We start from the raw sequence: 57,671 nt of genomic DNA, 5'->3' as shown, positions 1-57,671 counted from the left end.
CTAGTGTAACAGGCTTAAAGCGCATGCAGATGATGAAAATTATCCAGAGTATAATAATAGAGCCATAAAAGAATCCATATTCCATTAATCAATCACCTCATCTTCTCTATTTTTATTTTTGATTGTAGATATTAAAAGTAGTATAGCTGGTATAATAATTGCTATAGTAGAGACGTAAAAGGGATATATATAATGAATAAAGTCAAGAAGTGCTGTTTGATTTTTAGCAACTATTATTGAAAAACAGATAATTAAGATACCTCCTGGGGTGATCAAAGGTTTATATGATTTTAAAGAGAATAGCTGAGCTAGACCTAATATAGCAGCATAATAATAGATAGCGATATTAATAAAGATTCCTGTGAGCCAAATTAGCATAATAATAGCATCAATATGTTCAATATATTGACCAAAGCGGATTACTCGAACATACCCTAGAGCAGGAAAGATCATGTGTTCTGTTAGAGGTCCAAAAATAGCAATAAGCAGTACTCCTACCATTAAAGCATTTCCTAACAGGACTGTTGCTATAGAGATGTTTCTATGTAGTTTTTCTTTCTTTGTTATAAAAGGAATCAGTTGAAGAAGGACAATTGATTTTAAAAGCCAGGTTTGAATTAATAAAGCCCCTCTTAAAGGAGGAACTATACCTTTAAATAATACTGGTAGAAAATAATTAAAATCCATTTTAGGGATATTAAGAACACCTATAAATACTAGAGTTAACATACCTAGAGGTAAAAGCATATTATTTAATCTTGCTATAACCTCTAAGCCACCATAGATACTATAAGCTGCTACTGCTATAATGAGAAGGTTGAAGATAGAGGTCTCAATATTGAAGAATAGACCTAGAATTTCTTGTAACTCTCTTGCGGTTATGGCAGTATTAAAAAAGAAGAAATATATGTACATAAAGCCAACTATCTTACCTAAGGGTTTTCCTAAGATATCACAAGCATATTGGACTATGGTTTTATCAGAGTGCTTAAGTCCTAATATCAAATATAAGTTAATAAATACTAACCCGCTAATAGTTCCTATGATCACAGAAATCCAAGAATCCTGCTGTGCTTGTTGAGCTACAAAGGAAGGAAGTAAGACATCGGCTGTAGCTATAACAAGGGTAATAACAAGTAATGTTATCTGAAAATTTGAGACTCGTCCTTTTTCTAGTAATTGATTAAAAGTCGATGCTTTATTCATAAGACAACCTTTCTGATTCATATTAGTTCAAAAATTATTATTACCTTATTTCTAATAGAGTATTCAAAGAGAATACCAAATTTTTTATCTTAAGTAATTTACTGTCCTTGCTATTTAATCTATGTTATAATATAAGATTGAAATGTATATTAATTTAGAAAGGAGTGATAAAGAAAGGAGAGTAAATATAAATGATAATTATCCTACTTGGAAAGCTGGTGTTGGGTTTAGCTCTGTTTCTGTTAGGGATGGAAGGGGTTAAGGATAGCTTTTATAAAGCTTCAGGACAGAGGTTAGAGTATCTTCTAAAGACTTTAACTAATAATATTATTAGTAGTATCTTAACAGGTATTGTGGTTACTATGATTATCCAAAGTAGTAGTGCTACTACGGTAATTATTATTAGTTTAGTAAATGCTAACCTCATGACCCTTGAGCAAGCCTTTGGAGTGATTATGGGAGCTAATATTGGAACCACTGTTACTGTACAACTAATCTCTTTTAGATTAGAAGAGTACTTGTGGCTTATTATAATTTTAGGAATAATATTTTATTTATTCTATTATTTGAACAAGGATAAGAGGTTAATGTATATAGGTAGAGGACTAATTGGTTTTAGTATTCTATTTATTGGGCTAGAGGTTTTAAGTAATATGATAGTCAATATCCAGGATCTAGATATATTTATCAAAACGATGACTTATTTAGGTGCTAAGCCCTTATTGGGTATTCTAATCGGTATTATTGTAACAGCTATCATCCAAAGTAGTAGTGCCTTGACAGGGATTATTGTAGTTTTGGCTAAAGCGGGGATGGTCGATTTGACTTTGGCGATAGCCTTAGCCTTGGGGAGTAATATTGGTACATGTATTACTGCCTTTATAGCAGCTATAGGAAGTTCTAAGGCAGCTAAGCAGACAGCATGGGCACATATCTTATTTAATATCTTTGGGGTGATTGCAGTCCTACCAATATTATCACTTTTTATAGAATTAATATCTTTGACCAGCAAAGAGTTGACTAGGCAGATTGCCAATGCCCACACAGTGTTTAATCTATTTAATACTCTCATTGTCTTACCATTTAGAGGGGTATTTGTCAAATTTATCAAAACAGTAAGTGATAAATAGTCTAAGGTTAAGTTTTAGTAATTGCCAGATATCAGTTTAGATTTAAACTTAGGCTCAAGCTTAAACTCAAATTTAATAAGGAGGAAGATTAATGAATTTATTTAAAGTTATTATTCTAGGTATAGTACAAGGAATAACAGAATTTCTGCCTATTAGTAGTTCAGGTCATTTAGTTATCTTTCAGCATTTTTTAGATATTCAAGAGGGATTGACCCTTGATGTCTTCTTACATTTTGGGACTCTATTGGCAGTAGCTATCGTCTATTGGGATGATATCAAGGGGATGATTACCTTAAAGCCTGAGTATAGGAAGTTAACCCTTTATGTAATCTTGGGTTCAATTCCTGCTGGGGTAATTGGTATATTATTTGAAGACATTTTTGAGCAGTTATTTGCTACTTTGAGGGTTGTAGGCTTTACGTTGTTAGTAACAGGTACATTGTTATGGCTCTCTGATAGAATTGGTAAACAGACAAGGTATTTAAAGGATTTGAAGATGAGTGATGCTTGGGTTGTAGGTTTTGCACAAGCCTTTGCTATTATTCCAGGGGTCTCGCGCTCAGGCTCGACTATAGTTGCAGGATTATTTAAGGGTCTAGATAGAAAGTTAGCTGCTAAATACTCCTTCTTATTGTCGGTACCAGTGATTGGTGGAGCTACTTTATTACAGTTAAAGGACTTGGCTACTGTAGGTTTAGTTAATGTGACAATAATGCAATTGGTCTTTGGGACAGTATCCTCTGCTATAGCTGGATATTTTTCAATTAAATTATTATTGAAATTGATTAACCAAGAGAAGTTAAGTATCTTTGCCTATTATTGCTGGATTTTAGGAGTTAGTATAATCTTATTTTTCTAATAAGATCAAGGAGGAGATTCCTAAAGAAGAGAGAATTAATTAGCAGAGGTGAAGAGTAATGAAGGATACTTTAAAGGAGATTTTATCTAAAAGAAAATATGAATTTATTGGAATATTCTTAATTGCAATGGCTTTTTTTAATTGGATTAGTTTCTCTTCTAAGGATACAGGATTAATTGGTAATTTATTCAATAGAGGGTTGAGATATATTATTGGAAAGGGGATTTATGGTTTTCCTCTACTTTTAATCCTGTTGGGGATAACTATGATTTATCGCAGTAAGGCTAAGATCAGATTTACTTCTAGGACCATCGGGATTATAATTATCTTATTAGTTGTTCAGACACTGCTCCATATACAAGTAGAACATCCTTTAGAGTTTGAAGCAGCTTTGGAAGGTAAAGGTGGAGGATTAATAGGTGGGGTAATCCTATATATTTTCAGAAAGTGCTTTGCAGAGTATGGTACATATGTTATCTTAGCAGCTTTGACCTTAATTGGGGTATTATTAATCTCAGATATATTCTTAGTTAATATTCTACTTAAGGTTAAAAGCTTATACAAGAGTTTTATTGGATTTTTTGCTAAAAATAAAGATAAGGCTCAAGCTAAAGCCCAAAAGAAGGCTAAGAAGGAAGCTGCAAGGAAGGCAAAAGAGCAACAGAAAGCTAAGAAGAGAGAAGCAGCTAAGAATAAGGACAAGTCTAATAAAGATAAGTTCTCTCTTAAGAAGGTCTTTAGTTTCTTGAAATTTAAGAAGAAGAAAAAGGCTAAAGAAGAAAAAGAGAATAATGGCATTAAAGATAAATCTATTAAAGAGGATATAGTGATTCAACATAAGAGTACTGATAAGGTAATTAATCAGCCAGAAGTCTTTAAGCAGAAGGCTAAAGTTAAAGAAGAGGTCAAAGATAAAGCAGCAGAAGAGCTTAAAGCAGCTACTAAAGAGGTAGCAGCTACTGTTGGTGCTAAAAAAGAGGATAGTAGTAAAGAGCAAGTTGTTATAGATGAGAATAAGCAAGCACGTAAGAGGATTAATAAGAAGCTAGAAAGTAATAATCAACAAGAACAGAATTTAGATTCAGCTGCTTATTCTCTACCACCTCTAGATCTACTAAATGAGGTAGATAATAGTGCTGTTCAATTTAACAATAAAGCAGATATCTTACAGGAAACTTTGGATAGTTTTGGTGTTAGAGCTCAGATCAAGAATGTCAGCTATGGGCCAACTATTACCCGTTATGAACTTCAGCCTGCTCCAGGGGTTAAGGTCAGTAAGATATTAGGTTTGGCTGATGATATTGCTTTATCCTTAGCAGCGCCTGATGTTAGGATAGAAGCTCCTATTCCAGGAAAAGCTGCTATAGGGATTGAGATTCCCAATGAGAGTAAAGCTATGGTATCTATTCGGGAGATGTTAGAGTCTGAAGAGTTTCAAAATGCAGAATCTAAGCTGACAATGGCTTTAGGTAAGGATATCAGTGGGAGAACCTTAGTGGCAGACTTAGGGGATATGCCCCATATGTTAGTTGCTGGTTCCACAGGATCTGGTAAGAGTGTCTTTGTGAACTGTGTTATTAATAGTATTCTCTATAAGTCCACACCTGATGAGGTTAAGTTCATGCTAATAGACCCCAAGATGGTAGAGTTTGCTGCTTATCAACAGATACCACATCTGGTGGCTCCAGTAATCAATGATTCTAAGAAGGCTGCTACAGCCTTACGCTGGGTGGTACAAGAGATGGAGAATCGTTATGAGTTATTTGCAGGTAGTGGGGCTAGAGGGCTTGATAGTTATAATAGAAAGATAAGCTTAGAAGGAAGTGATCCTTTACCTTATGTAGTAGTAATTATTGATGAGTTAGCTGACTTGATGATGGTTGCAGCTAAAGAGGTAGAAGAAGCAATCTGCCGTTTAGCTCAGAAAGCTAGAGCAGCAGGTATTCACTTAATTCTTGCTACTCAAAGGCCTTCAGTGGATGTAATCACTGGTTTGATTAAAGCTAATATCCCAACAAGGGTCTCCTTCTCTTTATCATCACAAGCTGATTCTAGAACTATCTTAGATACAGGTGGAGCTGAGAAATTGTTGGGTAAAGGTGATATGTTGTTCTCTCCAGTAGGTTCTAATCAACCTAAGAGGTTACAAGGTGCTTTTATCTCTGATAAAGAATTGCAACAAGTTGTTAATTTTGTTAGAGAGCAAAAGAGACCAGAGTATGCTGAAAAGATAGCCAAGATCAAGGAAAAGAATGTAGAGATTCAGCTTGATGATGAGAGAGATGAGTTATATGAAAAGGCTGTTGAACTGGTAGTTAAGCATCGAGCTTCCATTTCAATGTTACAAAGAAAGCTAAGAATTGGTTATAATCGAGCAGCTAGAATGATTGATAGAATGGAAAAGGATAATATAGTAGGGGAGTATCAAGGAAGTAAGGCTAGGGAAGTCCTAGTTGAAGAGGAAGATTTAGAAGAGATACTTAATAAGAATTAAATTATAATTTAATTCTTGTTAATGACTATAAATGATTTAAATACATTCTAAGAACCTACATTATTTAAGGAATATTTTCTTTAAGAGTAGGTTCTTATTTTATTATTTTTAAATCATCTAGTTTGATAATATAATTGGATTAAAGAAGGTATAATATATGTTAAGTTCAATATGATAAATTTAAACTTTGAAAAAGGTTTTTTTCTTTTATTGTAAAATTATATAAGTAGTTAGTCTATTAATTTATTTTTATCAAATAAAATTCTAGGATTTAGTAGAACTTTTAATTGAATCTATGTTAAAATGATGTTAGAATAGATGAGGTTGTTAGACGTCTATCCATCTTCTGGTAACTGATGATTTGAGGTTATTCTAGCTTAAGGAGTTGATGAAATGAGCCTAATTAAGAAAGATTCTAGACCTTTATATATGTTAGTTAAAGAGAAAATTGATGAAAAGATTGAAAATGGGGAATATAAACCAGGAGATCGCTTACCTTCAGAAGCTAAGTTATCAGAGAACTTTGGGGTTAGTCGTGCTACCTTAAGAGAGGCATTAAGGGTTTTGGAAAAGGAAGGTAAGGTAAATCGACAACAGGGGATAGGTACTTTTATCACCGAGAAATTGGCTTTGTTTAAAAGTGGGATTGAAGAGCTTAATAGTATTACTCAAACCATTGAGGCTATGGGGCTTAAAGCAGGGACAGTTGATTTGAAGCTGAAGATGAATCAACAGGTTGAAGATTTGATTAAGGAATTTGAGTTGAATAAAAATGATAAGATGGTTATTTTACATAGAACTAGAACAGCAGATGATAAGCCAGTAGCGTACTGTGAAGATTATTTGCCACAAAGTTTACTACCTAATAGTCTAAGTGAGAGTGATATTAATATCTCTTTACTTAGCTTCTTACAAGAGGAGTCCAATATATATATCAGTTATGCAGTGGCTGATATTCTGCCAGTAATAACCGATGAATTCTTAGCCAAAAGGTTGGATTTAAATATTGGAGATCCAGTATTATTATTAAAGCAGATGCATTATGATGATAGGGATAATCCGGTCTTATATTCCAAGAACTATTTTAGAAGTGATAAGTTTGAATTTCATGTTTTAAGAAATAGAGGCTAATGAGCTTAGGTCTAAATTTTAGTTTAAGCCTGATAGTATTGTTTTCAAACTTAATACTTGAATTTGGACTTAACTATAAATTAAAATTTTAGGGAGGGACATTTAATGTCTAAGAGAAATTTAATATTCTTATCATTAATATTAGCACTAACTTTACTCGTTGGATGTGCTGGTGGTGGAGAACAGCCCCCACAAGATACTCCACAAGAGGATGGTCAAAAAGCTGCAAGTGATTTAAAGGTTGGAATTGTACTATCTAGTGGTGGTAAAGGGGATAAGTCTTTTAACGACTCTTCTTTACGTGGGTTAGATAGGGCTAAAGAGGAAGGTCTAATTGCTGAATATAAGTACATTGAGCCTAAGGAGGTAGCTGCTGCTGAGAAAGGGTTAAGATTTTTAGCTCAACAGGGATATGATTTAGTTATTGGTGTAGGATTTATGCAAAAGGATGCTGTAGATACTGTATCTAAAGAGTTTGCTGATACAAAGTTTGCTATCATCGATGATGTTGTCGATAATCCTAATGTAGCATCGTTAACTTTTAAAGAGCATGAAGGTTCATTTTTAGCAGGGGCTTTAGCTGCCTTATTGACTACTCATGAAGAGATTGAAGGAATCAATGCTGAGGAAGTTGTTGGGTTCTTAGGAGGAATGGATTCTCCTTTAATTCATAAGTTTGAATTGGGTTATACTTCTGGAGTAGATTATATTAATGAAACTGAGGGGACTGATGTAAAGGTTAAGATTAACTATACTGGTAGTGATCCTTCAGCATTTAATGATCCTGCAAAAGGAAAAGAGATTGCATTAGCTCAATATAATGCAGGAGCAGATATTATCTATCATGCTTCAGGGGGAACAGGTATAGGACTTTTTGAAGCTGCTGCCCAAACTGGGAACTATGCAATTGGTGTTGATTCTGATCAAGATTGGAATCAGCCAGGTTATATTTTGACCAGTGTTTTAAAGAAGGTAGATAATGCTGTATTTGCAACAGTTAAAGCTGTAAAAGAAGGAAACTTTGAAGCTGGACTAAAAGAATATGGTTTAGAAGAGAAAGGTGTTGCCTTAACTCCTCTAACAGAAGCAGGAGTTACTGTTAAAGCTGCTCAAGAAGCAGGAGATATTACAGCTGAAGATGTAGCTAAGATTGAAGGGTTAAAGGCTAAGATTCCAGCAGAGATTAAAGATAAGATTGAAGATATTAAATCCAAAATTATTGCTGGTGAAATTGAAGTTCCTAATTATTTAGAACAAGCTCAATAATAAAAAATCAGTATAAGGATAATTGCTAGGTGATTTCACCTAGCAATTATTCTAATTATGAGAGGAGGATTTTAATGGATGCAGTCTTAGAGATGAAGAACATAACTAAAGAGTTTCCTGGAGTATTAGCCAATGATAATGTCAATTTAGATCTAAGAAAAGGAGAGATTCATGCTCTAGTTGGAGAGAATGGTGCTGGTAAATCTACTTTGATGAGTGTTTTATTTGGAATCTATCAACCTACTAAGGGTAAGATACTTTATAAAGGAGAAGAGCTAAGGATTGGGGGTCCCAATGATGCTATTGATTTAGGAATTGGCATGGTACATCAGCACTTTATGCTAGTTCATACATTGACTGTTGCTGAAAATATCGTTTTAGGCTCTGAGCCTAGTAATGGTAGGGGGAGGTTGACTTTATCTAAAGCTATCGATAAGATTAAAAGCTTATCAGATGAGTATGGCTTGGATGTAGATCCTAATGCTAAGGTTAAAGATATTCCAGTAGGGATGCAGCAGAGGGTTGAGATTTTAAAGGCATTATATCGAGATGCTGAGATTTTGATTTTGGACGAGCCTACAGCAGTATTGACTCCCCAAGAGGTAAAGGGGTTATATAAGATTATGAATACCTTAACAGAACAGGGTAAATCAATTATCTTTATTACCCACAAGTTAAAAGAGGTCTTAACAGTATCTGATAGAATAACTGTTTTAAGAAAGGGTAAATCTATTGGTACAGTAAATACTGCTGAAACTTCTGAGACTGAGCTGGCTGAGATGATGGTAGGGCGTAAGGTTATTTTAAAGGTAGAGAAAAAGCCTGCTAAATTTGGTGCTACCAAGGTAGAGGTTAAAAATTTGAAAGCAAGTAATGCTAGAGGGATGTTAGCTTTAGATAATGTATCTTTTGAGATTAGAGAAGGCGAGATTCTAGGGGTTGCTGGGGTAGAAGGAAATGGACAGACTGAGTTAGTAGAGGTATTAACTGGATTAAGAGCTGCAAATTCAGGTGTTTTTAAGTTAGAAGGTCAGAATTTATTAAATGAAACAGCCCGCAAGATCAAAGAGGCTAAAATTGCCCATGTGCCAGAAGATAGACATAAGCATGGATTGGTATTAGACTATTCAATCGAAGATAATTTAATCTTAGGTTATCATTATAAACAACCCTTTGCTAAAGGGCTTAACTTAGACTTTAATTCAATGGCAGAGCATGCAGATAGGTTGATTCCAGAGTATGATATTCGTCCAAGGAATAAAGAGATATTAGCTCGTTCTCTATCTGGAGGAAATCAGCAGAAGATAATCATTGCTCGAGAATTTGATATGGGTCCAGAGTTTTTAATTGCTTCCCAACCAACTCGTGGGGTAGATATTGGAGCAATTGAGTTTATTCATAAAAGAATCATAGAGCAGAGAGATCAAGGAAAAGCAGTTTTATTGGTATCAGCTGAGTTATCAGAAATTATGTCCTTAAGTGATAGAATTGCTGTGATGTATGAGGGGAGAATTGTAGATATTTTAGATGCTAAGGAAGCTACAGAGGAGAAACTAGGACTTCTGATGGCAGGATCAACAATAAGAAGTAGTGAAGGGTGAAGAGTGGAGTGGGAAAATTCGTTTGGGTATTTTCTCTTTACGAAGAGTCCAAGGGACTTGTAGGAAGAAATTTTGACAAGGATTATTGTTTTACTGCTCACTCGTCACTAGTTACTCATTACTGAACTTAGAAGGAGGGATTTGTTATGGCAGGAGATATGAATTCCAAAGAATTATTAAAAGAGATATCAATTCCACTATTAGCCATCTTATCATCTTTTATAATAGGTACACTTATAGTAATTGCTTCTGGCTATGACCCGATAGCCACTTATGGAGCTTTACTTCAAGGTGCTTTTGGAGGCTTAAATAGTATAGCAGATACATTATTAGCAGCTACACCACTGATCTTTACAGGATTGACTGTAGCCTTTGCGTATAGGTGTGGACTCTTTAATATTGGTGGAGAAGGACAGTTATTGGTAGGTGGCTTGACTGCTGCTTGGATAGGTACCTTTAAAGGGGTTCCAATGATTATCCATCTTCCCTTAACCTTATTAGCGGCTATGGTGGCAGGGGCTTTGTGGGTAGCTATTCCTGCTATTTTGAAGGCGAAGTTAGGTGTACATGAGGTAATTACAACAATTATGTTCAATTATATCTCTTATAGTTTAGTTGCATATTTTAGCTTGAAGGTATTGGCTAAGCCAGGTAGTATTCAAACTCCTGATATAGAACCAAGTGCTTATTTGTGGAGATTTTCTAATGTTTTAGATATGTATTCATATCTTAATATAGGATTTTTAATTGGATTAATTGTTTTATTTGTAATTTACTATTTATTATGGAAGACTACTATTGGATATGAGATTAGGGCAGTTGGTATCAGTCCTGATGCTGCTGAATACGGTGGGATCAGTGCTGCTCGTAATATTATTTTAGCTATGCTAATCAGTGGTGCTTTAGCAGGATTGGGAGGAGCAGAGAGAGCAATGGGATTATTCCATAATTATCGTAATGGATTCTCTGCTGAATATGGATTTACTGGTATTGCTGTAGCTTTATTAGGTCGGAATCATCCTTTAGGTATATTCTTAGCGGCTTTACTATTTGGGGCCTTGTCTAATGGGCAGGATTATATGAATATGTTAGCAGGGGTTCCTGTAGATTTAGTAACTATCTTACAAGCTGTTATCATCTTATTTGTAGCTGCTGATCTATTATTTAGAAGAGTATTAGCACTTAAACCAGAAGGGAGGAAGGGTGAATAATGGAAATCTTTCAACAGATTTTTAATTTAGAGACCTTCAGCTCTACCTTAAGAATGGCAATTCCTTTGATGGTAGCTGCTATTGGTGGTATGTTCTCTGAAAGGTCAGGTGTAGTTAATATTGCCCTAGAGGGAATGATGTTAGCTGGAGCCTTTATAGCAGTAGTTGTTAGTTATTTTACTGGAAGTGCTTGGTTAGGGCTGTTAGGGGCAGTATTCTTTGGAGGAGTATTTGCTTTAATTCATGCTTTAGTCAGTATCAGATACCATGCTGACCAGGTGGTTAGTGGGGTAGCTTTGAACTTATTGGCTGCTGGTGGAACTGTATTCTTATTGAATATTTTATTCAATACATCAGGAACTTCACCCTCTGTAACTGCTTTACCTTATTGGGGACCCTTTAAGCCTACTGTGTATTTAGGACTATTAATAGTTCTTATCTCCCATTATATCTTATTTTTCACTCCCTTTGGTTTACGGGTAAGGGCTGTAGGGGAGCATCCTCATGCTGCTGATTCGGTGGGGATTGATGTAGAGAAGATCAGATATGTTTGTGTTATCCTAAGTGGGATGTTAGCAGGTTTTGCTGGTGCCCACTTATCTATAGGAGTATTAAGTGTTTTTAGGGAAGGTATGACTGCTGGACGTGGTTTTATTGCTTTAGCAGCTTTGATTTTTGGTAAATGGTATCCTTTTGGAGCTATGGGAGCCAGTTTATTATTCGGGTTTTTCCAAGCCATTGAGATTAGATTACAGGGGATAGAAGCAATCGGTATTCCTGCTGAATTTATACAGATGATTCCTTATATCTTAACGGTAATTGCTTTAGCAGGAGTTATTGGTAGAGCAACTCCTCCAGCAGCTAGTGGAGAGCCTTTTGAAAAGGGTAAAAGATAAGTATATTTTTTTAGAGCCAACTTCTATGTTGGCTCTTTTTTTGAATGAGGATAAAAAAATATTAATATTGATTAGGTTTTCTTTTGAAAATTTCATATAAAATACATAATAAGATGGGTAATTATAAACTTTATTTAAAGTTAATATTATCATTTTACTAATTTAAAGGAATTTAAGGTTAAGATGTCGAAATGTTAAAATGACTGTAAAGGAGGGAGAACTTTAATAATGGTAGAAAATTTAAGAAGGTTTAAAGAAAGAAGAGAAGAGTTAGGTATTAGTTTGAAAGAGGCTGAAGAAGAGACTAGGATCAGAATAGATTATTTAAGGGCTATTGAGGAAGGTGACTTTGATTATATTGAAGCAGAGGTTTATTTAAGAGGCTTCTTGAAGGTCTATTCAGCTTATTTAGGTTTAGATACTAGGCAGGTATTAGAAGACTATAAGAAATTAAAAGAGCCTGAAATAATTGAAGAAGAGGTAATAAAAAAAGAGTCTTTTAAAGATAAAATATTAAGTTCCTTTGATGAACACCAAAATGTTGTCCTGATGAGTTGTTTAATTGGAATTGTTTTACTGATTATTGGGTTGCTTGCTGTTGTGGGATTTAAATTATATGGTCTGATTGATGAGTCTGGTAATATGGCTAATGGTTCTCCTTCTATTGAAACTACTCAGATGAAAGAAGAGATCATGCAAGCAAAAGATGATAAAGAGATAAAAGAGGATGAAGCAGTGGAGGTAAAGGAAGAAAACACAGTAGCAGAGGTTAAGAAGGATACTGTTGAGAATAACGTCCAAGAAACTGCAATGTATAAGGAAGATAATGATAAGTTAGCTAATGAAGAGGTCATAGCTGAAAAGATAACTATTCAAGTTGAAACGATAGATGATAGCTGGTATTCAGTAGAGGTAGATGGTAATGTTCTTTTTAAAGGTCTTGTTGTTGCTAATAAGCAAAAAACATTTTCTGGTGAGAAAATTAGAGTAAAGATTGGGAATGCTGCTGGTATTAGGGTGATTAAAGATGGTAAGATTATGGGACCTTTTGGTTCTAAGGGTGAAGTTATAATTAAGGAGTTCTCTATTGATTAATAGCTGAGTAATTATAATCTTAGTGTAAGATGGTTTAAATTTATTAGATTTTAAGTGGTGTCTTTTGACTATTGACTTTCTTTAAGTAATAATAGGTAATTTTCTAGAATAATATCTCAATAAGGATTAATTATTTCTAAGCTAACTAACTATGGTCTTTAAATTGTCTATAATAAGATATTTTATTAAGTACCTATTATATACTATAGGAAAGGCGGTTATTGTATGGTAGAAAGGGAGAGTACTGCTTGGAATTTATATGATATTATTTTGGTATTGATATTAACCTTTACACTAACATCTTTAATCTTCTTAATTATAGAGTCGGTGATTGGCTATCTGGTGATTGATGAGTTTATATTATCTATTAGAGTTTTAATTTTGAATTTTGTTCAAGCTATATTACTAGGTGGATTAACCTTATCAATTTTAAAGATAAAATATAGATTAGCTCTAAAGGATGTAGGATTTAATTTGAATGATTTGGGGAATGTACTTAAATATGGTATTATAGGTGGAATCCTCATCTGTTTGCTGATCACCCTCTTAAATAATTTTATCTATCTCATAATTGATAACCTTTGGGGGATAGAAGCTCCTGCGCAAGAGGTTATTAAGAATTTATTAGAATCAGAAAGTAGTTTATTATTTTTTTTAAATGGTCTCTTAATTGTAATAGTAGCTCCTATTACTGAGGAGATTTTTTTTAGGGGTTTTATATATCCTTACTGTAAAAGTAAACTGGGAAAATGGAAGGGGATTTTATTAAGTGCTTTATTTTTTGCTTTAGCACATGCAAGTATCTGGCTTTTTTTCCCTACTTTTTTAGGGGGGATAATTTTAGCAAATATTTATGAAAAGACTAAATCTATTTATTCTTGTATGTTAGCTCATGGAGTTTGGAATATGATAATTGTCTCTTTACTTTACCTTATTTGGAAGGGTAATTTTATTCAATAATAAAGAAAAATCCTGGTCATTTACCAGGTTTTTTTAATATCTATATATTTTTGGTGGACCTGGGAGGATTTGAACCTCCGACCTATCGGTTATGAGCCGAGTGCTCTGACCAACTGAGCTACAGGTCCATGCTATTTTGGTGAATAGTGATTAGTCAAAAATAAAATTATACTAATCTAATTACTGGTTACAAGTTACTAATTAGTAAAATAAAATGGAGCGGGAAACCAGATTCGAACTGGCGACACCCAGCTTGGAAGGCTGGTGCTCTAGCCAACTGAGCTACTCCCGCATGTAAAATCAATGATCAGCTAGTAGTTAACGGTGACTAGTTTAAGAACATTAAGATATTAACTGCTTACTTTTCACTCGTTACTCTTCACTGTATTTAAATGGTCGGAGCAGCAGGATTTGAACCTGCGACCCCCTGGTCCCAAACCAGGTGCGCTACCAAACTGCGCCATGCTCCGATAATTTCCTTGCCGACGAAGATAATTTTATATTAATTTGTTATGAATGTCAATAGCTAAAAATGATATATTTATTGATTATTTAAAATTATATTGTTAATAATCTATTTTTCTTCTGATTAATAGCTTTTATAGACTATTATTATCAAACTTTAAAGTGAGCTATAATTATGAGATTATAGATAGATAATGCGACACTTTTATTTCAGTTTACAGGGTACAGTGGTTTACACGAAGAGTCTTGTCTTCTAGACTCGTAGGGACGGTTGACAGTTAAAATCTTTAAAACCGAAGAAAATTTCTGTTTGAACGAAGCAAAAATTGAGCTGGAATTTAGAGTTTAATCAAATTTTAAATAAAGAATATGATTAATGATAATAATTAATATTTTGATTGCGTAGTGAGTTTAATTTTCTTTTTGATTGGATTTATCACGAAGGGTTCTAAGAATGAACCCGTAGGTTTGGTTACTTTTTCATCAAGGACGCCCCGTAGGAAGTAGTCTTGGGCTGAAAACGTAACCCGCCCTTAGGCGGAACCTAATAATTTGTCTACTTTTTAAAAAGTAAAAGTGTCGCAATATCCCCAATAAGTTCCACTTTGTGATTGTTGAGCTATCTTCAATTGTTGATTAAAGTAGTTTCAATTGACTAGCAAGTAAAACTGGTTAAATGAATTTACATATTGTAATTAATTCAAAATAATAATACAATTAAAGTAATAATACTAGTTATTTCTTTAATTTTCTAAAAGATTCTTTAATATTACTGATTAAGGAGTGTAGTTAATCTCATGTTTCTAGATAATTTTTATAGAAAAATTGGTTTTTATATTATAAAATGGTTGATAATTAACCTGTTGCTAGGCTTTCTTGGAGCAGTCTTAGTATTAGCATTAAAGAAAGGGATATTTTATTTAAACCAGTTTTTCTACAATAAATACTATATTGCCCCACTGATAGGTTCGGTGATAATAGCTATAATAATTTATTATCTTGATTTTAGAGCTAGGGGGTTGGGGACTGATATATATATAAGATATACTAATAATAAATATCCTTTGAAGAGTCCCTTTAGGTTATTAATCAGCAAGTTTTTAGCTACTAGTACTACTTTGGGGTTGATGGGTATAGGGGGTTTAGTTGGACCACTATTATTAATTGGCAGTAGTATGGCAATAGTAATTGATAAGGTCTTTAATTATTTTAAGGTCAAACTATTCAACTCACAATTAGATTATAGAGTATTAAGTGTCTGTGGAGCTGCTGCTACCTTAGGGCCTTTATTAGGTGCTCCCTTAGGAGGAGGAATCTTTGCTAGTGAGATTCTCTATAAATCTTCTTTAGATTATAATGATTTATTTCCTGCTATTTTAGGGAGTAGTTTTGGTTATTATTTCTATCATGCTTTTTTACCCATGAATAGTTTGAATATTGATTTAGCTCTACCTGAAGCAACTTTAAAAGAGATATTTCTACTAATCCTTGTGGCAATAATCTCTGGAATAATTGGCCAGAGCTTTATTAGTATATTTGAGGCTATAGATGATTATTTTAGTCGATTAAGGATCAAGTCTTTTTTAAAACCTATTATTACAGGGGTTATAGTCCTAATGATAATGAAATTATTAAAAGTAGATTCTTTTATAGATATTGGAGATATCAATCAATTAGTTTTTAGCCCTTTAAGGGAAGGTAGAATGATTATATTAATTATAGTAAAGATATTGCTGGCTATGGTTATTATTGGAGGTGGCTGTAGTGCGGCTATTGTTGATACTGCTTTAATCAGTGGTGCTTTAACAGGAAACTTATTATATTATATCTTTCCTAATATTCCCTTATCTATCTTAGTAATCATAGGTCTGTCTGCTACCTTAGCATCGATTGCTAATATTCCATTGGCTACTATGATAATAGTTAGTGAGATTTTTAATTTGAATTTGAGTCTACCAGTCATTATTGGAAGTATTATTGGTTATTTGATTGGAAGACCAAAAGCAGTATTTAAATATATTGGAGAGGAATAATACATAACAGTATAAGTCTAAGGTTGAGCTTAAGTATAAATAAATTCAACTTTGACTTGTACTCAAACTTATACTTAAACTTATATATATTATAGGAGGAGATAAAATGAAGATATTACTGACAAATGATGATGGTATTTTTGCGCCAGGAATTCAAAGATTATGCCAAGAATTAGAACAGAAGCATGAGGTGGTTGTGGTAGCACCAGATAGAGAGAGGAGTGCAACAGGTCATGCCATCACGATTCATCATCCCCTGCGAGCTAAAGAGATGACATTTACTGACATCAATTCAAAGTGCATAGCTATAGATGGAACTCCTGCTGATTGTGTTAAAATTGCGATAGAATCTTTATTAGATCAAAAGCCTGATGTGGTAATATCAGGGATTAATGCTGGTCCAAATATGGGTTATGATGTCCTTTATTCTGGGACTGTATCAGCAGCTGTAGAAGGATTATTATTGGGAATACCAGCAATTGCAGTTTCCTTAGTCACTGATGAAAAATGGGACTTTGCTTATGCTGCAGAGTTTGTCTTGAGGTTATTAGAAGAGCATCAAAAAGAAGAGTTTCCTGAGGATGTTATCTTAAATGTTAATGTACCAGTTGATTGTAGTGGTGGACATAAAATCACCAAGCTTGGTAATAGAAGCTATAAAAATACCTTTGAACAGAGAATAGATCCTAGAGGAGAGAGATACTACTGGTTAGCAGGAGAAGCAGTAGAAGAAGGGAATTCTCCTGATACCGATGTATCAACAGTTAAAGAAGGATTTGTATCTATTACTCCTGTTAAGTTCTCCTTAACAGCAGATTCTGAAATAGAAAGGCTGAAAAAGTGGAACTTATAGTAATATTTAATACTTTAAAATGAATATTTTAAAGTAAAAGGTTTATGGAGGAGATTTTTATGGCACAATCTGAAAAAGAAGGTTCTGTTATTAAAGTGAGTAGTATTTTATTTGGATTGATAGTCAGTTTAATCTTACTGTTAATAGGTAGTTTTAGTTTGGGTTTGGTTATTAGTTTATCAAATGCTGCTAATCAGTCTGCTAGTAGAATTTTATTTATAGTAAACTATTTAGCTATCTTTATTGGAGGAATTGTTGCTGCCTACTCAGCAGGTGGTAGAGGATGGGTTAATGGTGGTTTTGTGGGGTTGATATATATGCTGGTAATAGTGCTTCTTGGTAGTCTTTGGAATCCAGTTATCTTTTCTTTTAGTCTACTTTCAAGAATTATAATTGGGTTTTTAATCTCAGCTTTTGGAGGTATGATTGGGGTTAATATTATTTAACATAATATCGATTGTTAGTTTGAGAATGCATCTTTAGAGGTGCATTTTTTAATTTTATATTAAGATAAAAACTATAAATTTTAACAGTCTAAGCCTTTCTTTCATAAAGTTATCTTAATTATACTAATTTACTTCGGTTAAACTAAGAAGTGATACAGAATATACAGCACTTATACGAGGTGAGATAAATGGCAACCAATCAAATAAATATTGATAATTTAAAGGCTTTAGATACATTAAATGATTATTGGCAAGAGCAAGAGATGGGATTGTTTCCTCATCAGGTAGAGACTGTCAATAAGGTAATTGAGCAGATGAATGGTAGAGCTATTTTGGCTGATGAGGTTGGTTTGGGTAAGACGATTGAAGCAGGGATGATATTAAAGGAGTATATGGTTCGAGGTGATGTTAAGACCTGTTTGGTCTTAACTCCTGCTTCTTTAGGTTTTCAATGGTGGCAAGAGTTGACCCATAAGTTTCAAATTGATTGCTTCAATAACCGTAAAGGTAAGGGATGGCATTACTTTGATGTAATCATCTCCTCTCTTGATAAGGCTAAAAGAAAGCCCCATTGTGATCATATTTATGAACGTGGCTTTGATATGGTAATCGTTGATGAAGCACATCGTTTGAAGAATTCTAAGACTCAAAACTGGAAATTTGTTGAGAAGATTCCTGCAAAATATCTCTTATTATTGACAGCTACTCCTATTCAAAATGATTTGAAGGAATTATATAACCTAGTAGCTTTATTGAAGCCTAATCTCTTTGGAAACTACTCTGATTTTAAAGATAATTATGTAAAGGATAAACATTCAGCTCAGAATTTAGATGATTTGCAGGATGATTTATCACAGGTAATGATACGTAATCAAAGAGAGGAGATAGATTTATATTATACAGATAGGAAGGTTAAACTAATTCCTCTAAGTCTAACTGAAAAAGAGAAGGAGCTTTATGAGGGAATTAGCACTTTGGTAAAGAGAGAGTATAAGAAATGTATCAGTGCCAATAAGAGTATTTTCCATCTATTAACATTGCAACGAGAAGTCTGTAGTAGCTCCTTTGCAGTCTCTAAGACCTTAGAGAAGATGTGTAAGTCAGAGAGCTATGAAAATATTAAGGAGAGGTTATGTGAGCTCTATGAATTGGCTATCTCGATTACTGAGAATCAGAAGATGAAAGTGGTTGAGAAGATTTTAGATGATACTGATGGAAAAGCAATTATATTTACTGAATATCGAGCAACCCAGCAGTATATCTGTTATCACCTTTATCAACGGGGTTATCAACCTGTTATTTTTAGTGGAAAACTACGGGATAATCAGAAGGAATGGGCTAAACGCCAATTCATGAAAAATGGTGATGTCTTAATCAGTACTGAAGCAGGTGGTCAAGGTATCAACTTACAGTTTTGTAATACCATCATCAACTATGACCTACCTTGGAATCCAATGAAGGTAGAGCAGAGAATCGGTAGAGTACACCGCTTGGGACAAGAGAAGGATGTGTTAATCTATAATCTTTCTACCAAAAATACAATTGAAGAGAAGATTATTCATCTTTTAGATAAGAAGATTAATCTCTTTGAAAGTGTAATTGGTGGTTTAGACTTGATTGTTAGAGAAGGGGTAGATAAAAGCTTTGGCAGTGATATTTTAGACTTATTGATAGAGAATGAAGAGGATAAGCTAGATGAAGAGTTAGATAGCTATGCCAACAAGTTTATACATTAAAAACATAGAGCAATTGCTCTATGTTTTTAATGTATATGAGAATAATTTTATATTTTTCAAATTAAGCCTAAGATTAAGCTTGAGTAAAACATATGATTTTAATGCTTTACTTAGGCTTACCCTTAATCTTAAAATATGCAATATATCCATAAACATCTAATTTATAAAATATAAATTATCTTATCAAAAAACAAAAAAGCTGAGCTTTAGCTCAGTGTTATTAAATCTTTTGAACTTTAATTATTCATTGCTAATTGTTAATTGAATTTAAGTGGTACCGAGGGTCGGACTCGAACCGACACGGGAGTTAAATCCCACCGGATTTTAAGTCCGGTGCGTCTGCCTATTCCGCCACCTCGGCATACATTTAGCTATTGGCTAATAAAATGGAGCTAACGGTCGGAGTCGAACCGACGACCTGCTGATTACAAGTCAGCTGCTCTGCCAGCTGAGCTACGTTAGCATAGTGGCAGGGGAGATAGGACTTGAACCCACAGCACCCGGATTTGGAGTCCGGTGCTCTACCAATTGAGCTACTCCCCTATGGCACAATAAGAATTATAACTTATGTTCTTATATAGGTCAAACTTTAAATGAATGATTATAGAGATTTATTTTTAAATATCTCTCTCTTTCGCTTTATTTCTTCTGATTAGATGATAGATTAACTTTTATAATCTTTCTCACATTTTTATATTTAATGACATATACTGACTATACCTTGATTAAAGGGTGTGTCTGTTAACAGGTTATTATCTAAATTTATTTTGCTAGAAGATGAAAGTGTCACAATATCCTAATTAATTGCTAGTATAGATTATTAAAGTTTAATATGTCTAATTTATTTAAAGGGAGGAGATTATAATTTATAAATTAAAGAGATTCTACTTAAATAATAAGGTGCAGATTAAGGGTGGGGCAGGGATGTTTTTATGTTTAATTGGTGGGATAATAGTTCTTAAAACATTACCTAGCTGGATATTTGGCTTAGCAATAGGTGGAGTAACAATATCTTATGGAGTTAAGCTGTTTATGGATTAATATATCTATTTGATTTATACTATTATAGAATTTTAACTAGCATATATAATTAAAAAAGAGCACTTAAAATATGATGTGATTTATTAAGGAGCAGGAATTTTCCTGCTCCTCTTTTAATTATGAGTTTTGCTTATAAAACTTCATAATTAATCTGTCTAGCTTTTGACTTAGCTCAATTAATTCCTCAGCTGTCAACTGTTCTTCTTTACTAGATAATACTCTTAGTTTTTTACGAAGAACTTCTAACTCTTCTTTTAAATTTTTACTATTATCAACCATCTTAATCCCTCCTTTCTCCTTTAACATTATAGAATAAAATTGTATGCAAAAAGGGATTTTAAATGAATAAGAATAACTATGTAAAAAAATGATTTTATTTGTAATTAAGTTTTTTATAATTTTAATAGAAAAAACATTTGTATTTTTATACTATAAGATGTATAATTATAAACAAAATAAGTATAGTTATACTTAAGGAGGAATCAAGAATGAAGGTAAGTATAGTCGGTTCTACAGGATATACCGGATTAGAATTGGTCAGATTACTTAATAAACACCCAAAGGTAGAATTAGAGATATTGACTTCTCGGAGTTTTGATGGAGAAGTAATATCAGATATATATCAAAATTTAAAAGGAGAAGCGGATATCAAATGTGAAGCTTTAGATATCGATAAACTAGCAGAAAGTTCAGAGCTTGTCTTTACTGCATTACCCCATGGAGTATCTATGGAGGTTGTACCTCAACTACTAGCTAAAGGTTTAAAGGTAATAGATTTAAGTGGGGATTACCGCTATGATAACTTAGAAACCTATGAAAGCTGGTATAAAGCTCATAATAGCCCTGAGTTATTCAAGGATGCAGTGTATGGTCTGCCTGAGTTGAATCGTGCAGAGATCAAAGGTAGTAGTTTGGTAGCCAATCCAGGTTGTTATCCAACTGCTTCTATTTTGGCCTTAGCTCCCCTGGTAGATAAGGGCTTAGTCGATCTAAATAATATCATTATTGATGCCAAATCAGGAACCAGTGGTGCAGGAAGAAAGCTCTCTTTAGGGTCTCATTTCTGTGAAGTAAATAATAACTTTAAAGCCTATAAAGTGGCAAATCATCGACATACATCAGAGATAGAAGAGAAATTGGGAATATTGGCTAAAAAAGATATTAGTCTATCCTTTACCCCACATCTTTTACCGATAAATAGAGGGATTTTAGCTACAGTATATGCCAATTTAACAGAAAATATAGATAGTAAATCTTTACTAAAGCATTATCAAGCTTATTATCAGGATGAAAGCTTTGTTAGAGTTATGGATGAAGGAAAACTTCCAGAGATTAAACATGTAGCTGGTTCAAATTACTGTGATATTGGATTGACAGTAGATGAGAGGACTAAGCGTGTAATAGTGATCTCTACTATAGATAATCTACTTAAAGGAGCTGCTGGGCAGGCAGTGCAGAATCTAAATATCTTAGCTGGTTGGGATGAGACTTTAGGTTTAGATAATGTAGGGCTATATTTATAATTTATGGCTGATAGTGTATAATTAAGGATAAAGCTATTAAATTATCAATTGAGAAGTAAAGGGGAGGAGATTATGGCTAATTTATATAAAGAGATAAGTGGTGGCATTACTGCACCACAAGGTTTTTTAGCAAGTGGAGTTACTGGTGGGATTAAAAAGAGTGGTAAGAAGGATACAGCTTTGATTTATAGTCAGAGCCCTGCTAAGGTTGCTGGAGTGTTTACTACCAATCAATGTGCTGCTAGCTGTGTTCTTTTAAATAAAGTGAATATCAAGGATGGTCTAGCTCAAGCAATAATTGTTAATAGTGGTAATGCTAATGCTTGTACAGGAGAGAGAGGTTATCAAGACACTCAAGAGATGGTCAGCTTTACTGCTAAGAAGTTAGACTTAGAGAAGGAGCAAGTCCTAGTTGCTTCTACAGGGATTATCGGTGAATTTTTGGTAATGGATAAAATCAAAACAGGAATTGACAAAGCAGTAGCAGATTTAAGTCAATCTGGTGGTCAAGAGGCAGCAGAGGCTATTATGACTACAGATACATATTCCAAAGAGCTAGCAATAGAGTTTGAAGTAGGAGATGAGCTAGTCAAATTAGGTGGAATTGCTAAAGGTTCAGGGATGATTGAGCCCAATATGGCAACGATGCTAGGATTTTTGACTACAGATATAGCAATTGATAGTAATTTATTACAGGAAGCCTTAGTGGAAGCAATAAATCAGAGCTTTAACAGAATTACCGTAGATGGTGATCAGAGTACCAATGATATGGTGACTATTTTGGCCAATGGCAAGGCTGGAAATAATATTATTGTGGATAAGGATGAAGATTATAATGTCTTCTTAGATGCTTTAAAATATGTCTGTACCTATTTAGCCCATCAGATTGTTCGTGATGGAGAGGGGGCTACCAAGTTTATTGAAGTAGAGGTCAAAGGTGCTCAATCTCTTAAAAAGGCTACTAAAATAGCTAAACAGATTGCCAACTCTCAGCTAGTCAAGACAGCTATGTTTGGGCAAGATCCTAATTGGGGTAGGATAATAATGGCGATTGGAGCTTCTGGAGTAGAACTTGATTTAAGTAAGGTAGAGATCAAGATTAATGATACAGTATTATTAGAGCAGGGAGAAAGAGTGATTGAACATTCAACAGAGACAAAAGCAAATCTACTTAATGATGAGGAGATTAAAATAGAGGTCAACTTAAACCTGGGAGAGTATAGTGATAAGGTCTGGACCTGTGACCTCTCTTATAAGTATGTAGAGATTAATGCAGAGTATCATACGTAATTTAGCTAATAGCTAGTAGCTGTTAGCCAATAATAAAGGAGGCAGTTTAGTGGAGGAACTAATTAAGAAAGCAGATATTTTAATAGAATCTTTACCATATATGAAGGAGTATTCTAATAAGACTGTAGTCATCAAATATGGTGGTAATGCTATGGTTAATCAAGATTTGATGGTCTCTGTTTTAGAGGATATTACTTTATTGAAGTATGTAGGGGTTAATCCAGTTATCGTTCATGGTGGTGGACCAGTTATCAGTGAAAATTTGAAGAAGTTGAATCTACAGAGTGACTTTTATCAAGGTTTGAGGGTGACTAATAAGGAGATTATGGAGGTTGTTGAGCAGGCACTATTAGGTAAGGTCAATAGTCAGATAGTCTCTTTAGCCAACTTGGCAGGGAATAAAGCAGTGGGCTTATCAGGTAAGGATAATAATTTGATTCAGGCTAAAAAATATGAGCTAGAGGATGGTTTTGATTTGGGTCATGTAGGTGAGATTAAGAAGATCAATCCTGAGATATTAATAACTATGATTGATAATGGTTACCTGCCGATAGTAGCACCAGTTGGAGTAGATGAAGCTGGAATGAGCTATAATATTAATGCCGATTTAGTAGCAGGAGAGTTAGCCGCATCATTAGGGGCAGAGAAGTTGATTTTATTGACCAATGTAGAAGGTATCTTAGATAATCCTGAGGATAAGAACTCTTTAATCTCTCGACTAAAGGTAGCAGAAGCCCAAGAGATGATTGAAGACGGAAAGATAGTAGGGGGGATGATTCCTAAAGTAGGTTCTTGTATTAAAGCTTTAAATCAAGGGGTTAAAAGAACCCATATCTTAGATGGACGAATTCCCCATGCACTCTTATTAGAAATATTTACTGAGAGTGGAATTGGAACGATGATAGATTAGGATAATAACAGTAACGAGTAACAAGTAATAGGTAAAATCTTTTTCTCGTTACTAGTTACCTGTCACTTGTTACTGTACTTAAAGGAGGAGTAGAGAATGAATAAACAAGAGATTATTCAGGCAGATCAAGATTATTTTATGAATGTCTTTGGTCCACGTTTTCCAATAGTATTGGAGAAGGGAGAAGGGGTATACTTATATGATAAGGAAGGTAATAAGTATTTGGATTTCACAGCTGGAATTGCTGTAAATGCTTTAGGATACAATTATCCAGAGTTTAGTGAGGCTTTAAAAGAGCAAGTTAGCAAATTAATTCATGCTTCTAATCTTTATTATTATGAGATTCAAGCTAAGTTATCTAAGTTATTAATAAGTAACTCTTATGCTGATAAGATTTTTTATAGTAATAGTGGTGCTGAGGCCAATGAGGGTGCTATTAAGTTGGCTAAAAAGTATTTTAAAGAAAAGGGTGAAGAAAGATATGAGATTATAACAGCCAAAAACTCTTTTCATGGTAGAACCTTAAAGACTTTGGCAGCAACAGGCCAAGAGAAGTATCATAAGCCTTATACACCAATTCCTCAAGGGTTTAAATATGTTCCCTATAATGATTTAGCAGCAATAAAAGAGGCTATAGATGATAAGACAGCAGCTATTATGCTAGAGTTAATTCAAGGAGAGGGTGGTGTCAATCCAGCTACTCAAGAGTATATAGAAGGGGTAAGAGAGTTATGTGACCAAGAAGGGATCTTATTAATCTTTGATGAGATTCAGACTGGTATTGGTAGAACAGGAAGTTTATTTGCTTATGAGGAGTATGGAATAGAGCCAGATATTCTAACTTTGGCTAAAGCCTTAGGTAATGGAGTTCCAATTGGAGCATTTTTGGCTAAGGATGGAGTCGCTCAAGCCTTTAAGCCTGGTGACCATGGTTCAACCTTTGGTGGTAATCCTTTAGCTTGTCAGGCAGCCTATACTACTTTAAGTATCATTTTAAATCAAGGAGTTTTAGATAATGCCAAAGAGGTAGGTAGCTATTTTTATAATAGATTATTAGAGTTAAAAGAGAAGTATGACTTTATCAAAGAGTTAAGAGGAATGGGTTTGATCTTAGGGTTGGAGCTAGATATGGAGGCTAAAGAGATTGTAAAAAAAATGCTTGACAATGGGATTTTGGTGCTGACTGCCGGTAAGAAGGTTCTGAGATTCTTACCTCCATTAGTTATTAATATTGAAGATGTAGATCAGGTTATTGGAGTTTTAGAAGAGGTTTTTAGTCAAATCAACTAAGATTAGACAAATATATTAAAATATGATAAAATCCATATATTATAATCTATCGATATGATTAATATTAAGATAGTATCAAAATTTTGATACTATCTTATATTTTATAGGGAGATAATAATAATTTATCTTGATTAGCTCTAAGAATTATATAGTTTATTTTTAATTAAACTTAATTTATTCTATCAATTGCTTTAAAAAGTATCATTAAAGGAGTATAATATAATAAAAATATATTAAGTAACAATAATTTATGTTGGGAGGTAGAAAGATGATTACTACAGTAACATTAAATCCGGCAATAGACCGGGAATATTTTGTTAAGGAGAATAAGCCAAAGTCTCACCAGTATCTTTATACTGAAAGGGATATCAAGGTATCTCCTGGAGGAAAAGGGCTTTTAAGTGCTATCAATTTAAGAAAACTAGGGTATTCTGATGTACAGAATATTGGTTTTGTTGGTGGTAGACAGGGCCTATTTTTTGAAAAGATGGTACAAGAGCATGGAATTACTACAAATTATATCTTTACTGAAAGTGAAATTAGAAATAATATCTTCGTTATTTCTAGAGAACCAGTAACTTATACCCATTATAATGATTATAGTTATAAGGTGGAGCCTGGTGATGTTGAGAACTTGATTAAACGCTTTAGGCGTGGAATTGTGGATAGTGACTTTATTATGATTTCAGGGTCAATTCCTGAAGGAGTTAACTTCAGTATCTATCAAAGATTGATTCAAATCTGTCATGAAGCAGGAAAAGATGTTTATTTACATGCCAGTGGTGAGGTTTTAAATCGAGCCTTGGAGGAGAGACCTAAGGTTGTGGTACCTTATTTTAAACACACCAATAAGATATTAGATAAGAAGATAGTCAATGATGATGATTACATATGGGCAGGTAAGAAGTTACAAGAAGAAGGTGCTGAATATGTAATGATGCCTTTTCATTGTTCACGTCTATTATTTGATAAAGATGGTGATGTGTATAAGCTAACACCTCGTGATTTCTGTTTAAGAAACTGGTTAGGAGCAGGGGAAGCCTATAATGCTGCCTTTTTTGACTATGTTTATCAGCATGGTTTTGATTTCTTAGAAGCCAATAAATATGCAGCAGGAGCAGCCTTAGCTATTGCTGAAAGTAAGGATATCTTCTTAGCAGATCGAGCTATGATTAAGGAGAAGTCCGATAATATTATAATTAAAAAGCTGGAGGTGTAGTTTAATGAGCACAGTAAGAAAGTATATGATGAGAACTATGAACTCTGTTTGTGAAGAGGATAGCATTGAAGATGTTATTAGGGTTATGAATAAGATAGAGATGTCGGTCTTGCCAGTTGTGGATGATGAAAATAAATTTTTGGGAACTATTTATAGTAGAAATTTATTAAAGAATATCATCCCTGAACAGTATGGTTTCTTAGAGAGCCATCGTCTATTATATCAGGTGAATCAGGCTGCAGAGAATTTAGCTGAAATTAAAGATAGAAAGGTTAAGGAGTATATGTCAACTAATACAACTGCTGTTAAGGAGAATGATAAGATGGATAATATAGCAGATATCATGTTAGATAATAAGGAATCTTATCTCTATGTTGTAAATGATGATAATAAGCTAAGAGGTTATATTTCTAGAGCAGATCTACTTTATTATCTATTAGAGGTAGGGGAAGATCAACAATGAATCTAAAATCTGTTGAAACGTTATATGAGTTGAAGCAATGGTTATTGCTAAATCAAGCAAGTAATAAAGAGTTATATATAGTTGGTTTATTAATTGTATTTGCTTTATTTGTAGTATTATTGACTAAAAAATATAGGGTACCTATAGTAGTAGGTTATGTTTTTTTGGGGATACTGTTCAGTGTAAGTATTATTGAACAGCTTCCTTTTTTATCTGATGAGCTAAAAGAGTGGTATGGCTATAGTGTTGAAAGCTTTGATTATGTGGCTGATTTGGCCTTGGCCTTTATAGCCTTTACTATTGGAAGTGAACTTTCAATTAGAATATTAAAGAGTTTAGGAAAGAAGATTGCTTTAATTGTTGTCTTTGAGGCTGTTGGAGCATTCTTATTGGTTACAGGGGCTATGTTAGCTTTTGGACAGCCCTTTTATCTGGCTTTAATTTTAGGGTCAATTGCTTCTGCTACTGCACCAGCAGCAACGGTTATGGTGCTTAAGGAGTATAATGCAGAGGGTAATTTGACCTCTACCCTATTAGCTGTAATAGGGATTGATGATGCGGTAGCTCTTGCTATCTTTAGTTTTGCTGAACCTATTTCATTGATTAAGGCATCAGGATCTGGTGAGTTGTCGATTATGAATGCTTTTTTTGAACCATTACTAGAGATAGTAGGAGCAATCGGATTTGGAATATTGTTAGGTTATATATCTGTTAAATTTATTATTAAAATAGAGGATAAGACCAAGAAGGTATTAACTTTGGTGGCTACAGTAATTGGTGCTTCTGCTGTGGCAGTGGCTTTACATTTATCACCATTGATTACCAATATGTGTGTAGGTTTTGCTTATCGGAACTTTGCCAAAAAGAATCCTGGGGTTGCTGAGGATATGGAGACTATGACCATTCCTCTTTATGCTATGTTCTTTATTTTAGCAGGTACTAAGATTCAAATTATGCAGATAACTAAAGGAAGCTTTGTAATTATAGCTTTAGTCTATACTCTATCAAGGGTGATAGGTAAAGTTGGTGGTGCTTCTTTAGGTGCTACTTTGGCTAAAGCAGATCCTAAGATTAAAAAATATATAGGTATGGGATTATTATCTCAAATTGGAGTAGCAGTGGCTTTGGCTTATACGGTACAGAGAGATTTTGTAGATTTACCTGAAGTAGGGACCCTAGTCTTTAATATTTTATTGTTTACCACTGCTATTACTGAGGTTGTTGGACCATTATCAACTAAGTACGCTGTTACTAAAGCAGGCGAAATTCACAATTAGTATCTTATAATAATGGAAGCAATGTTGGGGCTATGAGTTATAATAAGATAGTTATCTTATTGGCTTAAATCTTTTTATTTGAGGTGACAGTATGAATTTAGATATAGAATTGGTTCATAAACTACAGATAATGAGGGAATGGTTCTTGATTCATCAGGCGAGTGATAAGGTAATTTATATCATAGGTTTTTTGATATTTATGTCGTTATTAGTTGTACTTTTAGCTAAAAGATTCCATGTACCTATTGTAGTAGGATATGTCTTTTTAGGTATTGCTCTAAGTGTTAATATAATTGAATGGTTACCCTTTCTTTCAGAAGAAGCGAAGGAATGGTATGCTTTTACTACAGAGAGTTTTGACTATATAGCTACCTTCGCTTTGGCCTTTATAGCTTTTACTATTGGTAGTGAGCTCTCAGTTAAGATTTTAAGGAGCTTAGGGAAGAAGATTATTTATATTGCTATTTTAGAAGCAACTGGGGCTTTTATTATAGTTGCTCTAGCTACTTTTGCTATAACCAAGACTTTGTATCTCTCTTTAGTATTAGGGGCGATAGCTTCAGCAACAGCTCCAGCAGCAACAGTGATGGTATTAAAGGAGTATAATGCAGAAGGGTTGTTGACTTCGATGATATTAGCTATTGTTGGTATAGATGATGCAATCGCTTTAATTATCTTCAGTCTGGTAGAGCCTTTAGCCTTAGGTTTATATTTAGGGCAAGGGGATATTTCTATAGTTCATGCCTTAGTTGCACCAACTATTGAAATAGGTGGTTCTATCTTAGCAGGACTTTTAATAGGATACTTCTCCCAGAAGTTTATCAGTAATATGGAGGATAAGACGAAGAAGATACTGACTTTGGTAAGTACAATTGTTGGTGGTTCTGCGATTGCAATCTTCTTGCATCTATCACCATTAATTACAAACATGTTTATTGGTTTTGCATATCGTAACTTTGCTAGAAAGAATTTAGGTATTGCTGAGTATATGGAGACCTTAACTGTACCTTTATATGCACTGTTTTTTATCTTAGCAGGAACAGAGATAAGATTAGACAGTATAGCATCTGCTGGTTTCTTAATCTTGGCATTTGTCTATACGATTGCCCGTGTGATTGGAAAGGTAGGTGGAGCATCTTTAGGAGCTCATCTATCTGATGCCCCTGAGAAGATTAAGAAGTATGTTGGTTTGGGTCTGCTACCACAAAGTGGAGTAGCAATTGCCTTAGCCTATACTGTACAGAAACACTTTATCGGTGGAGAGAGTAGTTTAACGGTATTTAATAATATTCCATTATCAGATAATGTGGGATTACTCGTATTTAATACCTTACTATTTACTGCAGCCTTAACAGAGGTCTTTGGACCATTAGCTACTAAGTATGCTATTACTAAGGCTGGCGAGATAGGAGAACATTAAAGGGCAGTGAAGAGTGTTTTTTCTATATAATGGTATTATAAAAGGTTTACATTGGGTCTTTTTGACTTGATGTAAACCTTTTATTTATGTTAATATAAAGTGTGATTTAACTGTGTCTTAATATCCCATAAACTTTCATTTTAAATATATTGAATCTTCTTGCTCATTACTCATCACTCGTTCCTGTTATTAAAGTTGGATGACTTTTACATCCTGCTAATTTACAAAAAAAGAGGAAATTAATAAGTTAGAGTAGAATTTTGATATAAGAGCAGTTGACTAATATCTGAGAGAGCTTTAGGAGATGATGCAGATTCAGAGTATATCACTTGACAAATAAAACAGGTCTGGATATTTTGTCAGCAACTATGGAATACTTAGATAATGATGGCTTGGCTACAAAAAAGATTATTGTTAATTGGAGATTTGCTGATTTTAGTGGATTTCTAAAAGACCTTGGTTAAATAGAATAATTGCTTTAGAAGTAAATTCTAAGATGTTAAACTTAAATACAAATACCTTAATAAGATTAAATTGTTTTTTTAATATATTAATTATAAGAACTAGGGTTTATAATAGGGAGGAATATAATGAATCGAGGTAAAACCTTTACAGTAATTCTCTTTATAATTATTATCGGTCTGGCATTTTTTAATAATTATATATCTGTAAATTCAGATACTGAGGCTGATAATCAATTAATTGGATTTAATGACTATAATGATTTATTTTGATAGTGGAGAGATAATGCAATGCTTTGAATTTAAGCCTAAGGTTAAGATTGAGTAAACCATAAAAACATTATTTTAATGTTATACTTAGTCTTAATCTTAAACTGTCGCCTACATTAACCCCTTTGAAAAAAGGAGTGATAACAAATGAAAGAGATTCCTAAATATGCTCAGCCCTTCTTTTTTGAAGGTAATGATCAAGCGTGTTTATTGATACATGGTTTTAGGGCTTCACCAGGTCAGATGAGGTACTTAGGTGAGTTTTTGCATCAAGAAGGTGGATATACTGCTAGTGGTATCTTATTGCCAGGACATGGAAGTTCTGAGGAAAAGATGGAGGAGTTTGGTTGGGAGGATTGGCTTAATTCTGTTCGCCAGGAATATCAAAGCTTAGCTAAGAATTATGAGAAGGTTTATGTAATAGGCTTATCGATGGGAGGGATCTTATCGCTGATTTTGGCTGAAGATTATGATCTAGATAAAGTTATCTCTATTGCAGCTCCAATTAAGATATTTGATAAACTTGCCTATCTTACTCCAATTTTGCAATATTTCAAGCGTTTTAAAGGTGATGATCAAGGGTTGGTACAAAGTAAGGAGGATGAGTATGATATATACTATAGTGCAACTCCCTTAGCAGCAGTACCTAACCTTTTGAAGCTGATCAGGTTGGCTAAAGGTGATTTAGCTAAGATTAGTGCACCAATTTTGATTATCCACTCTAGGGATGATCAGACAGTCAAGCCAATTAGTGCAGAGATTATCTATCAAGGTGTGTCAAGTCAAGATAAGGAGCTATTATGGCTTGATGAAGGTGGGCATGTCTGTACTATCAATGGAGATAAAGAGCTTATCCATAAGCAAATTTTGAAGTTTTTAAAGAGCAACTAATATATAGATTGAGGTTAAGAATAAGCTTAAGGCTGAAAAAATAATTGTTCAAGTTTAGACTTAGGCTAAAACTAATTTTAGAATGGTGGTTTTTATGCTCAAAACATTGGGGCTAAAAGAATTGAATAAAATCATGACTATTGCTGATAAAGTATTGATTCTTTTTATCTTAATTATAAGCATTTCCATGCTAGGATTCACTCCAGTTCTTATCTCTAAATCTGCTGGGCAGAAGGATGTAGTTATAACCTTAGATAATAAAGAACTTTATCGTTATAATTTGGAGCATAGTCAGAAGCTAGAGAGAATAAATTTCTCCTTTAAAATAGAAGGTAAAGACTATCAAGGAAGGCTGAGAATGAAGGATGGCAAGGTGAAATTAGAGCGTTTGAGTCAGGATATATCACCTCTACCGATTCATGCTGAGATGGGATGGATTAGTGAGCCTTATCAGATGATCCTCTGCCTACCGATCAAATTGGCAGTGACTATAGAAACTAAGAATCAGAAGGAAGCAGAGATTGATATCATGAGTTTTTAAAAAATTAATAGTTTTAAGCTAAATTGGAATTTTTAACAGTTGTGATCTAAGATTGGTAAAGAACCAAAACCCCTACTAAATTTAGTGGGGGTTTTTCTATAAATTAATACAAATTTTAAATTATATCTTGTTGCTAGGGTGATGGTGATTTTTGGTTTCAATGTGTTTTATTAATATTTTTATCAAAAAGATGAGAATTTTGCTTATAAAAAGGATTAAATGTCCTTTTAGCTAATAATATAATATAAATTTCATAAAAAAGGGAGGGAGTTATTATTCTAACTTTAAAGTCATTAATTCAAAATATAAGTAATTTCTATGACTATGTTTTAATAATTATATTTATTATAGTAATAATTTTAATTATTAAAAGGTTTCGAGTTAAGAATTATAATTATTTTACTAAGTTAATAAAAAATGATTTAAAGAAAGCTTTAAAAGAATTGGATAAATTAGATAACCTTGATATTAAACAGGATTTGATTAATTATGGTAAAAAAGACTTATATATAAGTGATTATCTAACGGTTAAAGATTATTTGGTTGATGATAAACTACTAAAAAAACTATTAATGGAGTTATCAAGTAAGAATGATATAAAAAATAGAAAAAAGGCTGGGCTTACTCTATTAAATATTGGTACATCACAAGCAATTAATTATGTAACTTGTTTACTTTATGATGAAGATAAAGAGGTTAAGATTACAATAATAAAAGGTTTATCAGAAATAAAAGATAATATAGTTATAACTATATTAATTAATTATTTAGAAGAATGTGATGATATGGTAATTTTAGAGGAGTTGAGATTAGCATTTTTGAGAATTGGAGATCGAGGAGTCTCAGAATTATTAAGATTGTTAGATTCAGATAATGATATTCATGTAAAATGGGCAGTGAAGTTATTGACTAAGTTATCTGATGAACGAGTAATTAAGCCCTTTATGGATTTGCTATATAATCATAAAAAAGCAAAAATAAGAGTAGTAGCAGCTATAGGGTTATCTAAGTTTAAATCAGTGGAAGTGTTTGAAGTATTGGTGGACAAGCTTAATGATACTAGTTATGAGGTTAGAGCGGAAATAGTTAGTTTATTAGGAAATCTAGGTAATACAGAAGCTATTTTCTATTTAGATAAAATGCTTAGAGACGAGAATGTGGTAGTTAGAAATAATACCTGTCAAGCACTATTAAAGTTAGGTAAAGAAGGGATTAAGCAACTTATTTTAGCTACTGAAAAAGACGATTATCCAAATGATATTAGTGATTTTTTAAATACTATAAATGCAGCTGATTTGATTAAATCTGCTAAAGAGCTTTATGGTCATCAAGATTTAGATGATAGGAGTGAGCTTAATTTAATAAATTTTAATAGAATAGGGTTATAGATATCTGAACCTATAAAGGTCTTTGCTATTATAATTATGTAAATTTCTTATATTAATTTATAAGTCATTAATAAGAAAATATTAATACTTTTCTAAGAGGGGGGGTTAATATTTTACTAAATTTATTTAATAGTTTATTTAGAAAAGATTTAGCTATAGATTTAGGAACAGCTAATACATTAGTTTATACTAAAAAGGATGGAATATTTATTAGAGAACCTTCTGTTGTTGCTATTCAAAAAAATAGTAAATCAAAAAATGATTTGTTAGCAATTGGCAATGAGGCTAAAAGAATGATAGGTAGAACACCAAATAATATTTTAGCAGTTAGACCTATAAAAGATGGTGTGATTGCAGACTTTGAAATGACAGCAAAAATGTTAAGATATTTTATTACTAAAATCTATAAGAGAAAAAAATTGGTTAGTCCTAGAATTGTTATATCTATTCCTTCTGGAATAACTAAAGTAGAAAAAAAATCAGTAATTGATGTGGTTTTAGAGGCGAAAGCTAGAGAGATTTACTTAATAGAAGAGCCTGTAGCTGCAGCTATAGGTGCTAATTTACCAGTTAATGAACCGACGGCGAGTATGGTTATTGATATCGGTGGTGGAACAACAGATATAGCAGTAATTTCTTTAGGTGGAATTGTAACTAGTAATTCTATTAGAGTTGCTGGTGATGAAATGAATGAGGCGATTATAAGTTATTTAAAAAACAGTTATAATATATTAATTGGGGAAAATAGGGCTGAAGAAATTAAGATGAATTTTGGATCAGCTTGTTTTCCTAATAGCTCCCAAATAACAGAAGTTACTAAAGTTGTTGTTCGGGGAGTTGATTTAATTGATGGTTTACCTAAGGTAATTGAGATTGATTGTAAAGAAATTCAAGATGCTTTAAAAAATACAGTTAAGCAAATTATTGTGGGGGTCAAAGATGTTTTATCAGAAGTTCCTGCTGAATTATCAGGTGATATTATGGACAAAGGCATTATTATGGCTGGAGGAGGATCTCTATTGAAGGGTTTAGATTATTTATTATCTCAAGAATTAGGTGTTCCTGTTTATTTGGATGATAATCCTTTGGACTGTATTGCTTTAGGTGCAGGTAAAGTCTTAGAGAGCTTAGATAAATTTGAGAGTTTTTTAGTTGGTTCTAAATTTAATTAAGTTATGGAGTTTTTTATTAGAGATTTATAAATTAAAATTATTACATATTATTTCAATCTAATATATAAAGTGAAAGGCATACTCAATTTTGAGTATGCCTTTTATTGGTTCTTGTGAATTTGTTTAAATTACTTAGAATATTTTAAAGTGGTTTAACTAATAATATAAATGATTTGAATTTATAGAAGGAGGTTATAAAGTTGAGACCATTAACTGAAAATGAAGTAATCACATTACAAGGGTTAGTTCAAATGGAGACCAATGGATTATTAAAAGCCAAAGCTGCACACATGCTAATTACTGATGAGGACCTTAAAAAAGAAGCACAATCGGGTATTTTAGCAGCTGAGGGTAGAATTAAAGGTTTGCAGCAATTTATTCATGAAAATAACATACTAAATCAAGAGGAGGCTCACTAATATGCCATCTATGATAACATCATTATTAGGCGGAGAAGATACTAAACAGCTCAATGACCCTACAATAGTCAGTAATATGCTAGGAGAAGCTAAAGCTGGAGCAACTGCCTATCTTACTGCTATCTTAGGAGCTACCACTCCTGAGTTGAGAGCAATTTATTCTAGTAGTTTAACTCAGATATTAGGAGGACATTCAGCCTTAACTGCCTTAGCGATTAATAAGGAGTGGTATAAGCCTTATGAATTAGCTGAACACCAACTAGCTGAAACTTTGCAGCATAGTGAAAAGCTGATGAATCTTGTTAAAACTGATGCTTGATTTATTTTCCCCACTATGAGAGTAGTGGGGCTTTAATTTATATAGATATGTGAATTTAATGAGGTGTGATAATAAGAGAATAATTATAGATGAATAAGGTGAAAATAATTCTATATAAAACACGAAAAAGAATTTAAATTTCTTTAGCCACGAATTAACACTAATCAAATACGAATAAAAAGAGTAAAAAATTAATTTAATGAATAAATCTTTTGAACTTATTCACCCCAAGAGTACTTCCTCAGTCGTTACCTCCTTCAGGGAGCGTGTAAATTCGTGTGATTCGTGGCAAAAAATCATTCTTGTTTGCTCTTTTTCTTTTAAAATTTCTAATATGAAATCTTTATCGGTTTCTATATATAACTTAAAGAATAACATCTATGAAGAGATAAGTTGAATATTTTTGGATAGTTTTAGTTAGCATAGATGATACTTGGAGAGATTTTTATAAAAGTCAATAAATTAGAAAAAACTAAGCTAGTAGGTGTTATAATCTTGAAAGAACATAAGCGTCGTTAACTGGCAATTATACATAAATATGGGATTACTAATTTACATCGGCAGAACCCTTATATGATAGCTTGGTGGTCTGTTGCTTTTCCTGGGTTTGGTCATTATATGTTAAATCAATATTTTCGGGCTACTATATTAACTATAGTTGAAGTAATTATAAATACTCTTGCTCATGTTAATGAGGCTATAGTATATACTTATTGTGGGCAATTCGAATTGGCTAAGTCGATTTTAAAGCCTAACTGGGCATTGGGATATATTATTATTTACTTTTATACCATTTGGGATAGTTACCGTTCTCCCTTGATCCAGAATAAAATGTGTCACCTTGCAGAGTTTGAAAATGAACGTTTAGATAATATAATTTTTACTTCTAGTGAGCTTCAATATCTAGAACTAAAAAGCCCAATTACTGCAGCAATATATTCATTCTTTTTTCCAACATTAGGGCAATTATATAATCATCGTTTTTTACTTGGATTCTATGGTGGTCTTATTTGGCTGATTGGTTTTTATTCTGGGTCTTTTATAAGATACATCAAGTTTTTAAGTATGAGAGGTTATCAGATTGAAAATTAATTTGATATTTATATAGTATACGGAAAAGATTTAATAATTAAAACCTCATACCTCACCCTAACCCTCTTCTGTATTAGGAGAGAGAATAAAAGAGTTTTTACTCCCCTTCTACTAAGATAGGAGAAGCTGTTCTTGCACGAAGAGTCTTGTCTTTTAGACTCGTAGAAGGGGATGGGAGATGAGGTCTGAAAAAGAGGTGAATTCAATGAAATTCTTAAAAAATATGTTCTCTTCTAGAGTTAATAGTCAAACTGCTATTGAGCAGGAAGAGAAATTAAGCAAAAGTTTAGATGAAAACCTAAATAGATTAAAAGAAGCGTTCTCTTATCCCAATAATGAAGATTTTAAGGTTAGAGAACTATACATAGAGAATATTCACAGAAAGGCTGTCTTATTATCCTTAAATGGTATGGTAGATAATGATGCAATTGAGCAGCATATTATCCATCCCTTGTTAGAAGGTACTAATATTAAAGAGACCGAAGAAGTAGATTTAATAAAAAAGGTAATTACCTCTAAAAATGCTAGTAAAGTAAGCTCTTTGAGGAAGATTATTGATGACATTTTAATTGGGAATACTATAATCTTAATGGAAAATTATAATCAAGCAATTTCAATAGCTACTACTAAGTTTTCTCATCGTAGTGTTCAGCCATCAACTAGGGAGACAGTATTAAAAGGACCAAAAGAAGCCTTTATAGAATCAGGTGATGTCAATACCTCTTTAATCAGAAAGCGATTAAGAGATGAGAATTTAGTTTCAGAAAAGATAGTCGTAGGAGAACGTTCTTTAAGCAAAGTCTCTATGTTCTATATTAAAGACATTGCCAACCCAGAGTTGGTAGATAGAGTTAGAAAGAGGATTAAACAGATTAAGGCAGATACAGTGATGGAGATTCCTATGTTAGAGCAGCATATTGAAGAGAGGAGTTATTCTCTTATACCGACGGTATTATATTCGGAGAGACCTGATAGAGCAGTATCTTTTTTACAGGAGGGTCATATTATCCTATTAATGGATAGCTCCTCAAGTTGTTTAATAGTTCCTGTGACTTTTTGGAGTCTATTTCATACCCCAGAGGATAGTTATGAACGCTGGGCTTATGGGAATTTTATCCGTCTAATTAGATTGTTCTCTTTTTTTATAGCCTTATTAACTCCAGCTATCTATATAGCTGTTACCAACTATCATATTGAGATGATACCGACTGATCTATTATTTGCCATAGCTGCTACTAGAGAGCGAGTACCTTTTCCTTCAGTAGTTGAGGTTTTCTTTATGGAAAGCGCCTTTGAGCTACTACGAGAAGCAGGGATTAGGATTCCTAGTGCTATTGGTCCAACTATTGGTATTGTTGGAGCTTTAATCTTAGGAAATGCAGCAGTTGAAGCCAATCTGATTAGTCCAATTTTAGTGATTGTAGTGGCATTAACTGGGTTGGCGTCTTTTACAATTCCCGATAATAGTTTAAGTTTTCTAATTCGGATTATGAAGTTTGTTATCTTAGGAGCTGCTAGTCTATATGGGGCTTTGGGGATTGTAGTAAGCTTTATCTGTTTTATGGCTTATATGTCAGATTTCAAGTCTTTTGGTGTACCTTTTCTATCGCCAATGGCTCCTTATTATAAATCCTCTAATGATTTAATCTTACGTCCACCTATTTGGAAGCAGTGGTTACGACCTTTCTACACTGACCCAGAGGATGATATCAGAAAGAAAGAGCCAGAGGGGGAAAGATAATGATGAATAGAGCAAGCGATGGGTGGATTGATTGGCGTGAATTGATTACCATGCTTATCATTGTCAATGTTATAGTTGGAACAGATATGATGCCATTAGTTCTGTTTAAGCTAGGAAAGAATGCCACTTGGACCTTTCCTCTAATCTGGGGAGTGTTAATTATAGTGCCTTTGCTTGCTTTACATTCCTTACTCAAGCTATATCGGAATAAAGGGTTGATACAAATAATATATGATTTAACTGGAAACTATTTAGGGTTTATTTTGAGTGGGGGATTATTTCTAATTGTCTTTAATATGCTAATTAGAATGAGTTATAACTTTGTACAAGAGACATCTGATATATTCTTAGATACCACCCCTGATCTAGAGCTATACTTATTATTGGTAGGTGCAGCATATTTTATTGCTAAGTATGGTTTTGAGACCCTTGGTCGGGTCAGTTCTTTACTCTTTCCTTATTTGGTGGCAGTTTTCATCGTCTTTGTTGCTCTTGCTAGAGTGGATTTTATATATCAATTCCTTTATCCACTAGGAGGACCTGGGATAGAGAAGATTATTAAGTCTAGTGTTGTTCATATTCCTTTGCTTATGGAGTTTATTCTAGTAGCTACATTCTTTCCTTTTGTAAATAATTACAAAGATTATAGGCGAGGGGTTTGGGGAGGACTGGCAGTCTCTATTATAACAATAAGTCTACTTTTAATGATTTACATAGTAATGTTTGACTATAATGAATTACAGGTTGTGTCTCATCCCTTTAATTTACTAATCAGGGTTACTGGAATTTCAAGGTTTTTTATGAACTTTGATGCCTTCTTTTTTGGTTTTTGGTTGATGATGGTGATCCTTAGAATTTCTTTTTATCTCTATCTAAATACTGCTTTATTTGCTTATCTGTTGAAGATAAAGGAGTTTGAACCTCTATTGTTACCCTTTGCTACCTTAACTATCCTTATAGGATTCATACCAGAGAACTTAATTAAAAATATTCGAATCTTTAAACAGAACATATTCTGGAATAATGTATGGTGGTTATTATTAGCTTTACCACTTCTATTGTGGGCAATTGCATACTGGAAGGGGGAATTTAAGCATGAGAAGGGTTAAGCTATTGTTAATACTTCTTTTTTTAATAATATTATTAACAGGCTGTTTTGATAAGTCAGAACTAGAGGAGTTAGCTTATGTAATAGTTATTGGGATTGATAAAGGGGAAGTAAATGGTTTTGAGGTTACTTATCAAATTGGTAATCCCCAAGTAGGGTCTTCTGACAGGGTCAGTGCTGGAAAGGAGCCTGCTTCTGAGATTATAACCTTGACTGTCCCAGACCTTGTAACAGTGAGGGATTTAGCAAATATCTCCGTTAGCCGTGAGGTTACCTATTCCCACTTAAAGGTAATTATTACAGGAGAAGAGTTAGCTAGATCAGGAGAAGCTTTTAAATTATTTGATTCGGTCTTGCGTGATGAAGCTATTAAACATGAGGTAATGCTGATAGTCTCTAAAGAGAAGGCTTCAGAGTTTATAAGAGGAAATGAACATGAATTAGAGACTAGACCCCATAAGCACTATGATTTTATGTCTAGAAGATGGGAAGAGACAGGATTGGTACCTGATGCTACTCTCTTAAGATTTATTCCCAGAACCCTAGATGATGCTGGGTTATTTTTGAGCACCTATGCTACAGCTAAAAAAGGTGAGACTATCTATGGGTATGAGGATCAATATCTAGCAGGTCAAGTAAAGAAAGAAGGGGGAAACCCGATTCAGATGATAGGTTCAGCAGTTCTCAAGGAAGGTAGGATGATTGGAACCTTAAATGGTGAAGCAACCAAGGTTGTTATGTTATTAAGACCCCAGACAGTTAGAAGGTCGATGCTAGCTAGCTATGCTGATCCTCTAGTTAAAGGGCAAAGAATTGCAGCTAGATGGATGAAGACTGAACCGACTAGAATAAAGATGAATTTGTCTACCGATATTCCAAAGATTGATGTTGTTGTACCAATAAAGATGATGATATTAGCTATAGATAGTGGAATTGATTATGTAGAGGATTTAGAACGGCAGAAGATATTGAAGGATTCAATTGCTAGTAGTTTAGAGCGTAAATCAATGGAAGTAATTAAGAAGACCCAACAGGAGTTTAAAGGAGACCCCTTTCAATGGTATTTAATAGCTCGTCAACAGTTTTGGACTTTAGATGAGTATAAGAACTACGATTGGATGAAGAAGTATCCTAGAGCAGAGACAAATGTTAAGTACGATATAGAGCTTACTAACTTTGGAAGGCAGTTTAGACCCTTTAATAAAGAGGATATAAAGGACTGATTGTAGATGAAACTAATATGGAGTCTAGCTATTTTGTATGTGAGTTATTATACTTTAATGTATGCTAGAATGATCTCGGAAAAAAGGAATAATAAACTAGGAGCTTTTTTTGTAGCTATTTTGGCAATTAGTATAGTAGCAGTTCCTCTGTGGCAGATGATGAAGTGAGAGGCTAGAGAGAGAAAGCGACATTTAGGCGGTAGGTGGGTAGGTGGTTGGGAAGTACCTAACTACCTAAACCTCTAAATCCTACCCACCTAATTTAGAAAGTGTTGTAATATATTCATATACCTTCAGCAAACAAACCATTACCTAACAAACCATTACCTAACAATGATTCTAGTTAAAGCTAGAAGATTAATTTATAATTATTGCAGGTAATTCGCTTTTTTTGTTTAAAATAAATATATAAGTTTCTTAAGGTAAAGAGGTGAATGAGATGGGTAAGAATAAGATAATAATTACTATTATAAGTGTAGTAATAATAGTTTTAGCTATATATTTATTTACTTTACAGGATGAGGTAGTTATTGAGGATCCTTCCTTTGAGAGTGCTATTAGAGAGATAATAAATAAAGCTAATGGTAAGATTACTAAACAGGATTTAAAAAAAGTTACAGAGCTTGATTTAGGTGGTAAAGGGATAGAGTCTATCGCAGGGATAGAGGCTATGGTCTCTTTAAAGGTTCTGGATTTGAGTAAGAATAATATAAGTGATATAAGTATGTTGTCTAATTTAAAAGGTTTAACTTATTTGAACCTATGGTCTAATCAAATTGTTGATATAAGAGCATTAGCCCAATTAGAGAATTTAGAGGTACTCCACCTTGATGATAATCAAATTAAGAATATTAGTCCTTTAGCAGCTTTGAATAAATTAGAAGAGCTCTATCTATGGGTCAATCGTTTAGAAAAGATAGCTCCTATAGTAAATCTACCTAAATTGAGGATTCTTAATATCAGTAATAATCCTATTGAGGATATAGGGAGTTTAGCTAAAACAGAAGGATTAGCTAGATTGATAGCAAGGAGAAATGGGATTATTGATACAAGCTTCTTATCAGCTTTGCAGGAATTAACTTATCTTGATTTAGGTAATAATTTTATTGAGAATATAGCATCTATAGCAGAATTACAGAAGATAAAAACTCTTCGTTTACAGCGAAATCAAATTACTGATATAAGCCCAATTATTCATTTGGATAATTTGATAGAGCTTGAGCTAAGTAGCAATCCTATTGAGAATATAGTTTTATTAAATAGCTTAGATAGTTTGAAGCTGTTAGAGATTAGAAGGACAGGATTAGTTGAAGTTGATTTTTTAGAAGCGATGACTAGATTGAGTTATCTTGATTTAAGGTATAATCTGATCTCAGATACTTTCGCTTTGGCCAAATTGATAGAGCTAAAGGAATTATATCTAACAGGTAATCAGATTAATAAGATAGAAGGGCTAAAGGAATTAAAGACTTTAGAGAAGGTTGATTTAACTGATAATTTGATTAAGGATATCAGTCCTTTAGCAGGTTTAAAGAAGATAAATACTTTAAAACTTGCTAAGAATATAATAGTTGATATTGGGGTTATGCAGGGATTGAACGATTTAGAGGTTCTTAATTTAGCCAATAATCAGGTTAGTGAGATAGGGTTATTACTGGATCTTCCTAAATTGACTCAAGTGGATTTGAGGTTTAATCCTGTCTATCAAAGAAAGAATAATAAGCAAGTGATAGAGAAGTTAGAGGGCAAAGGAGTAGTAGTTTATAGATAAGATATTGAATTATTCTTTGATTTAGAGCCTTGCAAAGTTAAATCTTTGTGGTATAATAAAGATATACTAAAATTGAATATTTTTCGTACCACTGGGGGAGCTCTGTTAGAGCTGAGAAAGAAATTTGATTTCTTGACCCCTTGAACCTGATCTGGGTAATACTAGCGTAGGGAAGTGGGCTTTTGAGAGGGTATTTATCTGCCTGTTCTTGTTTATAAATTCAAAAGCACAGTTCCTATTAGGGGCTGTGCTTTTTTCAATTCAATCAAATTATTAACAGAGGTGAATATCATTAAAACAATAAGACTTACCTTTTCTGCATTATTGGTGGCTATAGGGACGATGACAGGGCACTTAATTTATATACCTGTCGGGATTGCAAAGTGTTTTCCTGTTCAACATGCTATTAATATCATATCAGCTATATTTTTAGGTCCAAGATATGCTGTATTAAATGCATTTGTTATATCTTTGCTTAGAAATATTTTGGGGGTTGGTTCTTTATTGGCCTTTCCAGGTAGTATGATAGGTGCTTTTCTAGCAGGGGTTTTATTCAAAAAGACCGCTAATAGATTCTATACTATTGGTGGAGAGGTTTTTGGAACAGGTATCTTAGGGGGATTGTTTTCGTATCCTATTGCAAAATTTCTAATGGGCAAGGAGATAATGGCTTTCTTCTTTGTAATACCTTTTTTAGTAAGTACAATTGGAGGAAGCTTTATAGGGTATCTGCTAGTGAGAATATTTGAGAATAATAAAATCTTTAAAGAACTTAAGGAGGTGGATAGATAAAATGAAGCAAGCCTTAACAATTGCAGGGTCTGACTCTGGTGGAGGAGCAGGGATTCAGGCTGATTTAAAGACGATGACAGCCTTTGGAGTCTATGGGGCATCGGTAATTACTGCTGTTACTGCTCAAAATACACTAGGAGTCCAAGGTTTTGAAACGATGAGTATAGATTTAGTTGACAAGCAACTTGATTCAGTATTGAGTGATTTGAATTTTTCTGCTGCAAAGACTGGAATGTTAGCAACTAGTCAGATTATCAAGGTAGTAGCTAAGAAGGTTAAAGAGTATCAGCTTGAGAATTTAGTAGTTGATCCAGTCATGGTGGCTACTAGTGGTGATATTCTATTGGCTAAGGAGGCTATTGCTACAATTAAGGAAGAATTGATTCCTCTAGCTAAGGTAATTACTCCAAATTTGAATGAGGCTAAGGTCTTGATTGGTAGAGATATAGCTGAAGAGGTATCTTTAGAGCTTTTAGCTAGTGAACTACATAAGTTAGGTTCAGAGTATGTCTTAGTTAAAGGCGGTCATCAGGTTGGTGAGAATGCCATCGACTTACTTTATGATGGAGTAGAGTTTATTGAATATACTAGCAAAAGGGTTGATACTAAGGATACCCATGGGACAGGATGTACTCTATCCTCAGCTATAGCTAGCAATTTAGCTTTAGGTTATGATGTCAAAGAGGCAGTCAAGAGAAGTAAGAAGTATATTACTGAGGCAATTAAGGCTGGTTGTAATGTTGGTAATGGTAATAATCCTGTCAATCATTTTGCTATGGTATATAGTTTTGAATAGAATTGGATAATTATTACCCTAATTAAAAGATGAAGGGAGAGCTTCTAATGGAGAAGATAATAGCCAAGATTAAAGAAGAGAGACCTTTGGTCCATCATATAACCAATAATGTGACTGTCAATGATTCTGCTAATATTACTCTTTATTGGGGTGGACTGCCTGTAATGGCTTATGCCAAAGAAGAGGTAGCAGAGATGGTGGAAGCTGCTTCTGCTCTGGTTTTAAATATTGGAACCTTAACTGCTGACTCTGTAGAAGCAATGCTGATAGCTGGCAAAGAGGCTAATAAGTTAGGAATTCCAATTATCTTTGATCCAGTAGGAGTAGGTGCTACCACTTTTAGAACAGAGGTTGCCCTAAAGATACTAAGGGAACTAGATATAGCTGTTATTAAAGGTAATCAAGGTGAAATAAGTATTTTGGCTGGTCAGCAGGGTGAAGTCAAGGGAGTAGAAGCTGTTGGTGAATATAAAAATATTGCAGAGACTGCTCAAAAATTAGCCAAAGGACAGAAAGCAGTTGTAGTTGTTTCTGGGGTTAAAGATATTATTAGTGATGGAGATAAAGTCTATCAGGTCAGTAATGGTAATAACTTGATGGGGCAGGTAGTAGGAACAGGCTGCATGTTAGGTAGTACTTTAGGAGTATTCTGTGGAGTAAGTAGTAATTATCTGGAAGCTACTTTATCTGCTGTAACAGCTTATGGGATAGCAGGAGAGAAGGCTAGTAAAAAGGCAACTCAACCTGCTAGCTATAAGGTGGCTTTTTTGGATAGCATTAGTGAATTGAGCGATGAGGATTTGGCTAGGGAGCAGCAAGTGGAGCAAGTGATGTAATAGAAGGATATTATGACACTTTTTTAGTTAAAAATTAAGAGTTAAAAATTAAGAATTAAAAAGATTTTAAACTGAAGAAAATTACTGTTTGAATGAAGCAAATGTTTTCAAAGAATAATGATAACAGCATGGTTTTTTGAAGTAGAAGTACTATATTTGTTAATCTAAAAAAGGTTGATTGCGTAGTGAGTTTAATTTTTTTCTTGATTTTTTGGTTACTTTTTCATCAAGGACGCCCCGTAGGAAGTAGTCTTGGGCTGAAAACGTAACTCGCCCTTAGGCGAAACCTAAAGCAGAGTTTTTAATAAAAACGCCAATCTAAGATAATACTCAAAAGATAAAAAAAGTATCACACTATACCCATTAACCAACATGAATAAAGATGCAACTAGTAATTACTAGTTACCAAAATAAGGGAGGAATGTCAAATGACACAGATGACAAAAGCAAGAGCAGGGGAGATAACTGCTGAAATGAAGAGAGTTGCAGAAAAAGAAGGGTTAAGTGCAGAATTTATCCGCCAAGGGGTAGCAGAAGGGACAATCGTTATTCCTGCTAATAAGAATCACAAGAACCTAGATCCAAATGGCTTTGGAAAAGGATTATCAACTAAGGTAAATGCCAACTTTGGTACCTCTGAGGACTATCCAGAGATAGAAAAGGAGCTAAAGAAGCTAGAGGTATCTGTAGAAGCAGGTGCTGATGCAGTAATGGATTTATCTACAGGTGAGAAGATAAATGAAACTAGAAGAGCAATTTTAGATAAAGCTACTGTCCCTTTAGGAACTGTACCAATTTATCAAGCGACAGTAGAGACTTTACAAGCTGAAAAAGCAATTATAGATATGACAGTCGATGATCTATTTAGAGTCATTGAAGAGCAGGCTAAAGATGGTGTAGACTTTATTACTGTCCACTGTGGTCTAACTTTGGAGACAATCCGTCATCTAAGGGATGAAGGTAGAGTAACTGATATAGTCAGTCGTGGTGGCTCTTTTATGACTGGTTGGATGTTACATAATAATGCTGAAAATCCATTGTATGAGTACTATGATAGACTATTAGAGATCTGCTATGAATATGATGTAACTTTGAGTTTAGGTGATGGTTTAAGACCAGGCTCCTTAGCTGATGCTACTGATCGAGCTCAAATCCATGAGTTATTGGTATTGGCTGAATTGGTAGATAGAGCTAGAGATGCTGAGGTACAGGTAATGGTAGAGGGACCAGGTCATGTTCCTTTTGATCAGATAGAGACAAATATTAAGATACAAAAAGAGTTATGTAAAGATGCACCTTTTTATGTCTTAGGGCCATTGGTAACAGATATTGCCTTAGGATATGACCATATCACTGCTGCTATTGGTGGAACTTTAGCAGCTAGTGCTGGGGCTGATTTTTTATGCTATGTAACTCCTGCAGAGCATATCGGTTTACCTACCATTGAGGATGTTAGAGAAGGGGTAATTGCCAGTAAGATTGCAGCTCATGCTGCTGATATTGCAAAAGGAGTGCCAGGGGCAAAAGAGAGAGATTTAGAGATGGCTAAAGCAAGAAAGAGCTTAGATTGGGAGCGACAGATTGAATTATCTATTGATCCTAAAAAGGCTAGAGAGTCAAGGGATGCTCATAACCAAATCTTAAAAGATGAAGAGGCTTGCACTATGTGTGGTTCTTATTGTGCCATGAAGATAGTAGATGAGGCTTTATAGTAAGAGAGAAAAATAAGCTGGATCATAATATTATGATCCAGCTTATTTTTATTTTATTTCACTAAAGATAAAAGGAAAATAAGTCTGCTTAAAGAATATAGAATTAAAAGCTAACTTTTTTAATTGATTAATATTATAGTATGATTTGAGATTAGAAAGAAATTATTTAGCAAGGGAGAACTTGAAACTAGGAGGAATATAATGGATAAAAATAGCAAGGTATTACTTGGGACTATTGTGATTTTAGTAGTAATTGTCCTAGGTGCTAATTGGTATCTAGGGAATATAGTAGAAGATAGGCTTACAGAGAGCCTTGAACTAGAATTAAAGAAGGGGGATATTCCTTTTGATGTTGAGTATAGCAGAGTAGTGGCAACTCCTCTATTAAGTCAAGTTACTTATCATCAAATAATGATTAAGGATAAAGATTATAACAATGGCTTTATAAGTATTGATAAGATGGTGGTTAAGCTACCTTACCAAGATTCCTTTATGTTGGCTAAGGAAGATAAGCTCAAAGAGCTGCATGGTTTGGTTGCCAAGATAGATAATTTAAAGGTTGAAGATAGCTTAGAGGATCTATCAATTGGATTTGAACAGCTGAGTATAGATTATAAAGGGCAGTTACCTTTAAAGAGATTAGAGGATGACTTTAATCCTCTACTTCAAGATAAGCAAGCAATAGCTATATCCTTTAGTGGGTTTAATGTAGAATTGCCAGATAATATTAGAGAAAAACTCTCGTCTGCAGAATTAGAAAATAAGCTAACTAAGATAGATGAATTTATTTTTGACTTTGATTATAACCCTGCTAAAAAAGAGGTGAAGCTCAACAACTATAAGGTGGATTCTCCATTATTCTTTGCTGAGGCTTCTGAAGTAGTCCATTATAATGGAAATAGCTTAGAGGATTTAGAGATAACTGATATCTCTGGAGAAGGGACTTTTGAATTTAAGGGTGATGGAGTAGAGTTTGGTAATCCTGAAACAACTGGTCGTTATACCCTAGGAAATATCACTACAGACTCTAAATTCAATAGTAGCCATAGGCAGAAATTAATTAGAGATGATATGACTAATCCTAAAGCTGTTTGGGTTGAATCAATCAAGAATATCGGTGATGGAGAGTATAACTTTACTTTAGAAGGATTTAAAGCAGAATTTGCAGGTAGGCTAAAGGAGCAGCTATCCTATAATCCTCTTGTCTTTATGGGTGGTATAGATCTAAGTAATCTAGCTTTGGATGAGCTAACTGTTGATTATAAAGTTGATAATAATAATATTAATATCTCTAATGCTAAGCTAAATAGTTCGATTCTTGATATGGAAGTAGCAGGAAATTTCGATATTAATAGAGAGAAATTCAGTGAGTCTAGTATCACTACTTTGACACTACGGGTAGCCCAATTGAATGATAATTTAGCAGAACTTGTTAGTATGTTAGAGATGCGGATGGGGCAAAAGCTTCCTAGAGATGGTGAGGATATTCTCCTTAATTTAAATGGAACCTTTGCCAATCCTAAGATAGAGGGAATGGATATTTAAGCTGAATATGATATTGATAAATCGATACTTTAGCTTAAGAGCCACAGACATTTAGTCTGTGGCTTAGTAAATTAAATGATAAAGTTTTGAGTTGGGTTTAATTGAATTAAATATAATTTAAGATAGGAATATAGCACTAGATATTGAATAATAATAAAAGTGACTTTGAAGAAGTTATAATTATTTTAGGGGGCTTATATTAATGAATGAAGGTAGTATAGACCAGAGGAAGATTAAGAAGGGATTGAAATACTCGCTATTAGTCAGTGTGATAGCTTTAGGATTATTATTCTCTTTGACTATAAATGAAGAGACCCTTATGAAGATAAAGAGGGTAAATTCAGTTTATTTGCTGTTAGCGATAGTGATCAATTTTTTAATGTGGGTTGTAGGTGGTTTGAGAATTAAGTTGATTAGCAATGCTTTAGGAGAGAAGATATCATTGAAGTTTGCTATCAAGAACTTCTTGGTAGGAGCTTTTATCTCAAATATTACTCCTTTTGCTTCTGGAGGAGGTCCCATACAGGTTCTGTTATTACACCGTAAGGGTCTTTCTTTAGGAAAATCGTCAACAGTAATTATTGTTCAATTTGTAATGAGATTATTATTCTTTAGTATACTATCACCCTTATTTTTCTTTCTATTCTCTGATTTAATCGACCCTGGGATGATTCCAGAGGAGATTTTCGACCTTTTAATCATATTTTCCTTATCCATTTCAGCAATCATTATCTATTTTATATGGAAGCCTGATAAGGTTAAAGTTTTGACAGAACGGCTGAGAAATTTAAAGTTTTTACAAGGTTTAATGAAGAGTAAAAAGGCCAATCAATTGATAGATAGATTATATCAAGAGATGGAAGATTTTCATGAAAGTCTGTGGCAATTGACCAAATACAAGAAGAGCAGTTTGCTTTTAGCGGCTTTTTTTACTATAATATTTTGGGTGTTATTCTTTATTATTGCACCAGTAATATTGTTAGGTTTAGGGGTCAAACCATATTTTTTTAGATCATTTATTGTACAGACTATATTCTATTTAATCATACCTTATATGCCAACTCCAGGGGCAAGTGGAGCAGCAGAGTTTGGTTTTGCAACCCTCTTTTCTAGCTTTGTTCCTTCATCTTTAGTAGGATTATTAGCAATAGTTTGGAGGTTTTTAACCTTTTATCTGGTAATTATCTTTGGTGGAGTGATATTATTTAGAATGATAGCAAAGTCAGTGCTGAAGAGGACAGGCTAAGTTTAGTTTGAGGTTAATATGAAAATTGATAGAATAAAAGGATAATACGATACTTTGGATGTTAGGAGGGTAGGTGGTTGGGTTGATAGGTTAAACCAAACTACCTAACTATCTAACGACCTAACTACCCAAACCAAAGTGTCGCAATCTATCTATAGTCCTAAACATTAGAAAAAATTAAACTAGCACAATAGGCATTATTGAGGTGGGATGTAATGAGTAAATATGTGGAAGTAATGGTTGATGTACCAGTTGACCAGGTTGATAGACCCTTTACTTATAAGGTACCCGAGAGATTAGAGAGTCAAATCAAGGTTGGTAAAAAGGTAGTGGTGCCCTTTGGACGGCAGAGGGTAGCGGGATACATAATAGGAGAGCTTGAGGCCGATGAAGAGGACTTTAAATTTGCCATCAAGCCTATTAATAAGGTTCTAACAGAATTCACCTTTTTTGATGAAGAGCTCTTAGAATTGGCTAAATGGATGTCAGAGTATTATCAGTCTTATCTAATTAGCTCTTTAAAGGCAATAGTTCCTAGTGGTCAGACCAAGATTAAGACTAAGCAGGTTGTTAAGTTGGCTCAATCGGTAGCAGAGAGTGAGAAGTTACTTGAACAGATCAGTGATAGGGCTTATAAGCAGCAGGAGGTTTTTTCTTTTTTGATAGATAATCCTAACTGTAATCTGAGCAATACTGAGTTGGCAGATAGGTTGGAGACCACTTCAGGGCTGATCAGAACATTGATTAATAAAGGTTATCTGCAATATATAGAAAAAGAGGTTAAAAGAAATCCTCACAGCCACCATAATTTTAAGGCAACTCAACCCTTAGCACCAACATCTGAACAGCAGGTTGCGATAGAAGAGATCAGTGCTGCTTTAGAGCAACAAGAGAGTTCTACAATTCTCTTAAAAGGGGTTACTGGTAGTGGTAAGACAGAGGTATATCTTCAAGTGATTGCCAAAGCCTTAGAGGCAGGAAAGGACACTATTGTCTTAGTTCCTGAGATTTCATTGACTCCCCAGACTATAGCCAGATTTAAAGGGCGTTTTGGTGATCAAGTAGCAGTCTTACATAGTCAGCTATCGGCAGGAGAACGCTTTGATGAATGGCGTAGAATTAAATTTGCTGATGTCAAAATTGTAGTAGGAGCTAGATCGGCTGTCTTTGCTCCTTTTAATAATTTGGGATTAATTATTATCGATGAAGAGCATGAGACCAGCTATAAGCAGGAGGATCATCCTAAATACCATGCTAGAGAGGTGGCTGTTAAGAGAGCAGAGCTGGCAGGGGCAGTGACTGTATTAGGAACAGCTACCCCTTCATTAGAGGCTTACCATCGCACAGAGACTGGAGAATATAAGTTAGTAGAGCTTAAAAAGCGGATCGATGATAGACCTTTACCTAAAGTGGAGCTTATTGATATGAGAGAAGAGCTTAAAGCAGGCAATAAGACCATGTTCAGCCAGCTCTTACAAAAGGAGATCATTGATCGCTTAGAGAAGGGTGAGCAGACGATGATCTTTCTCAATCGTCGGGGTTTTTCTACCTTTGTCCAATGCCGTGAATGTGGGCATGTAATGAAGTGCAATGACTGCGATGTCTCATTAACCTACCATGCTACCCCAAATATCTTACAATGCCATTACTGTGACCATCAAGAGCAGGTTCCTAATATTTGCCCAAACTGTGAAAGTATCTATATTAAATATTTTGGAGTGGGAACCCAGAAGGTAGAAGAGGGTCTTAAGGAGTTCTTTCCAGAGGCTAAAGTAGCTAGAATGGATGTCGATACAACTAGACGTAAAGGGGAATATGAAAGAATATTATCGGCTTTTAAAGCTGGGAAGATAGATATTTTAGTAGGGACCCAGATGATAGCTAAAGGCCATGACTTCTCTAATGTTACTTTAGTTGGAGTGATTACTGCTGATACAGCCCTCAATCTTCCTGACTTTAGAGCAGGGGAGAGAACCTTTCAGCTCTTAACTCAGGTAGCAGGAAGGACTGGAAGAGGGGATAAGCCAGGAGAGGTTATCATTCAAAGCTATACTCCAGAGCATTATAGTATTCAATTCTCTAAAATGCATGATTATAATGGGTTTTATAATTTTGAGATAGAGACGAGAAAATTTGCCTCTTATCCCCCTTTTACCCATATTATCAGTATAGTTGTCAGTGATGAACGGGAAGATAAAGTAATTGAGGTTTCAAATCTATTAAGTGATATTATCAGAGAGAAATTGCATAAACTAGATGAAGAAGGGATAATGCTCTTAGGTCCTGTGCAAGCTCCTTTAAGTAAGGTAAGAGGGCAACATAGGTGGCAGTTATTACTTAAAGGGGGAGACTTAGATACTATGAGAAGTATCAATCAGGAGAGCTTGATGAAACTAAATGAATTATCTACTTTAAAGACAATTAAGGTAAGTGTTGATGTTGACCCATTAGGAATGTTATAATAATAATTACTAATTGATAATGTAAAGTGTACAATTTACAATTACAAGTGATTGATTTATAGAATTTAATTGTAAATCGTCAATTATAAATTGTGAATTGAATTTTCGGAGGTGTTTAAAGATGGCGTTATTAAAGATTAGAGAGATAGGGGATCCTGTCTTAAGAACTAAATGTAAAGAAGTAGAAGAGGTAACTGATAAAACTAGAAAATTACTTGATGATATGGCAGAGACTATGTATGATGCACCAGGAGTAGGACTAGCTGCTCCTCAAGTGGGTATCTCTAAAAGGATTGTGGTGATAGATGTCGGTTCTGGAATTCTTGAATTGATTAATCCAGAGATTATTGAAAGCTCTGAGAAGACCTATATTGATAATGAGGGGTGTCTAAGTATTCCAGAAAAAACTGCCAAGGTAGAGCGAGCTTATAAAGTTAAGGTTGAAGCTCTAGATAGAGATGGCAAAGAGATAATAGTTAAGGGAAAAGGGTTATTAGCTCGTGCTTTACAACATGAGATAGATCACTTAGATGGTAAGTTATTTGTTGATTATCTCTAAAATATAAAGGATGAGTGTGAGTGAAAATCTACTCACACTCTACATAATACAAGATGAAAAAATGAATATGTTTAGCCACAAATTAACACTAATAGGACACGAATAAAATAAAAAGATTAATTTAAATGATTTTGAATTAATTAGTGAAGATTTGTGAAATTCGTGGCTAATAAGTTTTTGAAATTTATTTTGTTTTTAAATTGGAGGGATAGAATGAGAGTTGCATTTATGGGAACACCAGATTTTGCAGTTCCTTGTTTACAGGCATTGATTGAAGCCGAGTTTCTAGATGTAGTTGGTGTGGTCAGTCAACCAGACCGCAAAAGGGGGAGAGGGCAGCAGGTAAAGCCAACTCCAGTTAAGAAGGAAGCTTTAAAGCATAACATAGAGGTATTTCAGCCAGAGAAGGTCTCTACTGCTAAGGGAATAGCCAAGCTTAAGGAATGGAATCCAGAAGCAATTGTAGTGGTTGCTTATGGACAGATTCTAAAAGAGGAGGTATTGAATCTACCTAAATATGGTTGTATCAATATCCATGCTTCTTTATTACCAAGGTATAGAGGTGCAGCTCCAATCCATCGAGCGATTATCGATGGTGAAGAGAAGACGGGAATTACTACTATGCATATGGATAAGGGAATGGATACTGGTGATATGATCTTAAAGGATGAGTTAGATATTGCTCCTGAAGATACTGTAGGGACATTACATGATAAGCTTTCTAATTTAGGGGCAAATTTAATAGTAGAAACCTTAAAGCAGCTTGAAGAGGGTAGTGCACCTAGAGAAGAGCAAGATGATAAACAGGCTACTTATGCACCTAAGATATCTAAACAAGAAGGATTGGTCGATTGGTCTAAGGATGCTAAGAGTATCTGGAATCTAATTAGGGGACTAAATCCATGGCCAGGTTCTTATACATATTGTGATGGGAGTCGCCTAAAGCTATGGAACTCTAAGGTCTATGATGATAATTCTAAAGCAGGAATAAACCCTGGTACTGTTGTCAAGGTAGATGATGAGTTAGGGATTGTAGTACAGACTGGAAAAGGTCAGTTATTATTGACAGAGGTGCAACCAGCCAGTAAGCAGAGAATAGATGCTACCGATTATCTAAGGGGATATGATATTAAAGTAGGAAGCAAGTTAGGAGAATAAAGCTTATGGAGAAATCAAAGGGACTATTTATGGGACTATTATTACTAGCATTAGCTATATTAAGTATCTTTGTAGGGGGAGTCTGGTATCTAAACTTTTTTGGTTTTAGTCTACTAAGTAAAGGGGTATTAATAATTATAAGTATAGTTTTATCTATTCTAGCCCTCTTATTAATCTTAGGGATTTTAGGTATTATCTTAACACAGAAATTAGGTAAGCCCATCAAGCCTTTAATTATCCCTACTAAGATAGTTATCTCTTATTTTCTACCTGTAATTATCTATTTAGGGGGGCTGCTTGGTCTTGATAAGGAGTCGATTCAATCATCATTTATCAATGTAAGTAATCAGTTGATCAATCCTGAAAAGATGAATTTAGCTCCTGAGGATATCATGGTATTGGTACCCCATTGTATTCAGAATTCAGAATGTAGCTTTAGAGTGACCACTGATCTAAATAATTGTAAACGCTGTGGCAGGTGCCAAGTACAGGACTTGATTGAAGTTACTGAAAAGTATAGAGTCCATTTAGCGATTGCAACTGGTGGTACTTTAGCTAGAAAGATTATCAAAGATATCAGACCAAAGGCGATTATTGCTGTAGCCTGTGAACGTGATTTAAGTAGTGGAATCCAAGATATCTATCCTATGCCAGTAATCGGGGTGGTCAATCTACGACCCCATGGTCCTTGTATCAATACTGGTGTTGAGATAGAGAAGATAGAAGAAGCTATCAAGCAGTTGATAGTTGATAGTTGATAATTTACAGTTAAGTTCAAAACCATTAAATTCATTTAGGTTTTATAATTATCAATTATACACTATACACTGTAAACTAATTTGAGGGGGTTAAGATTAATGCCTTTCTTCTTTTTTGATCCAACGATGATTATTGTATTACCGGCGATTTTATTGGCTCTTTATGCACAGTTTAAGGTCAAAAGTACTTTCAACAAGTATTTGGATGTTCGCTCTAAAAGTAATCTGACTGGAGCCGATATAGCTTATCAGTTGTTGAGAAATGAAGGAATCAATGATGTCAGTGTAGAGAGGGTAAGTGGTGAGTTGACAGACCATTATGATCCTCGTTCCAAGACGCTAAGGTTATCCTCAAATGTTTATGGGAGTAGTTCCTTAGCAGCACTGGGAGTAGCAGCCCATGAGACAGGTCATGCTATTCAGGATAATGTAGATTATGCACCTTTGAGATTTCGCCATTCTTTAGTGCCAGTTGCCAACTTGGGATCTCAAGCAGGACCTTTTTTAGCGATGATTGGTTTAATCTTTGGTTCAGGATTCTTATTGAATCTAGGCTTGATCTTCTTTGCTGGTGCAGCCTTATTCCAGATTGTTACTCTGCCAGTAGAGTTTAATGCAAGTAGTCGAGCTTTGAAGCTATTAGAGAAGCATAACTATTTAGATAGACAAGAGATCTCTGGAGCTAAGAAGGTCTTAAATGCAGCTGCCTTAACTTATGTTGCTGCTACCTTAGTGGCTATTGGTCATTTAATTAGATTATTAGTGCTTAGTAGAATGATGGATGATGATTGATATACTTTAGATATTATTAAGATTAGCCGAGAAACCCTGATCTATATAGAGGTAGGGATGAATCGGCTTTTCTTTTTATGAGTTAATTTAATATATCTATGGAATAATAGATTATATCTTGGTATTATATAAATTAGAGGTTTAAAAATTTAATATTATTATAGAACATAGAAACTACTATAATTTAGTAGCGAGTAAATCAGTGAAATTTTCTTGGCTACTGTTGACTCGTCACTGTTATAATAATTACATAAATGGAGGATTTTTATATGAGAAATGCAAGAGTGATATCATTAGAAGGAATATATAAGATTAATGAAGAGGATGGATTCTCTAACCTAGTAGTAAATACTTTATTGAATAAATCCAATTTGGATAAAAGGGATAGGAGTTTAGCTACTCAGCTTATCTATGGAGTTATCAGAAGAAGAAATACTCTAGACTGGATTATCAACAAATTTGCCAGCCGTCAGGTCAAGAAGATGACACCTTGGGTGAGAAATTCTTTGAGGCTGGGGGTTTATCAGGTCTATTATTTAGACAAGATACCTGCTCCAGTGGCTGTGAATGAAACTGTAGAGGCTGCTAAATCCAAGTGTAATCGAGGAGCTATTAAATTTATCAATGGTGTCTTACGAAATATCATCCGTAATTTAGATAAGATTAACTATCCTAAGTTAGAGAAGGATCCAGTTCAGCATATTAGATATAAGTATTCACAGCCCCAATGGTTGGTAGAGCGCTGGGTAAAAAACTATGGGATCGATAAAGCAATTGAGATTGCTAATAATCTAAACAAAATACCTGCTACTGTAATTAGAACAAATACTTTAAAGACTAATAGAGACTCTTTAATTCAAAGCTTAGTAGAGGATCAGGTTACTGCTGAGCCTATAGCTTTAGTGCCAGAAGCAATCAATTTAATCAAATATCCATCGATAGATAGGTTAAAGTCTTTTGAGGAAGGTAAATTTCAGGTGCAAGGCTTGGCATCAATGTTGGTAGCCCATATCTTAGCTCCTGAGGCTGATGATAGAGTTGTAGATTTATGTAGTGCTCCAGGTGGTAAGACAACCCATCTCTCACAACTGATGAATAATGGTGGACAAGTCTATGCTGTCGATGTCCATCAACATAAGCTAGAATTGATCCATGAAAATTGTACTAGGCTTGGAATTACTAATGTAGAGACCATCTGTAGTGATGGAAGAGAGGTTAGCTTTACTGAGAAGATAGATAAGCTCCTAGTAGATGCTCCTTGTTCTGGTTTGGGGATTATGGCTAAGAAGCCAGAGATTCGTTGGCAAAAAAAGCCTCAAGATCTGCTAGAACTACAGCAGCTACAGGCAGAATTATTAGAAAATGGAGCTAAGCTACTTAAAGCTGGGGGAGTATTGATCTATAGTACCTGTACCTTTACTGATGAAGAGAATATAGATATTATTAAAGGTTTTCTAGAAAAACATGATAATTTTAAATTGGTTGATTTAAGTCAAACGGCGCAAAGCTTTGGATTAACAGAGTATCTAACAGAGGGAACTTTACAGTTGCTTCCTGATGATAACTTAATTGAAGGATTTTTTATAGCAAAAATGGTTAAAAGCGGTAATGAGTGACGAGTAGCTACTAACGAGATTAAAAGAAAGTTATTAAAAGTACAGTTAAAGTATTAAATGATTTTGAACTATAACTGTAAATTGTACACTGTAAACTGAACAAAGGGGAAGGAAGTTAAGAATGGGAGAAAGAGTAGATTTGATGGGACTAAGCTTAGAAGAGTTGAAAGAAGTAGTTAGTTCTTTAGGTGAAGCGAGTTTTCGAGCCAAACAGCTATTTAACTGGATCTATGATAAGAAGGTTATAGACTTTTCACAGATGAGTAATCTTTCTAAGGGTTTGAGAGACAAGTTAGTTAATAGAGCTTATATTAGCCAATTGGAAGTGATTGCCTCTCAAGAATCTAAAGATGGTACTATTAAATATCTTTTTGAATTAGAGGATGGTCAGCGGATAGAGAGTGTCTTTATGCCTTATCAGGATAACAGACGTAGTGTCTGTATCTCTACCCAAGTAGGCTGTGGAATGGGGTGTAATTTCTGTGCTACTGGGTTAAATGGTCTGACTAGAAACTTAAGCTCAGGGGAGATTATCAATCAGATTATAAGCATTGCTAGATTGAGAGATGAGGAGATTAGTAATGTAGTTTTGATGGGGATGGGAGAGCCTTTAGCTAACTATAATCAAGTACTTAAAGCTATCAGTTTGATGAATGATGGTAATGGATTGAATATAGGGATGAGAAGAATTACCTTGTCCACTTGTGGTCTGGTAGCAGAGATTAAGAGCTTAGCAGAAGAAGAGCTACAGTTGACCTTAGCCATCTCCTTACATGCTTCTAATAATAGATTGAGAAGTCAGATGATGCCCATTAATGATAGATATCCCTTAGAAGACTTATTAGAGAGCTGTCGTTATTATATAGAGAAGACAGGGCGGAGGATTAGTTTTGAATATTCTTTAGTTAAAGGAGTCAATGATTCCCCAAAGGATGCTAGAGAGTTAGCAAAACTATTATCAGGGATATTATGCCATGTGAATTTGATTCCAATCAATCAAGTAGAAGGTCTAGAGTATAGTAAACCAGATAGGAATAGGATAAATAATTTTAAAGCTGAATTAGAGCATGAAGGGATAGCAGTTACAGTTAGAGTAGAGCGGGGTGCTGACATTGCTGCAGCCTGTGGGCAATTACAAGCCAAGGAGGCGAAAAGATGAAGTTTCCAATGAAATTGGCTAGAAAGATT

General features: G+C 34.2%; 52 protein-coding genes, 6 tRNA genes and 1 riboswitch (1 of these 59 only partly in view). Of the genes, 50 read left to right on the top strand and 8 right to left on the bottom strand.

The features are described 5' to 3' along the window. Positions 1-84: 84 nt before the first annotated feature. Positions 85-1,206, bottom strand: coding sequence for a GerAB/ArcD/ProY family transporter (locus BX659_RS03140; RefSeq protein WP_172431797.1), 1,122 nt, complete (start codon positions 1,204-1,206; stop codon positions 85-87). Between the two features lie 191 nt (positions 1,207-1,397). Between BX659_RS03140 and BX659_RS03135 the strand changes: the two genes are divergently transcribed. The 10 genes from BX659_RS03135 (at position 1,398) to BX659_RS03090 (ending at position 13,849) form a co-directional block, all read left to right on the top strand. After that, positions 1,398-2,336, top strand: coding sequence for a Na/Pi cotransporter family protein (locus tag BX659_RS03135; protein ID WP_097016373.1), 939 nt, complete (start codon positions 1,398-1,400; stop codon positions 2,334-2,336). A 91-nt stretch (positions 2,337-2,427) separates the two neighbouring features. Next, complete coding sequence (gene uppP, locus BX659_RS03130) at positions 2,428-3,195, top strand: undecaprenyl-diphosphatase UppP (RefSeq protein WP_097016372.1); 768 nt, start codon at positions 2,428-2,430, stop codon at positions 3,193-3,195. Between the two features lie 58 nt (positions 3,196-3,253). Continuing rightward, a complete protein-coding gene (locus tag BX659_RS03125) occupies positions 3,254-5,689 on the top strand; it encodes an FtsK/SpoIIIE family DNA translocase (protein ID WP_097016371.1) in 2,436 nt (811 codons plus the stop codon). Positions 5,690-6,082: 393 nt separating this feature from the next. Further along, positions 6,083-6,820, top strand: a complete 738-nt coding sequence (locus BX659_RS03120; RefSeq protein ID WP_097016370.1) for a GntR family transcriptional regulator — start codon at positions 6,083-6,085, stop codon at positions 6,818-6,820. A 105-nt stretch (positions 6,821-6,925) separates the two neighbouring features. Next, on the top strand, positions 6,926-8,086 hold the full coding sequence (locus BX659_RS03115; protein ID WP_097016369.1) for a BMP family lipoprotein: 1,161 nt from the start codon (positions 6,926-6,928) through the stop codon (positions 8,084-8,086). Positions 8,087-8,160: 74 nt separating this feature from the next. Beyond that, a complete protein-coding gene (locus BX659_RS03110; RefSeq protein WP_097016368.1) occupies positions 8,161-9,687 on the top strand; it encodes an ABC transporter ATP-binding protein in 1,527 nt (508 codons plus the stop codon). 146 nt (positions 9,688-9,833) lie between these two features. Next, positions 9,834-10,898, top strand: a complete 1,065-nt coding sequence (locus tag BX659_RS03105; RefSeq protein ID WP_097016367.1) for an ABC transporter permease — start codon at positions 9,834-9,836, stop codon at positions 10,896-10,898. Next, entirely contained in the window at positions 10,898-11,794 is an 897-nt protein-coding gene (locus BX659_RS03100; RefSeq protein WP_097016366.1) for an ABC transporter permease, read from the top strand. The genes BX659_RS03105 and BX659_RS03100 overlap by 1 nt, the downstream gene beginning before the upstream one ends. A gap of 228 nt (positions 11,795-12,022) precedes the next feature. Continuing rightward, positions 12,023-12,889, top strand: coding sequence for a helix-turn-helix domain-containing protein (locus BX659_RS03095; protein ID WP_097016365.1), 867 nt, complete (start codon positions 12,023-12,025; stop codon positions 12,887-12,889). A 225-nt stretch (positions 12,890-13,114) separates the two neighbouring features. Beyond that, complete coding sequence (locus BX659_RS03090; RefSeq protein ID WP_097016364.1) at positions 13,115-13,849, top strand: CPBP family intramembrane glutamic endopeptidase; 735 nt, start codon at positions 13,115-13,117, stop codon at positions 13,847-13,849. A gap of 51 nt (positions 13,850-13,900) precedes the next feature. Here the strand turns inward: BX659_RS03090 and BX659_RS03085 are convergent. From BX659_RS03085 to BX659_RS03075, 3 genes are all read right to left on the bottom strand, one after another. After that, positions 13,901-13,977 (bottom strand) — tRNA-Ile (locus tag BX659_RS03085). Positions 13,978-14,064: 87 nt separating this feature from the next. Beyond that, positions 14,065-14,141, bottom strand: a tRNA-Gly gene (locus BX659_RS03080). 101 nt (positions 14,142-14,242) lie between these two features. Further along, positions 14,243-14,319, bottom strand: a tRNA-Pro gene (locus BX659_RS03075). Positions 14,320-15,111: 792 nt separating this feature from the next. On the opposite strand from BX659_RS03075, the gene BX659_RS03070 reads away from it, so the two are divergent. From BX659_RS03070 to BX659_RS03055, 4 genes are all read left to right on the top strand, one after another. After that, positions 15,112-16,347 (top strand): chloride channel protein, encoded by a 1,236-nt coding sequence (locus BX659_RS03070; RefSeq protein ID WP_097016363.1) that lies wholly within the window; start codon positions 15,112-15,114, stop codon positions 16,345-16,347. A 106-nt stretch (positions 16,348-16,453) separates the two neighbouring features. Continuing rightward, positions 16,454-17,200, top strand: a complete 747-nt coding sequence (gene surE / locus BX659_RS03065; protein ID WP_097016362.1) for a 5'/3'-nucleotidase SurE — start codon at positions 16,454-16,456, stop codon at positions 17,198-17,200. 59 nt (positions 17,201-17,259) lie between these two features. Continuing rightward, entirely contained in the window at positions 17,260-17,646 is a 387-nt protein-coding gene (locus BX659_RS03060; RefSeq protein WP_097016361.1) for a TIGR04086 family membrane protein, read from the top strand. A gap of 188 nt (positions 17,647-17,834) precedes the next feature. Further along, positions 17,835-19,382, top strand: a complete 1,548-nt coding sequence (locus tag BX659_RS03055) for a DEAD/DEAH box helicase (RefSeq protein WP_097016360.1) — start codon at positions 17,835-17,837, stop codon at positions 19,380-19,382. Between the two features lie 272 nt (positions 19,383-19,654). Here BX659_RS03055 and BX659_RS03050 read toward each other — a convergent pair. From BX659_RS03050 to BX659_RS03035, 4 genes are all read right to left on the bottom strand, one after another. Continuing rightward, a tRNA-Leu gene (locus BX659_RS03050) sits at positions 19,655-19,743 on the bottom strand. 26 nt (positions 19,744-19,769) lie between these two features. Further along, positions 19,770-19,845: transfer RNA gene (locus tag BX659_RS03045), tRNA-Thr, on the bottom strand. Between the two features lie 4 nt (positions 19,846-19,849). Continuing rightward, positions 19,850-19,925, bottom strand: a tRNA-Trp gene (locus BX659_RS03040). Between the two features lie 615 nt (positions 19,926-20,540). Further along, positions 20,541-20,702 (bottom strand): aspartyl-phosphate phosphatase Spo0E family protein, encoded by a 162-nt coding sequence (locus BX659_RS03035; RefSeq protein WP_172431796.1) that lies wholly within the window; start codon positions 20,700-20,702, stop codon positions 20,541-20,543. A gap of 209 nt (positions 20,703-20,911) precedes the next feature. Between BX659_RS03035 and argC the strand changes: the two genes are divergently transcribed. From argC to BX659_RS02870, 36 genes are all read left to right on the top strand, one after another. Further along, the gene (gene argC, locus BX659_RS03030) at positions 20,912-21,946 is read left to right on the top strand and encodes an N-acetyl-gamma-glutamyl-phosphate reductase (protein ID WP_097016358.1); all 1,035 of its coding nucleotides are present in this window, start codon (positions 20,912-20,914) and stop codon (positions 21,944-21,946) included. A gap of 72 nt (positions 21,947-22,018) precedes the next feature. Then, on the top strand, positions 22,019-23,236 hold the full coding sequence (gene argJ / locus BX659_RS03025) for a bifunctional glutamate N-acetyltransferase/amino-acid acetyltransferase ArgJ (RefSeq protein ID WP_097016357.1): 1,218 nt from the start codon (positions 22,019-22,021) through the stop codon (positions 23,234-23,236). 49 nt (positions 23,237-23,285) lie between these two features. Beyond that, positions 23,286-24,146: an acetylglutamate kinase gene (gene argB / locus BX659_RS03020; RefSeq protein WP_216358735.1), complete on the top strand. Its 861-nt coding sequence runs from the start codon at positions 23,286-23,288 to the stop codon at positions 24,144-24,146. A gap of 96 nt (positions 24,147-24,242) precedes the next feature. Further along, positions 24,243-25,436 carry an aspartate aminotransferase family protein gene (locus tag BX659_RS03015; RefSeq protein ID WP_097016356.1) on the top strand — a complete coding sequence of 398 codons (1,194 nt, stop codon included), beginning with the start codon at positions 24,243-24,245 and terminating at the stop codon, positions 25,434-25,436. Between the two features lie 268 nt (positions 25,437-25,704). Continuing rightward, positions 25,705-26,655 carry a 1-phosphofructokinase family hexose kinase gene (locus tag BX659_RS03010; protein ID WP_097016355.1) on the top strand — a complete coding sequence of 317 codons (951 nt, stop codon included), beginning with the start codon at positions 25,705-25,707 and terminating at the stop codon, positions 26,653-26,655. A 4-nt stretch (positions 26,656-26,659) separates the two neighbouring features. Then, entirely contained in the window at positions 26,660-27,118 is a 459-nt protein-coding gene (locus tag BX659_RS03005) for a CBS domain-containing protein (protein WP_097016354.1), read from the top strand. Then, positions 27,115-28,395 carry a cation:proton antiporter gene (locus tag BX659_RS03000; protein WP_097016353.1) on the top strand — a complete coding sequence of 427 codons (1,281 nt, stop codon included), beginning with the start codon at positions 27,115-27,117 and terminating at the stop codon, positions 28,393-28,395. Before BX659_RS03005 ends, BX659_RS03000 begins: the two co-directional genes overlap by 4 nt. 91 nt (positions 28,396-28,486) lie before the next feature. Continuing rightward, positions 28,487-29,815: a cation:proton antiporter gene (locus BX659_RS02995; protein ID WP_097016352.1), complete on the top strand. Its 1,329-nt coding sequence runs from the start codon at positions 28,487-28,489 to the stop codon at positions 29,813-29,815. Positions 29,816-30,144: 329 nt separating this feature from the next. Continuing rightward, positions 30,145-30,279, top strand: coding sequence for a hypothetical protein (locus BX659_RS19365; RefSeq protein ID WP_258176099.1), 135 nt, complete (start codon positions 30,145-30,147; stop codon positions 30,277-30,279). A 126-nt stretch (positions 30,280-30,405) separates the two neighbouring features. Beyond that, positions 30,406-30,549 carry a hypothetical protein gene (locus BX659_RS18925; protein WP_172431795.1) on the top strand — a complete coding sequence of 48 codons (144 nt, stop codon included), beginning with the start codon at positions 30,406-30,408 and terminating at the stop codon, positions 30,547-30,549. A gap of 144 nt (positions 30,550-30,693) precedes the next feature. Beyond that, positions 30,694-31,437, top strand: coding sequence for an alpha/beta hydrolase (locus tag BX659_RS02990; RefSeq protein WP_097016351.1), 744 nt, complete (start codon positions 30,694-30,696; stop codon positions 31,435-31,437). 94 nt (positions 31,438-31,531) lie between these two features. Next, positions 31,532-31,978 (top strand): NusG domain II-containing protein, encoded by a 447-nt coding sequence (locus BX659_RS02985; RefSeq protein WP_097016350.1) that lies wholly within the window; start codon positions 31,532-31,534, stop codon positions 31,976-31,978. A gap of 443 nt (positions 31,979-32,421) precedes the next feature. Beyond that, entirely contained in the window at positions 32,422-33,366 is a 945-nt protein-coding gene (locus BX659_RS02980; RefSeq protein WP_097016349.1) for a HEAT repeat domain-containing protein, read from the top strand. Positions 33,367-33,476: 110 nt separating this feature from the next. Beyond that, entirely contained in the window at positions 33,477-34,538 is a 1,062-nt protein-coding gene (locus BX659_RS02975; RefSeq protein ID WP_097016348.1) for a rod shape-determining protein, read from the top strand. Between the two features lie 200 nt (positions 34,539-34,738). After that, a complete protein-coding gene (locus BX659_RS02970) occupies positions 34,739-34,957 on the top strand; it encodes a hypothetical protein (protein ID WP_097016347.1) in 219 nt (72 codons plus the stop codon). 1 nt (position 34,958) lies between these two features. Then, the gene (locus BX659_RS02965) at positions 34,959-35,276 is read left to right on the top strand and encodes a spore coat protein (protein WP_097016346.1); all 318 of its coding nucleotides are present in this window, start codon (positions 34,959-34,961) and stop codon (positions 35,274-35,276) included. A 573-nt stretch (positions 35,277-35,849) separates the two neighbouring features. Continuing rightward, positions 35,850-36,368, top strand: coding sequence for a hypothetical protein (locus BX659_RS02960; protein WP_097016345.1), 519 nt, complete (start codon positions 35,850-35,852; stop codon positions 36,366-36,368). Positions 36,369-36,573: 205 nt separating this feature from the next. Continuing rightward, positions 36,574-38,109, top strand: coding sequence for a spore germination protein (locus BX659_RS02955; RefSeq protein ID WP_097016476.1), 1,536 nt, complete (start codon positions 36,574-36,576; stop codon positions 38,107-38,109). Next, positions 38,109-39,218 (top strand): GerAB/ArcD/ProY family transporter, encoded by a 1,110-nt coding sequence (locus BX659_RS02950; protein WP_097016344.1) that lies wholly within the window; start codon positions 38,109-38,111, stop codon positions 39,216-39,218. The genes BX659_RS02955 and BX659_RS02950 overlap by 1 nt, the downstream gene beginning before the upstream one ends. Beyond that, a complete protein-coding gene (locus BX659_RS02945) occupies positions 39,205-40,440 on the top strand; it encodes a Ger(x)C family spore germination protein (protein ID WP_097016343.1) in 1,236 nt (411 codons plus the stop codon). The genes BX659_RS02950 and BX659_RS02945 overlap by 14 nt, the downstream gene beginning before the upstream one ends. Before the next feature lie 6 nt (positions 40,441-40,446). Continuing rightward, positions 40,447-40,608: a hypothetical protein gene (locus BX659_RS18920; protein ID WP_172431794.1), complete on the top strand. Its 162-nt coding sequence runs from the start codon at positions 40,447-40,449 to the stop codon at positions 40,606-40,608. A 271-nt stretch (positions 40,609-40,879) separates the two neighbouring features. Then, positions 40,880-42,211, top strand: coding sequence for a leucine-rich repeat domain-containing protein (locus tag BX659_RS02940; protein WP_097016342.1), 1,332 nt, complete (start codon positions 40,880-40,882; stop codon positions 42,209-42,211). 83 nt (positions 42,212-42,294) lie between these two features. Continuing rightward, positions 42,295-42,401: riboswitch (TPP riboswitch) on the top strand. Between the two features lie 101 nt (positions 42,402-42,502). Next, positions 42,503-43,003, top strand: a complete 501-nt coding sequence (gene thiW, locus BX659_RS02935; protein ID WP_097016475.1) for an energy coupling factor transporter S component ThiW — start codon at positions 42,503-42,505, stop codon at positions 43,001-43,003. A gap of 1 nt (position 43,004) precedes the next feature. Next, the gene (gene thiD / locus BX659_RS02930) at positions 43,005-43,799 is read left to right on the top strand and encodes a bifunctional hydroxymethylpyrimidine kinase/phosphomethylpyrimidine kinase (RefSeq protein ID WP_097016341.1); all 795 of its coding nucleotides are present in this window, start codon (positions 43,005-43,007) and stop codon (positions 43,797-43,799) included. 47 nt (positions 43,800-43,846) lie between these two features. Further along, complete coding sequence (gene thiM, locus BX659_RS02925) at positions 43,847-44,635, top strand: hydroxyethylthiazole kinase (RefSeq protein ID WP_216358734.1); 789 nt, start codon at positions 43,847-43,849, stop codon at positions 44,633-44,635. 428 nt (positions 44,636-45,063) lie between these two features. Next, a complete protein-coding gene (gene thiC, locus BX659_RS02920; RefSeq protein WP_097016339.1) occupies positions 45,064-46,347 on the top strand; it encodes a phosphomethylpyrimidine synthase ThiC in 1,284 nt (427 codons plus the stop codon). Positions 46,348-46,548: 201 nt separating this feature from the next. Continuing rightward, entirely contained in the window at positions 46,549-47,892 is a 1,344-nt protein-coding gene (locus BX659_RS02915; RefSeq protein WP_097016338.1) for a hypothetical protein, read from the top strand. Between the two features lie 202 nt (positions 47,893-48,094). Further along, positions 48,095-49,138 (top strand): lysylphosphatidylglycerol synthase transmembrane domain-containing protein, encoded by a 1,044-nt coding sequence (locus tag BX659_RS02910; protein WP_097016337.1) that lies wholly within the window; start codon positions 48,095-48,097, stop codon positions 49,136-49,138. 215 nt (positions 49,139-49,353) lie between these two features. Continuing rightward, entirely contained in the window at positions 49,354-51,600 is a 2,247-nt protein-coding gene (gene priA, locus BX659_RS02905) for a primosomal protein N' (protein WP_097016336.1), read from the top strand. Positions 51,601-51,721: 121 nt separating this feature from the next. Beyond that, entirely contained in the window at positions 51,722-52,159 is a 438-nt protein-coding gene (def, locus tag BX659_RS02900) for a peptide deformylase (RefSeq protein ID WP_097016335.1), read from the top strand. Between the two features lie 213 nt (positions 52,160-52,372). After that, positions 52,373-53,317 carry a methionyl-tRNA formyltransferase gene (gene fmt / locus BX659_RS02895; protein WP_097016334.1) on the top strand — a complete coding sequence of 315 codons (945 nt, stop codon included), beginning with the start codon at positions 52,373-52,375 and terminating at the stop codon, positions 53,315-53,317. A 5-nt stretch (positions 53,318-53,322) separates the two neighbouring features. Beyond that, a complete protein-coding gene (locus BX659_RS02890) occupies positions 53,323-54,075 on the top strand; it encodes a DUF116 domain-containing protein (RefSeq protein ID WP_097016333.1) in 753 nt (250 codons plus the stop codon). A gap of 99 nt (positions 54,076-54,174) precedes the next feature. Further along, on the top strand, positions 54,175-54,867 hold the full coding sequence (locus BX659_RS02885) for a zinc metallopeptidase (RefSeq protein ID WP_097016332.1): 693 nt from the start codon (positions 54,175-54,177) through the stop codon (positions 54,865-54,867). A 269-nt stretch (positions 54,868-55,136) separates the two neighbouring features. Beyond that, a complete protein-coding gene (gene rsmB / locus BX659_RS02880) occupies positions 55,137-56,483 on the top strand; it encodes a 16S rRNA (cytosine(967)-C(5))-methyltransferase RsmB (protein ID WP_097016331.1) in 1,347 nt (448 codons plus the stop codon). Positions 56,484-56,604: 121 nt separating this feature from the next. Next, entirely contained in the window at positions 56,605-57,642 is a 1,038-nt protein-coding gene (gene rlmN, locus BX659_RS02875; RefSeq protein ID WP_097016330.1) for a 23S rRNA (adenine(2503)-C(2))-methyltransferase RlmN, read from the top strand. Continuing rightward, on the top strand, positions 57,639-57,671 hold the 5' portion of the coding sequence (locus tag BX659_RS02870) for an FhaA domain-containing protein (RefSeq protein ID WP_097016329.1). The gene runs 729 nt beyond the window's last position; only the first 33 of its 762 coding nucleotides appear in the window; it begins with the start codon at positions 57,639-57,641; its stop codon lies beyond the right edge, outside the window. Before rlmN ends, BX659_RS02870 begins: the two co-directional genes overlap by 4 nt.

It is taken from the genome of Orenia metallireducens (assembly GCF_003001995.1).
GTDB classification, from domain to species: Bacteria; Bacillota; Halanaerobiia; order Halobacteroidales; family Halobacteroidaceae; genus Orenia; species Orenia metallireducens_B.
The sequence above is the reverse complement of the archived record's forward strand: the minus strand, read 5'-3'. Positions and strand labels throughout refer to the sequence as shown.

Excerpts from the sequence above, each read along its gene's own strand:
- BX659_RS03140 (WP_172431797.1), bottom strand. The coding sequence starts at position 1,206 with ATGAATAAAGCATCGACTTTTAATCAATTACTAGAAAAAGGACGAGTC.
- BX659_RS03135 (WP_097016373.1), top strand. The coding sequence starts at position 1,398 with ATGATAATTATCCTACTTGGAAAGCTGGTGTTGGGTTTAGCTCTGTTT.
- uppP (WP_097016372.1), top strand. The coding sequence starts at position 2,428 with ATGAATTTATTTAAAGTTATTATTCTAGGTATAGTACAAGGAATAACA.
- BX659_RS03125 (WP_097016371.1), top strand. The coding sequence starts at position 3,254 with ATGAAGGATACTTTAAAGGAGATTTTATCTAAAAGAAAATATGAATTT.
- BX659_RS03120 (WP_097016370.1), top strand. The coding sequence starts at position 6,083 with ATGAGCCTAATTAAGAAAGATTCTAGACCTTTATATATGTTAGTTAAA.
- BX659_RS03115 (WP_097016369.1), top strand. The coding sequence starts at position 6,926 with ATGTCTAAGAGAAATTTAATATTCTTATCATTAATATTAGCACTAACT.
- BX659_RS03110 (WP_097016368.1), top strand. The coding sequence starts at position 8,161 with ATGGATGCAGTCTTAGAGATGAAGAACATAACTAAAGAGTTTCCTGGA.
- BX659_RS03105 (WP_097016367.1), top strand. The coding sequence starts at position 9,834 with ATGGCAGGAGATATGAATTCCAAAGAATTATTAAAAGAGATATCAATT.
- BX659_RS03100 (WP_097016366.1), top strand. The coding sequence starts at position 10,898 with ATGGAAATCTTTCAACAGATTTTTAATTTAGAGACCTTCAGCTCTACC.
- BX659_RS03095 (WP_097016365.1), top strand. The coding sequence starts at position 12,023 with ATGGTAGAAAATTTAAGAAGGTTTAAAGAAAGAAGAGAAGAGTTAGGT.
- BX659_RS03090 (WP_097016364.1), top strand. The coding sequence starts at position 13,115 with ATGGTAGAAAGGGAGAGTACTGCTTGGAATTTATATGATATTATTTTG.
- BX659_RS03070 (WP_097016363.1), top strand. The coding sequence starts at position 15,112 with ATGTTTCTAGATAATTTTTATAGAAAAATTGGTTTTTATATTATAAAA.
- surE (WP_097016362.1), top strand. The coding sequence starts at position 16,454 with ATGAAGATATTACTGACAAATGATGATGGTATTTTTGCGCCAGGAATT.
- BX659_RS03060 (WP_097016361.1), top strand. The coding sequence starts at position 17,260 with ATGGCACAATCTGAAAAAGAAGGTTCTGTTATTAAAGTGAGTAGTATT.
- BX659_RS03055 (WP_097016360.1), top strand. The coding sequence starts at position 17,835 with ATGGCAACCAATCAAATAAATATTGATAATTTAAAGGCTTTAGATACA.
- BX659_RS03035 (WP_172431796.1), bottom strand. The coding sequence starts at position 20,702 with ATGGTTGATAATAGTAAAAATTTAAAAGAAGAGTTAGAAGTTCTTCGT.
- argC (WP_097016358.1), top strand. The coding sequence starts at position 20,912 with ATGAAGGTAAGTATAGTCGGTTCTACAGGATATACCGGATTAGAATTG.
- argJ (WP_097016357.1), top strand. The coding sequence starts at position 22,019 with ATGGCTAATTTATATAAAGAGATAAGTGGTGGCATTACTGCACCACAA.
- BX659_RS03015 (WP_097016356.1), top strand. The coding sequence starts at position 24,243 with ATGAATAAACAAGAGATTATTCAGGCAGATCAAGATTATTTTATGAAT.
- BX659_RS03010 (WP_097016355.1), top strand. The coding sequence starts at position 25,705 with ATGATTACTACAGTAACATTAAATCCGGCAATAGACCGGGAATATTTT.
- BX659_RS03005 (WP_097016354.1), top strand. The coding sequence starts at position 26,660 with ATGAGCACAGTAAGAAAGTATATGATGAGAACTATGAACTCTGTTTGT.
- BX659_RS03000 (WP_097016353.1), top strand. The coding sequence starts at position 27,115 with ATGAATCTAAAATCTGTTGAAACGTTATATGAGTTGAAGCAATGGTTA.
- BX659_RS02995 (WP_097016352.1), top strand. The coding sequence starts at position 28,487 with ATGAATTTAGATATAGAATTGGTTCATAAACTACAGATAATGAGGGAA.
- BX659_RS18925 (WP_172431795.1), top strand. The coding sequence starts at position 30,406 with ATGAATCGAGGTAAAACCTTTACAGTAATTCTCTTTATAATTATTATC.
- BX659_RS02990 (WP_097016351.1), top strand. The coding sequence starts at position 30,694 with ATGAAAGAGATTCCTAAATATGCTCAGCCCTTCTTTTTTGAAGGTAAT.
- BX659_RS02985 (WP_097016350.1), top strand. The coding sequence starts at position 31,532 with ATGCTCAAAACATTGGGGCTAAAAGAATTGAATAAAATCATGACTATT.
- BX659_RS02965 (WP_097016346.1), top strand. The coding sequence starts at position 34,959 with ATGCCATCTATGATAACATCATTATTAGGCGGAGAAGATACTAAACAG.
- BX659_RS02960 (WP_097016345.1), top strand. The coding sequence starts at position 35,850 with ATGATAGCTTGGTGGTCTGTTGCTTTTCCTGGGTTTGGTCATTATATG.
- BX659_RS02955 (WP_097016476.1), top strand. The coding sequence starts at position 36,574 with ATGAAATTCTTAAAAAATATGTTCTCTTCTAGAGTTAATAGTCAAACT.
- BX659_RS02950 (WP_097016344.1), top strand. The coding sequence starts at position 38,109 with ATGATGAATAGAGCAAGCGATGGGTGGATTGATTGGCGTGAATTGATT.
- BX659_RS02945 (WP_097016343.1), top strand. The coding sequence starts at position 39,205 with ATGAGAAGGGTTAAGCTATTGTTAATACTTCTTTTTTTAATAATATTA.
- BX659_RS18920 (WP_172431794.1), top strand. The coding sequence starts at position 40,447 with ATGAAACTAATATGGAGTCTAGCTATTTTGTATGTGAGTTATTATACT.
- BX659_RS02940 (WP_097016342.1), top strand. The coding sequence starts at position 40,880 with ATGGGTAAGAATAAGATAATAATTACTATTATAAGTGTAGTAATAATA.
- thiD (WP_097016341.1), top strand. The coding sequence starts at position 43,005 with ATGAAGCAAGCCTTAACAATTGCAGGGTCTGACTCTGGTGGAGGAGCA.
- thiM (WP_216358734.1), top strand. The coding sequence starts at position 43,847 with ATGGAGAAGATAATAGCCAAGATTAAAGAAGAGAGACCTTTGGTCCAT.
- thiC (WP_097016339.1), top strand. The coding sequence starts at position 45,064 with ATGACACAGATGACAAAAGCAAGAGCAGGGGAGATAACTGCTGAAATG.
- BX659_RS02915 (WP_097016338.1), top strand. The coding sequence starts at position 46,549 with ATGGATAAAAATAGCAAGGTATTACTTGGGACTATTGTGATTTTAGTA.
- BX659_RS02910 (WP_097016337.1), top strand. The coding sequence starts at position 48,095 with ATGAATGAAGGTAGTATAGACCAGAGGAAGATTAAGAAGGGATTGAAA.
- priA (WP_097016336.1), top strand. The coding sequence starts at position 49,354 with ATGAGTAAATATGTGGAAGTAATGGTTGATGTACCAGTTGACCAGGTT.
- def (WP_097016335.1), top strand. The coding sequence starts at position 51,722 with ATGGCGTTATTAAAGATTAGAGAGATAGGGGATCCTGTCTTAAGAACT.
- fmt (WP_097016334.1), top strand. The coding sequence starts at position 52,373 with ATGAGAGTTGCATTTATGGGAACACCAGATTTTGCAGTTCCTTGTTTA.
- BX659_RS02890 (WP_097016333.1), top strand. The coding sequence starts at position 53,323 with ATGGAGAAATCAAAGGGACTATTTATGGGACTATTATTACTAGCATTA.
- BX659_RS02885 (WP_097016332.1), top strand. The coding sequence starts at position 54,175 with ATGCCTTTCTTCTTTTTTGATCCAACGATGATTATTGTATTACCGGCG.
- rsmB (WP_097016331.1), top strand. The coding sequence starts at position 55,137 with ATGAGAAATGCAAGAGTGATATCATTAGAAGGAATATATAAGATTAAT.
- rlmN (WP_097016330.1), top strand. The coding sequence starts at position 56,605 with ATGGGAGAAAGAGTAGATTTGATGGGACTAAGCTTAGAAGAGTTGAAA.